The organism is Paracoccus sp. (in: a-proteobacteria) (genome assembly GCF_039808215.1).
GTDB lineage: Bacteria > Pseudomonadota > Alphaproteobacteria > Rhodobacterales > Rhodobacteraceae > Paracoccus.
Genome location: NZ_JBDHSP010000018.1, coordinates 1 through 55805, shown reverse-complemented (window position 1 = coordinate 55805; position 55805 = coordinate 1). Strand labels below are relative to the sequence as shown.

Sequence of the window (55805 nt, the reverse complement as noted above, 5' to 3'; positions counted from 1 at the left end):
TGATGGGGCGCGTCAGCGGATGATCTGGCGCCACATCGCGTCGAACTTTCTGACGCTGCTGATCGTGATCCTGATCGCGGCGGCGGCGGCGGTCGCCTGGGCCAAGCACGAATATAGCGCCCCCGGCCCCAGCGCCGTGGCCGCCTGCGTGCGCGTGGCCCCGGGGGCAAGTCTGAACGCGGTGAGCCAGCAACTGGCGGAACAGGGCGTGGTCTCGAACGCCTATATCTTTCGCGCCGGCGCCGATTACGCCGGCAAGGCGCGCGAGCTGAAATACGGCTCATATCTGATGCCGCCCGGGGCGAGCATGGCGGATGTGGTGAAGGCGATCACCGCCGGCGGGCCCTCGACCTGCGGCACGGAGGTGGTGTTCCGCATCGGCGTGCGCGAGAATTCGGTGATCCTGCGCGACATGGATGCGGTGACCGGGGCTTTTTCCGAGCAGGCGAAATACCTGCCGGGCAGCGAGCCGGCGCCCGAGGCGATTCTGGCCGCCGAGGCGAGGCCGGATGCGCGGCTGCGCATCGCCGTGGCCGAGGGCGTGACCAGCTGGCAGGTGGTCGAGGGGCTGAAGCAGGCGGGGTTCCTGGCCGGCGAAGTGGCGAAACTGCCGCCCGAGGGCAGCCTTGCGCCCGACACCTATGATGTGCAGAAGGGGGCCGATCGCGCCGATCTGCTGGCCGAGATGGAGCGGCGGCAGGCGGCGATCCTGGCCGCGGCCTGGGACGGGCGCGCGCCGGACCTGCCCTATGCCTCGCCCGAGGAGGCGCTGGTCATGGCCTCGATCATCGAGAAGGAGACCGGGGTCGCGGCTGAGCGCGGCGTCGTCGCCAGCGTCTTTGTCAACCGCATGCGCCAGGGCATGCGGCTGGAGACGGACCCGACGGTGATCTATGGCGTGACCGAGGGCAAGGGCGTACTGGATCGCGGCTTGCGCGGCTCGGAACTGCGCCGGCGCACGGCCTGGAACACCTATCAGATCCCCGGCCTGCCGCCGACGCCGATCGCCAACCCCGGCCGTGCCGCCATCGCCGCCGCCATGGCGCCCGAGGCGTCGGAATATCTGTTCTTTGTCGCCGACGGCTCGGGCGGGCATGCCTTTGCCCGCACCCTGGAGGAGCATCGGCAGAATGTCGCGCGCTGGCGCGCCATCGAGAAGGAGCGCGGCGCGCTGCCCTCGCCGGTGCAGGGCGACTAGCCGGGCGCAACGGCGGGCGATTCTGCCGCTGTTGCGCGCGGGGTGCGCAGGGGTGTTGCGCGGGTTAAATTGTTGATATGAAAGTTGAAAATATGGCTGAGCGCGCAACCTGTGGTTTTGTATTGACTTGGCGAACGCCCTGAAGTAGAAGTTATGCATGCTGGGAGAGGTGGGCAAGCGGCCGGGTCGGGAGACCTGCGGCCGCTTTTTCGTTTCTTGCTCGTGCGGACAGACACACGAGGGCAGGGCGATCACGAATGACGATGACTTTCGACCCGGGGCCGGAGGCGCCGGATGGGCCTTTCGCGCCCGCAGCGGCGCCTGTCACGAGCGCGCTGGAAATCGCAGACGGGCTGTTTCGGTCCTATGCGGCGGACCTGGACCGGCTTCGCCGCAAGATCGAGGCCGGGAATACCGATGAGTTGAAGGAATCCGGCAAGCTGGTGCGCGCGCTGCGCGATGCCACGCAATTGGTGCTGGAGGAAAGGAGCAAGGTTGACAAGCTTCGCAAGGACGCTGCCGGACAGGTCGGGGCAGGGGCACTCGACCTTGACGCGGCACGAGATGAGATCGGGCGCCGCCTGGCTTGCCTGCGCCGCGCCGGAGGAGGTTGACGAGTTTCTGGGCGGCTTGGGCGACAATGCGCTGGCGGCGCTGCCCTGGCTGTTCGAGTTCTGGGCCCTGCCGCATCAGCTGCCCCCCGAGGGCGACTGGAAGACCTGGGTGATCATGGGCGGGCGCGGCGCGGGCAAGACCCGCGCCGGCTCGGAATGGGTGCGCTCGATGGTCGAGGGGGCGACCCCCGAGGCGCCGGGCCGTGCGCAGCGGCTGGCGCTGGTCAGCGAGACCTTTGACCAGGCGCGCGATGTCATGGTCTTTGGCGAGTCGGGGATTCTGGCCTGTTCGCCGCCCGATCGCCGGCCGGCGTGGGAGGCCGGGCGGCGGCGGCTGCTTTGGCCGAATGGGGCGACGGCGCAGGTGTTTTCCGCCCATGAGCCTGAGGCGCTGCGCGGGCCGCAATTCGACGCGGCCTGGGTCGATGAGCTGGCCAAGTGGAAGAAGGCCGAGGACAGCTGGGACATGCTGCAATTCGCCCTGCGTCTGGGTGAGCATCCGCAGCAGGTGGTGACCACGACGCCAAAGAACGTGGGGGTGCTGAAGCGGATCCTGGGCAATGGCTCGACCGTCACCACCCATGCGCCGACAGATGCGAACCGCGCCTATCTGGCCGAGAGCTTTCTGGCCGAGGTCGAGGCGCGCTATGCCGGCACCCGTCTGGGTCGGCAGGAGCTGGAGGGGCTGCTGCTGGAGGATGTCGAGGGTGCGCTCTGGACCACGGCGCGGATCGAGACCTGCCGGGTCGAGGCGGCGCCGCGGCTGTCGCGCATCGTCGTGGCTGTCGATCCGGCGGTGACCGGGGGCGCGGGGTCGGACGAATGCGGCATCATCGTCGCGGGCGTGGTCAGCGAGGGGCCGGCGACGGAGTGGCGGGCCTATGTGCTGGAGGACGCAAGCGTTCGCGGCGGGCCGCTGGACTGGGCGCGGGCGGCGATCTCGGCCATGGACCGGCACGGCGCCGAGCGGCTTGTGGCCGAGGTGAACCAGGGCGGCGATCTGGTGGAAAGCGTGATCCGGCAGGTCGATCCGCTGGTGCCGTTCCGGGCGCTGCGGGCGGGGCGCGGCAAGGGGCTGCGGGCAGAGCCGGTGGCGGCGCTCTATGAGCAGGGGCGCATTCACCACCTGCGGGGACTCGGCACGCTGGAGGACCAGATGTGCCGCATGACCGTCGCGGGCTATGACGGCAAGGGCTCGCCCGACCGGCTGGATGCGATGGTCTGGGCCATTCACGAGCTGATGATCGAACCGGCGGCGCAGTATCGCCGGCCACAGGTGCGGGGGCTGTAGGGGGCTTGGCCCCCGCCTCCTGCGGCCCTCGATGGGGCGCAGGAGGCGTGCCCCGGGGTGTCCGGACAGGAATGAATGGGCTCGCGGGCCCGTCCGGGGTCGCGTCTTGCGGCCCCATTTTTCTTGGAATTGCAGGAGGAAGCCATGGCATTTCGGTGGTTCGGGCGCGGGGCGGCGCCCGCCGAGGTCGAAAGGAAGGCCAGCGCCGCCGGCAAGGTGGTGGCGCTGGCGGCGGGCTCGGGGCGGGTGGTGTGGTCGCCGCGCGATACGGTCAGCCTGACGCAGGCGGGGTTTTCCGGCAATCCGGTGGGCTTTCGCGCCGTGCGGCTGATCGCCGAGGCGGCGGCCGCCGTGCCGCTGGTCTGCCAGGACCGTGAGCGGCGCTATGAGCTGCATCCGGTTCTGGACCTGCTGCGCCGGCCCAACCCGGGCCAGGGTCGGGCCGAGCTGTTCGAGGCACTGTTCGGGCAGATCCTGCTGAGTGGCAACGGCTATCTGGAGGCGGTTGGCGAGGCGGCCGGCGGCCTGCCGAGCGAACTGCATGTGCTGCGCGCCGACCGCATGGCGGTGGTGCCGGGGCCGGACGGCTGGCCCATCGCCTATGAATATGCCGTGGGCGGGCGGAAATACCGGTTCGACATGGCGGGCAGCCCCGATCCGATCTGCCATATCCGCAGCTTTCACCCTCTGGACGACCATTACGGCCTGTCGCCGATGCAGGCGGCGGCGGTTGCGGTAGATGTGCACAACAGCGCCTCGAGTTGGTCGAAGGCGCTTTTGGACAATGCGGCGCGGCCCTCGGGGGCGATCATCTACAAGGGTGCTGACGGGCAGGGGAGCCTGTCGCCGGACCAGTATGACCGGCTGGTGACCGAGATGGAGATGCACCATCAGGGCGCGCGGAATGCCGGGCGGCCGATGCTGCTGGAGGGCGGCCTGGACTGGCGGCCGATGGGGTTCTCGCCCAGCGACATGGAGTTTCACGAGACGAAGAAGGCGGCGGCGCGCGAGATCGCTCAGGCCTTTGGCGTGCCGCCGATGCTGATGGGTATTCCGGGCGATGCGACCTATGCCAATTACGCCGAGGCGCATCGGGCCTTTTACCGGCTGACGGTGCTGCCGCTGGTGTCACGCGTGGCCAGCGCCGTCGCCTGGTGGCTGAGCGAGCATCTGGGCAACGAGATCGACCTGCGCCCCGACCCCGACCAGGTGCCGGCGCTGGCCGAGGAGCGCGACCAGCAATGGCGCCGCGTCGGCGAGGCCGCCTTCCTGACGGATGCGGAAAAGCGTGCGGTTCTGGGGCTGCCGCCGGTGGCGGAGGTCTAGATGGAGGGCTCGCGTTTCGTGAAGGAGCCTTTCGACTGGCATGATCAGCGCATCGACACGCAGGAGCGGATCATGGCGCTGCAATTTGCGCAGGTCGAGCGCCGGCTGGAACGGATCGAGGCGCTGATCGAGGGGCTGGAGCGGCGGCTGTGGATGACGGTCTATGGCGTGGTCGCGGTCATCCTGACCCAGGCCGTGCAGTCGATCCTGGCCTATACGCCGAAAGGAGGATGATGGTGAGATCGGATGATTACGGGCTGGAGCTGAAATATGCCTCTGGCGCGCAGCTGATGTCGGACGGCAGCCAGATCGAGGGCTATGCCAGCCTGTTCGGGCTGACCGACCAGGGCGGGGATGTCGTGGTCAGCGGCGCCTATGGCGCCAGCCTGAAGCGGTTGGCCGCGCGCGGTGACCGGGTGCGCATGCTGTGGCAGCACGACCCGGCGCGGCCAATCGGCGTCTGGGACGAGATCCGCGAGGACGAGAAGGGGCTGTGGGTGAAGGGTCGGCTTCTGCCCGAGATCGCCCAGGCGCGCGAGGCGGCGGCGCTGATCGCCGCCGGCGCCATCGACGGGCTGTCGATCGGCTATCGCACCGTCTCGGCCGAGCGCGATGGCAAGGGCCGGCGCCTGCTGAGCGAGGTCGAACTGTGGGAGGTGTCGCTGGTCACCTTCCCGATGCTGGCCGAGGCCAAGGTCGGCCGCAAGTCCGACCGGTCACTGGAAATGGCGGCGGCATTCCGTGCCGCGACGCTGGCGCTGCGCGCCGAGTGAATTTCACCGAAACGGAGGGGACGATGACCGAGGTGAAAGCCGCGGCCGGGGCGGACATGCCCGGCGACCTGGGAAGCGAGATGATCGGGTTCGTGAATGAGCTCAAGGCATTCCGCACTGATATTCAGAAACGACTGGAAGCACAGGAAGAACGCATGACCATGCTGGACCGCAAGACCGTTTCCCGGGGCCGCGCCCCCCTTTCGGTTGAGGCCGAGGGCGCCGCACCGCATCAGAAGGCGTTCGACGCCTATATCCGCCACGGCGACGACGGTGCGCTGCGCGGGCTGCCGCTGGAGGGCAAGGCGATGAGTTCGACCTCGGACGGCGGCTTCCTGGCGGCGCCGACCGTGGCGCTGCAAGTGCAGGAGGCGCTGAATGTCACCGCCTCGTTGCGGCGGGTGGCCAATGTGGTGACGGTGGAATCTGCCACCTTCGAGATGCTGGTCGACATGGGCGATATCGCGCATGGCTGGTCCACCGAGGCCGGGCCGCAGGTCGAGACCGGCACCGCGACCGTGCAGCGCGTGGTCATTCCAGTGCATGAGCTGTCGGCCATGCCCAAGGCCAGCCAGCGTCTGCTGGACGATGCGGCTTTTGACGTCGAGACCTGGCTGGCAGGCCGCATCGCCGAGAAATTCGCCCGCGCCGAGGCCACGGCATTCATCAGCGGCGACGGCGTGAACAAGCCCAAGGGTTTCCTGACCCATGCCCGCGCAGTCAATGCCAGCGCCACGAATGTGCAGATCGGCACCATTCCGTCGGGAGCGACGGGCGATTTTGCCGCAACCAATCCGGCCAATGCGCTGATCGATCTGGTCTATGCGCTGAGCGCGCAGTTTCGGGCCAATGCGAGCTTCGTGATGAACTCGAAGACCGCGGCGGCGGTGCGCAAAATGCGCGACACCGACGGGCGCTTCCTGTGGAGCGATTCGCTGGCCATGGGGCAGCCGCCGCAGTTGCTGGGCTATCCGGTGCTCTTGTGCGAGGACATGCCGGATATCGGCAATGGTTCGGCCTCGATCGCCTTCGGCGACTTCCGCTCGGCCTATACGATCGTCGAGCGCCCGGATCTGCGGGTGCTGCGCGATCCCTTCTCGGCCAAGCCGCATGTGCTGTTTTATGCCACCAAGCGTGTCGGCGGCGGCGTCACCGACGCCCGAGCCATCAAGCTGATGGTCTTCGGCTGAGTTCAGGCCGAAGCGGGGGCCGCGCCGAAGAAGTCAGCCCTTTCGGCCGATCCATCTGTCCGCACGCGCAGGGGCGGACGGGCGCGGTCCCCGATCAGCACGCGACGCAGCGACCAGCATACGAGGTTTCAGGATGATGCTTGAGGAAGTGACCGCGCCCGATCCGGGTGCGCTGCCGGTCGCGGCGTTGCGCGACCACCTTCGGCTGGGCTCGGGGTTCGAGGCAGCCGAGGACCCGGCCGAGACGGCGGCGCTGGCCGGCTATCTGCGCGCCGCCATCGCCATCATCGAGGCGCGCATCGGCAAGGCGCTGCTGGCGCGGCAGTTCCGGCTGCGCCTGAGCCGCTGGCGCGATCCCGAGGGCGAGACCCTGCCGCTGGCGCCGATCCTGGCGATCGAGCGCATCGAGATCGAGGACGGCGCCGGGGGCGTCAGGCTGCTGGATCCGGCGAGCTATCGCCTGCTTCCGGACCTGCATCGTCCCGCCCTGCTGCCGCTGGGCACGCTGCTGCCGGCAATCCCCGGCGGCGGCAGCGCCGTGATCACATTTTCGGCGGGGTTCGGCGCCGCCTGGGCGCAACTGCCGGCAGATGTGGCGCAGGCGGTGCTGTTTCTTGCGGCGCGCTATCACGAGGACCGCACCTTCGAGGGCAGCGAGGCGGCGATCCCCTTTGGTGTCAGCGCAATGATCGAGCGCTGGCGCCTGGTGCGGGTGCTGGGAGGGCGCGGCAACCTGCGTGCGCGCGCATGAGCGGGCCGCAGGTTCCGCTGCTGCTTGAGGCGCCGGTCAGCCTGCCGGACGGGATGGGCGGCTTTGCCCTGTCCTGGCGGATCGTCGGGCGGATCTGGGCAGGGCTGCGTTCGGGCAGTGCCGGCGAGCGCGGCTCGGACATCGGGGCGCAGAGTGTGGTCACCTGGCGGATCAAGGTCCGGGCGGCACCCGTCGGCGATCCGCGCCGCCCGCGCCCCGAGCAGCGCCTGCGCATGGGCGAGGGTGCCTCGGAAAGGCGATTCCGCATTGTCACCGTGGCTGAGGACGACGCGCGGGGGCGGTGGCTGCTGTGCACGGCGCGAGAGGAGATCGAGCCATGAGCTATGCGGCGACGGCGGCGCTTCAGGCCGCGGTCTATCAGGCGCTGCGCGCGGACGCGGCCCTGCACGGCCTGGTCGGCGACGCGATCTATGACGCGATGCCGGTGACGGCGCCGGCGGGCACCTATGTGGCACTGGGCCCAGAGGATGTGCGCGACGCGGGCGACATGACTGCCGGGGGCGCGGTGCATGACTTCGTGATCTCGGTGTTGTCGGGATCGGAGGCGGCGGCGGGTTTTGGCGTGGTCAAGCAGGCCGCCGCCGCGGTGTCCGAGGCGCTGGAGAGTGCGGCCATGACGCTGGATCACGGCATTCTGGCCGGGCTCTGGTTCCTTCGCGCCCGGGCGCGGAGGTTGGAGAACGGCGTGGGGCGGCGGGTCGATCTGACCTTTCGCGCACGCATTGACCTGGGTTGAGGAGGGACGGACATGGCGGTGCAGAACGGACGCGACCTGCTGATCAAGATGGATATGACCGGAGACGGCCATTTCGAGACTGTCGCCGGCCTGCGCGCGACCCGGCTGGGGTTCAACGCCGAGACGGTGGATGTGACCAGCTTGGAGAGCGAGGGGCGTTGGCGCGAGCTGCTGGCGGGGGCGGGAGTGCGCTCGGCTTCGATCTCGGGCTCGGGGGTGTTTCGGGACGGCATCACCGATGGGCGCGCGCGGCAGGTGTTCTTTGACGGCGAGGTGCCGCGCTTTCAGGTGGTGATCCCCGATTTCGGCACGGTCGAGGGGCCATTCCAGATCACGTCCCTTGAATATGCGGGCAGTTACAACGGTGAGGCGACCTATGAGATTTCCATGGCCAGTGCGGGCGTCATCAGCTTCGTCGCGCTCTAGGATGGCGAATCCGCTGGCGGGGGAGATCGAGGTCTGGCTGGACGGCCAGCCGCGGCTGGCGAAGCTGACATTGGGCGCGCTGGCCGAACTGGAGCAGGCGCTGGGTGCCGAAAGCATGATCTCCCTGGTCGAGCGCTTTGAGGGCGGCAGGTTCTCGAGCCGGGATGTCATGGCGGTGCTGGTTGCGGGCTTGCGCGGCGGCGGCTGGCAGGGCGGGCCGCAGGACCTGCAGGCGGCGGATTTCCGCGGCGGTCCGGTGGGTGCAGCCCAAGCGGCGGCGGCGCTGCTTGCCCGCGCCTTTCGCATCGAGGGTGCATGAGCGGCGGTCTGGACTGGCCTGGGCTGCTGCGGGTCGGCATCGGCCCGGCCCGGCTTGGAGGTCTGGGGCTGACGCCGGCGGAGTTCTGGGCGCTGACCCCGGCCGAACTGGCGCTGATGCTGGGCATCGAGCCGGGCCGGGGCGGTGCGATGACGCGTGACAGGCTGGCCGAACTGGTCGCGCGCTATCCCGACCGGCCGGCGGCGTGAAATTGAAGAGGAGCCACGGAAATGGACGGTTTCGACCGGCTGGACGAGGATGACCAAGGCCCGCTGGGCCGGGGGTTCGCGCAGGGCGCGCGCGTGACCGCGGAGTTCGAGGCGGAACTGTCGCGGCTGCGCGAATCGATGCTTTACACCAACCGTGAGGTCGGGGTGCTGACTTCGGGCATCGGCAGCGGCTTGCGGCGGGCCTTCGAGGGACTGGTCTTTGACGGCATGAAGCTGAGCGATGCGCTGAAGGGTATCGGTCGCAGCATGGCCGATACCGCGCTTGCCGTGGCGATGAAGCCGGTGCAGCAGGCGCTGGCCGGTGCCATTGCCCAGAGCATGAACGGGATGGTCTCGGGTGCCTTGCCCTTTGCCGACGGCGGGGCCTTTGCGCAGGGCCGGGTGATGCCTTTCGCGAAGGGCGGCGTGGTCAGCCAGCCGACCTATTTCCCGATGCGCGGCGCAACCGGCCTGATGGGCGAGGCCGGGGCCGAGGCGATCATGCCGCTGCGGCGAGGTGCGGACGGCCGGCTTGGCGTGGCCGCGGCTGGCGGAAACGGGCGCGCGGTCAATGTCACCTTCAACGTCTCGACCCCGGATGTGGCGGGGTTCCAGCGCAGTCAGAGCCAGATCGCGGCCCAGATGGGTCGGCTTCTGGCGCGTGGAGAGAGGAACGGCTGAGACATGGCATTTCACGAGATCAGGTTCCCGGCCAACCTGTCATTTGGCTCGGTCGGCGGCCCCGAGCGGCGCACCGAGATCGTGGCGCTGAGCAACGGCCATGAGGAGCGGCAGACGCCCTGGGCGCATTCCCGGAGGCACTATGACGCCGGTCTGGGCCTGCGCTCGCTGGACGATGTGGCGGCGCTGATCGCCTTCTTCGAGGCACGGGCCGGGCAGCTGCACGGTTTTCGCTGGAAGGACTGGGCGGACTATCGCTCCTCCAGTCCCAGTGTCGCGCCGGCATTCCAGGATCAGGTGCTGGGGACTGGCGACGGGGTGCGCAAGATTTTTCAACTGCGCAAGGTCTATGCTTCGGGGCCGGCGCAATACTGGCGGCCGATCGCCAAGCCGGTGACGGGCACGGTGCTTGCGGGCGTGGGCAACGTCGAGATGCGGGCGGGGCTGGATTTCGATGTCGATGCCGCCACGGGCATCGTCAGCTTTCTTGCTCCGCCCGAGGCGAGGGCGGTGGTGACGGCGGGCTTTGAGTTCGACGTGCCGGTGCGCTTTGACACCGATCGCATCGCGGTTTCGGTCGCCTCATTCCAGGCCGGCGATCTGCCGCAGGTGCCGGTGGTGGAGGTGCGGCTATGACCGGCACGCTGGCACGGGCCTGGGCGGTGACCCGCCGCGACGGGATCACCCTTGGCTTTACCGATCACGACCAGCCGCTTGCCTTCGAGGGCATCGGTTTTCGGCCAGACAGCGGCATGAGCGCGCGGGCGGTGGCGCAAGGTTCTGGCCTGGCGGTCGACAACAGCGAGGCGGTCGGTGCCCTGTCCGACGGGGCCATCACAGAGGAGGATCTGATCGCGGGGCGTTGGGATGCTGCCGATATCCGCCTGTGGGAGGTGGACTGGGCGGACACGGCAAACCGGCGGCTGATCTTTCGCGGCCAACTGGGTGAGGTCATGCGCAGCGGTGCCGCGTTCCGGGCCGAGTTGCGCGGGCTGTCCGAGCCGCTGAACAAGGCGCAGGGGCGGGTCTATCACGCGCGCTGCTCGGCCAGCCTGGGCGATGCGCGTTGTGGCTTTGACCTGGCGCGGGCAGGATATTCCGCCGAGGGAAGCATCGTCTCGCAGGAGGATGGCCAGCGGTTCGTCCTTGTGCAGGTGGCGGGGCATGATCCCGGCTGGTTCGAGCATGGCCGCCTGACCGTTCTTTCCGGGGCGGCCGAGGGGCTTTCAGGGTTGGTCAAGGTCGATATTGCCCAGTCTGGCGCGCAGCGCGAGGTCGAACTCTGGACCGGGTTGGGCATTCGCCCGGCCGTGGGGGACAGGGTGCGGCTGATCGCCGGCTGCGACAAGCGGAGCGAGACCTGCCGGATGAAGTTTCTCAACCATCTGAACTTTCGTGGCTTTCCGCACCTGCCGCCCGAGGACTGGCTGATCGCCCCCAAGGTGAACCGATGAGCACGGTGATCGTCGAGGCGGCGCGGGCATGGATCGGCACGCCCTATGTGCATCAATGCTCGGTCAAGGGGGCGGGGACGGACTGTCTTGGGCTGGTGCGCGGGATCTGGCGCGAGCTGTTCGGCGCCGAGCCGGAGGCGATACCGGCCTATACCCCGGACTGGGGCGAGGCCGGCGGAGTGGAACTGCTGCTGGGCGGGGCGGAGCGGCTGCTGGTGCCAGCCCCTGATGAGTGCCCGGGCGACATCCTGATCTTTCGCATGCGCTCGGGCGCCAGCGCCAAGCACATGGGGATATTGGCACGGGCGGGTGCCGGGGCAAGCTTTGTCCATGCCTATGACCGGCATGGTGTGATCGAAAGCCCGCTGTCGGCGCCGTGGCGAGCGAGGATTGCGGGCAGGTTCCGGTTTCCACCGGTTTGAGAGGGAAGGATAGGGCGCAATGGCGACGATTCTGCTGGCAGCGGTCGGGGCTTCGGTGGGTGCGGGTTTTGGCGGCACCGTTCTGGGGCTTTCGGGGGCGGTCATCGGCCGGGCCGTGGGGGCGACCATCGGGCGGGTGATCGACCAGCGGTTGCTGGGTGCGGGATCCAAGGCGGTCGAGACCGGCCGTGTGGATCGCATGCGCATCCAGACCGCCGGCGAGGGCAATCCGATCCCGCGGCTGTGGGGGCAGATGCGGTTGCCGGGTCATGCGATCTGGGCGGCGCCGCTGGTCGAGGTCAGGCGCAAGCATGGTGGCGGCAAGGGAACCGGGCCAAGCGTGACCGAGGTCAGCTATCGCCTGAGCCTTGCGCTGGCCCTGTGCGAAGGGCCGATCCTGGGCGTCGGGCGCATCTGGGCGGATGGCGAGGAGGTCTCGGCCGAGGATCTGAACCTGCGCGTCTATCTGGGCGACGAGACGCAGTTGCCCGATCCGGCGATCTCGGCCCATGAGGGGGAGGCGGCGCCGGCCTATCGCGGCGTGGCCTATGTCGTGTGCGAGGACCTAGGGCTGGAGAAATGGGGCAACCGTGTGCCGCAGCTGTCCTTCGAGGTCACGCGCGCGGCGATCGGGGGGCGAGGCCTGTCGCGCGAAGTGCAGGCTGTCGCCATGATCCCCGGAACGGGCGAATATTCGCTGGCGACGACGCCGGTCAGCTATGACTTTGGCCTGGGTGAGGTGCGCGCCGCCAATCAGAGCACGCCGATGGCTGATACCGATTTTGCGGCATCGATGCGCACGCTTGGCTGTGAACTGCCGCGTGTCGGCTCGGTCTCGCTGGTGGTGTCCTGGTTTGGTGACGATCTGCGCGCCGACACCTGCAGGGTCAAGCCAAAGGTCGAGGATGCCGGCCGCGACGGTAGCGAGATGGCCTGGCGGGCGGGTGGCATCGCGCGCGGCCAGGCCGAAGAGGTCGCGCAGGTCGGCGGGCGGCCGATTTATGGCGGCACGCCTGCGGATCAGTCGGTGATCGAGGCATTGCGTGCAATTTCGGCCAGCGGTCGCAAGGCGGTGTTCTATCCCTTCATCCTGATGGAGCAGCTTGCCGGCAACACGCGCCCCGATCCCTGGACCGGTGCGATCGGGCAGGCGGCAATGCCATGGCGCGGTCGCATCACCAGTAGCATTGCCGCCGGGCGGGCCGGCAGCCCGGCAGGGACGGCCCAGGCCGCAGCGGAGGTGTCGCAGTTCTTTGGCGAGGCGGAGCCGCATCACTTCCAGCGCGATGCCGACAGCATCAGCTATCATGGGCCCGAGGAATGGTCCTATCGGCGTTTCATTCTGCACTATGCGCATCTTTGTGCTGCTGCCGGGGGGATCGACGCCTTCCTGATCGGCTCGGAAATGGTGGGGCTTACCCAGATCCGGGGTGAGGGGCGCACCTTTCCTGCAGTGCAGCAGCTTTGCCGGCTGGCCGCCGATGTGCGCTTGATCCTGGGCGAACAGGTGAAGATCGGCTATGCCGCCGACTGGTCGGAATATTTTGGCTATCATCCGGGAAATGGCGACGCCTATTTTCACCTGGATCCCCTGTGGTCGGACGAGAACATCGATTTCATCGGCATCGATTGCTACATGCCGCTGTCCGACTGGCGCGAGGGCGAAGCGCATAGCGACGCCGCTTGGGGCCAGATCGACAATCCCGCCTATCTGCGCGCCAATGTGGCGGGCGGCGAGGGATTTGACTGGTATTATGCCAACGATGCCGACCGGGCTGCGCAGCGCCGCTCGCCGATCCGCGATGGTGCGCATGGCGAGCATTGGCTGTGGCGGTACAAGGACATCCGCAACTGGTGGCTTAATCATCACCACGAGCGCGTCGATGGCGTGCGGCTGGCGCAGGCCACCGGCTGGGTGCCGGGGTCAAAGCCGATCTGGTTCACCGAGATGGGCTGCGCGGCGCTGGACAAGGGGACCAACCAGCCGAACAAGTTCCTGGATGCAATGAGTTCGGAATCGATGCTGCCCCATTTCTCGGACGGGCGGCGCGATGATGCCATGCAGGCGGCCTATGTGCGGGCGATGACGGAATACTGGTCGGAGCTCGCCAACAACCCGGCGCGCGCGCCCCACGGACGCATGGCGGCGGGCCGCATGATCGACCTGGAGCGGGCGCATGTCTGGTGCTGGGATGCGCGTCCCTATCCGGCCTTTCCGGCGCGGCGCGATCTGTGGTCGGACGGGCCGGCTTGGGAGCGCGGCCATTGGCTGAACGGTCGTGCTGGCGCGGTCCCGCTGGGGGATGTCGTCGGCGAGATCTGCCGCGAGGCGGGTGTGCGGGCTTTCGATACCGAGGGTCTGCGCGGCCTTGTGCGCGGCTATTCGCTGTCGGGTGCCGAAAGCGGTAGGGCGGCGCTGCAGCCGCTGATGCTGGCCCATGGCTTTGACGCCGTCGAACGCGATGGTGTCCTGGGCTTTGCCATGCGCGATGCGCGTGTCAGGGCCGAGCTTGGGCCTGACCACATGGCGCTGACCGGCGAGACGGACGGCGCCGAGTTCACGAGGGCAGCCGATGCCGAACTGGCCGGTCGCATCCGGGTCACGCATGTCGAGGCCGGTGGCGATTATGGCGTGCGGACGGTTGAGACCGTGCAGCCCGGCGCAGAGCTGCGGGCGGTGTCGGACAGCGAGTTGAGCATGGTCCTGACCCGGACCGAGGGGCGCGCCATCGCCGAGCGCTGGCTGTCCGAATCGGCGGTGGCGCGGGACAGTGTGCGCTTTGCGCTGCCGCCCTCTATGGGCCACCTGGGACCAGGTGATGTCGTGCGGCTGATTGAGCCGCGCGCCGAGGCCCGACGCTGGCGCATCGATCGGATCGAGCGTGCCGGTGCACTGACCGTTGATGCCGTCCGGGTCGAGCCCGGCGTGTATCGGCCGGCGCGGGTGATCGAGGGGGAGAGTGTGACGCGCGCCTTCGTGCCGGCGGTTCCGGTCTGGCCGGTGTTTCTGGACCTGCCGCTGCTGCGTGGGGACGAGGTGGCGCATGCGCCCCATCTTGCGGTTTCGGCGACCCCCTGGCCGGGTGCGGCCGCGGTATGGGCCTCGACCCAGCAGGTGGGGGGCTATGCGCTGAACACGATGGTCCCCTCGCCCTCGGTCATGGGCCGGACCGAGGGTCCGCTGGCGGCCGCGCGCCCGGGCATCTGGGATCGCGGCCCGGCGCTGCGGTTGCGGCTGCGGGGTGGCACGCTTTCGTCCACTACGCCGGACGCGCTTTGGTCTGGCGCGAACCTGATGGCCATCGGCGATGGTTCGGCCGAGGGCTGGGAATTGCTGCAGTTTGCTGATGCGCGGCTGATTTCGTCCGGGTTGTGGGAGATTTCGGGCCGGTTGCGGGGGCAGGCCGGGACGGATGCCTTCATGCCCGAGGTCTGGCCCGCCGGCAGCCTGGTCGTGCTGCTGGACGGCGCGACAAGGCAGGTGGACTTGCCGCCGAGCGCGCGCAACCAGCTTCGCCATTGGCGGATCGGACCTTCGACGCGCGGCCCGGACAATGGCAGCTATCGCCACATCGCCGCAGCCTTTCGCGGGGCCGGGCTGCGTCCCCTGTCGCCCGCGCATCTGTCGATTGCGGGCAATGTCGTCAGTTGGATCCGGCGTACGCGGGTGCAGGGCGATGGCTGGGACGGGCCGGATGTGCCGCTGGGCGAGACGCGCGAGCGCTATTCCGCCCGGCTGACCCGCAATGGCGCGGTTCTGGCGCAGGCCGTGGTCGAGGAGCCCCGCTGGGTGGTTCCCGTCGCCGTATGGTCCTCCGCAGTCGCGGGGGGCGAGTTTTCCGTCGAGGTTGCCCAGCTTTCGGATGTGTTCGGAGCGGGGCCCCATGCAAAGAGGGTCATCCATGTCTGAGAATGCGACGCGAAACTGCGATCTGCCCTTGCTGATGCCCGCGCAGGCGCAAAAGCACATCACCGTCAACGAGGCGCTGATGCGGCTGGACGGGCAGGTGGACCTGGTGCTGCAAAGCCTGACCCGGACCACGCCGCCGGAGGCGGTGGTGGACGGCACATGCTGGGCGGTGCCGACTGGCGCCGTCAACGCCTGGGAGGGTCAGGAGGGCAAGATCGCGATCGGTGCCAATGGCGGCTGGATCTTTGTGCAGCCGCGCTATGGGCGCCGCGCCATGGTCGTCGATCGGGGCGTCACCGCCATCCATGACGGTGCGGTCTGGGTCGTCGGCGCCGTGACCCTTGGCACGCATGGCTCGGGCATGATTGCGCGCCAGATGTCCGAGGATGTCACGCTGGGCGCCGGTGCCTGGTTCGAGACCGGGATGGTGATCCCCGCCGGTGCTCTGGTCATCGGCGCCACGGCGCGGGTGGTGCAGGCCATCACCGGCGGCCTTGCCTCGTGGTCGCTTGGCACGCCGGGAAATGCCGCGTCACTGGTGCAGTTCGGCCAGGGGCTGGGCAAGGCGCAGGGGTCGTGGGCAAGGGGGCTGCTGTCGCCGCCCTTGGTCTATTGGACGCCGACCGCGCTGCGGTTGTCGGCGGTCGGCGGGCAGTTTTCCGACGGCCGGGTGCGGGTCGTCCTGCACTGGTGGGAGTTGCGTCTGCCTGACTGACCGGCCTTTTCGCCCCCGTCGGTTTCCGGTAGAATACCGGCCGGAAGCTGACGGGCGCATTGCGATGAATCTGCAAAAAGACATGATCGAGCCGCATCTGGATGACCGCGGCGCGGCGCGCGAATCGATCTGGGGGCGCATCCAGCGCGAGGCGCGGATCGCCGTGCGCGACGAGCCGCTGCTTGGCGCCCTGATCCATGCCGGGCTGCTGCATCACGCAACCCTCGAGGCCGCGCTTGCCTATCGCTTTTCTCTGAAGCTTGCGTCGCGCGAGATGAGCGAACAGATCCTGCGCGAGATCGCCGATGACGCCTTTGCGCGCTCGCCCGAACTGTCGCAGGCGGCGCAGGCGGATCTGCTGGCGGTCTTTGACCGTGACCCGGCCACGCATCGGCTGATGCAGCCGATCCTGTTCTTCAAGGGTTTCCAGGCCTTGCAGGCCTATCGCATCGGGCATTGGCTGTGGCAGCAGGGCCGCACCGATCTGGCGTATTTCGTGCAGATGCGCTGTTCCGAGGTGTTCGGCGTCGACATCCATCCGGCCGCCAGGATCGGAACCGGCGTGATGATCGACCATGCCCATTCCATCGTCATCGGCGAGACCGCGGTGGTGGGCAATGATGTCTCGATGCTGCATTCGGTGACCCTGGGCGGCACCGGCAAGGAGGACGGCGACCGCCATCCCAAGATCGGCGATGGCGTGATGATCGGTGCCGGAGCCAAGGTGCTGGGCAATATCCGGGTGGGGCATCATTCGCGCATCGCGGCCGGTTCGGTCGTGCTGAGCGAGGTCCCGGCCTGCCGGACGGTGGCCGGTGTGCCGGCACGGATCATTGGCGATGCCGGCTGTGCCGAGCCCTCGCACAGCATGAACCAGGTTTTCGGGCGCGACGAGCCGGCTTGATGCTTGCCGGTCTGGGCAGGGTCGGTGGCGGGCGTGACGCCGGCATGCGGGCTGTCCTGCCGAATCCGGCCGGGCCTAGCCCGTGCCGATGCGGTTCAGGTCGAAATAGGTGGTCTGGTAGATCTCGTTGATCCAGTTGCCGTAGAGCAGATGCGCGTGGCTGCGCCAGCGGTTCTTGGGCACCCGCGCCGGGTCGTTCTCGGGGTAGTAGTTCACCGGCACGTTGATCGGCTTTCCGGCCGCCACGTCGCGGTCGTATTCGTCCTTGAGCGTGGTGCTGTCATATTCGAAATGGTTGAAGACATAGAGCGCGCGGTGGCGGGCGTCCTCGATCAGGCAGGGGCCGACCTGATTCGAGGCGATCAGCGTGGTCAATGCGGGATTGGCGTCCACCGCGTCCTGGCGCACCTCGGTCCAGCGGCTGACCGGCACCAGCACATCGTCTGAGAACCCGCGCAGATAGGGCGAGGCGGGCGCGAGGTTTTGGTGGCGGAAGCAGCCGAAAGCCTTGTGTTCCAGCAGGTGCTTTTCCAGCCGGTGGAAATGCCAGGCCATGGCCATGCCGCCCCAGCAGACGCCGAAGGTCGAATGCACATGCGTCTGTGTCCAGTCGAAGACCCGGGTCAGTTCCTGCCAGTAGCTGACCTCCTCGAAGGGCAGGTGCTCGATCGGGGCGCCGGTGATGATCAGGCCATCGAATTTCTCGCCGGTGGCGGCGACCTCGGAAAAGCGGCGATAGAAGGCGGCCATGTGGTCGGCGGCGGTGTGGCGGCTTTCGTGGTCCGACATGCGGATCAGCTGAAAGTCGATCTGCAGCGGCGTCGCGCCGATCAGCCGCGCGAACTGGTTCTCGGTCTGGATCTTTTTCGGCATCAGGTTCAACAGCGCGATGCGCAGGGGCCGGATGTCCTGGGTCGCGGCCCGGCCCGGCGACATGACCATGACGCCTTCGTTCGACAGGATGTCGAAGGCGGGCAGGTCATTCGGAAGGGTGATGGGCATCATGCGTCCTTTCTGTCGATGGCGCGTGCCACCAGCTGGATGAGATCGTCCGGGGTTCCGACCGCCGCCACCTCCTCGGCCAGGATAGTGACGCCGCGGCGCGCCATGGCCTGATAGCGGGGCTGGCGATGGGCCAGCGCGCGGGCATAGGTCCAGCGGATGAAATCGTCGGGATTGACCTGGGCCTCGCTGAGGCCCTTTTCGACGCGATAGTCGGTCCAGGCGCGGTCGAGGAAATCCGGCTGGTAATACATCGGCTTGGGTGCGCGGTCGAAGCGGCGCACCAGTTCCTCGGTGTGTTCGGTCGAGCCCCGGATCCAGACCAGCAAGAGATCGCGCGCCAAGGTGTCCAGCACCGGGTCGGTTTCGGCCCAGGGGTCCACCACCTCGCAGATCGAGCCACCCGAATCGCAGACGAAATTGCCGAGGTTATAGATCTCTTGCGCGCGGCGGATGAAATGGCCGGTGTCGAGAAGGGCCGCGATCTCGGCCGCGCGGTGCTGGTCCTGACGGTGCATGTATTCGTCGAACCCGAGCCCGCCGCGGGTGACGCTGCCGGGCTTGCCCAGATAGGTCGAGAGCGGCGCCAGGTTTTCAAAGGTGATGTTGCTGGCGATATAGACCGAATTCGACAGCAGCAGTTCGCGCAGGAAGGGGACTTTCATCGCCTCGCGCTTGAAATTGTCGGCGATGTGCTCGCCCATGTAGCGGGTGCCGATGCGGTAGTCGATCGAGTAGTGAAACCACTCTCCCGAGGCGCGCAGCATCGAGGCCAGATAGGTCTTGCCAAGGCCCGACATGCCAAAGAAAAGCACGCGCCTTCTGGGTGCAGCCAGCCATTCGGCTCTGGTCTTGTAAAGCATCGCGCTCCCTTCCTGTCGGCGGCCGATTGTTAAACGCCGGGCCGCCGGGAGGAAAGGGGGGCGCGCATGGATCGCCATTCCGCAGTAGCGCGGCCGATTCAATCGCGCTATGCTGCGCTCCAGACCCGGGAAACGGGCAGAGCAATCGAGGCAGTGACGGCGGTATCCCATGACCGAGATGGTCTTTGGCACCACGCCCGTGCGGGCAGGTGATCCGATTCTTCCACGTTGGTGGCGCACGCTGGACCGATGGTCTCTGGGCTGCGTGCTAGGGCTGTTTGCCATCGGCATCCTGCTGGGGCTGGCCGCCTCGGTGCCGCTGGCCGAGAAGAACGGCCTGCCGCAGTTCTATTACGTCGTCCGGCAGGCGGTGTTCGGCGCCGTGGCGCTGGCCATCATGCTGTTCGTCTCGACCCTCGGGCCGCGGTCGGTGCGCCGCATCGGGGTGCTGGGCTTTCTGGTGGCGATGACGGCGATCGTGCTTTTGCCCTTCATCGGCACGGATTTCGGCAAGGGCGCCGTGCGCTGGCTGCGGCTGCCGGGTGGCTTGTCGATCCAGCCCTCGGAGTTTCTCAAGCCCGGGTTCGTCGCGATCTGCGCCTGGTTCATGGCGGCCAGCCAGGAGGTTGGCGGGCCGCCCGGACGCCTGATCTCGGCGGTGCTGGCGGCGGTGGTGGTGGTGCTGCTGGCGCTGCAGCCCGACTTTGGCCAGGCCTCGCTGGTGCTGTTTTCCTGGTGCGTGATGTATTTCGTCGCCGGTGCGCCCATCATCCTGCTGCTGACCGTGATCGGCATGGCGGGCGTCGGAGGGGTGTTTGCCTATGGTGCCTCCGAGCATGTCGCCCGCCGCATCAACGGCTTTCTGGCTGCCGAGGTCGATCCGCGCACCCAGATCGGCTATGCCACCAATGCCATCCAGGAGGGCGGCTTCTTTGGCGTCGGCGTGGGCGAGGGCTCGGTCAAATGGCAGTTGCCCGACGCCCATACCGATTTCATCATCGCGGTCGCGGCCGAGGAATACGGCCTGATCCTGGTCCTGTTCATCCTGCTGCTTTACGGCACGGTGGTGGTGCGTTCGCTGCTGCGTCTGCGGGATGAGCGCGATCCCTTTGCCCGTATCGCCGGCACCGGGCTGGCCTGCGCCTTTGGCGTGCAGGCGCTGATCAACATGGGCGTGGCGGCGCGGCTGCTGCCGGCCAAGGGCATGACGCTGCCCTTTGTCAGCTATGGCGGCTCGTCGGTGATCGCCTCTGCCATCGCCATGGGCATGTTGCTGGCGCTGACGCGGGCGCGGCCGCAGGGGCGCATCTCGGACGTGCTGGGACAGGGGCGCAAATGATCCCGGCCGGCCCCCTGTGCCTGATCGCGGCCGGAGGCACCGGCGGGCACATGTTTCCGGCACAATCCCTGGCCGAGGTGTTGCTGGCGCGCGGCTGGCGCGTCCGGCTTTCGACAGACGAGCGCGGCGCGCGCTATGCCGGTGCCTTTCCCGCCGAAGTCGCGCGCGAGGTGGTCAGTTCGGCTACGACGGCGCGCGGCGGCGCGCTGGCAAGGCTGGCGGTGCCGCTGCGCATCGGCGCGGGGGTCATTTCGGCAATCCGCGCCATGCGCGCCGATCGGCCGCAGGTGGTGGTGGGCTTTGGCGGTTATCCGACCATTCCGGCCCTGTCGGCGGCGCTGGCCCTGCGCATCCCGCGCATGATCCACGAACAGAATGGCGTCATGGGCCGGGTGAACGCGAATTTCGCCCGCCGCATGCATCGCGTCGCCTGCGGAACCTGGCCCACGCGGCTGCCGCAGGGGGTCGTCGGTGTCCATACCGGTAATCCGGTGCGCCAGGCGGTGCTGGATCGTGCCGGCTGCAGCTATGCCGCGCCGGGGCCGGGGGGGCTGAACCTGCTGGTGATCGGCGGCAGCCAGGGGGCGCGGGTGCTGTCGGATGTGGTGCCCGCCGCCGTCGCGGCGCTGCCCGACGCGCTGCGCGAGCGCCTTGCCGTCAGCCACCAGGCCCGGGCCGAGGATGGCGAGCGCGTCACTGCCGCCTATCGGGCTGCGGGCATCCGTGCCGATGTGCGGCCCTTCTTCGACGATGTGCCGCAGCGGCTGGCCGAGTGCCAATTGGTGATCAGCCGGGCCGGGGCCTCGTCCATCGCCGACATCACCGCCATCGGCCGGCCGGCGATCCTGATTCCCTATGCCGCGGCGGCGGGCGATCATCAAAGCGCCAATGCTCGCGCGCAGGCCGAATCCGGCGCGGCGGTGGTGCTGGCCGAATCAGAGCTTGACGCGGTGCGCCTGAGGGGCGAGATGCTTGCGGTTCTGGCGGATGCCGACCGCGCCCGTGCCATGGCCGCCGCCGCCCTGGCGCTGGGCCGCCCGGATGCGGCGCAGAGACTTGCAGATCTAGTGATGGAATTGACCCGATGAACGCAGCGACCAAACTTCCCGGCGAACTGGGCCCGATCCACTTCATCGGCATCGGCGGCATCGGCATGTCGGGCATCGCCGAGGTGCTGATGACGCTGGGCTATCAGGTGCAGGGCTCGGACGCGAAACGCTCGAAGATCACCGACCGGCTGGAGACGCTGGGCGCCACCATCTTTGAAGGCCAGCGCGCCGGCAATATCGGCGAGGCGGGTGTGGTGGTGATCTCGACCGCGATCAAGAAGGGCAACCCCGAGCTTGAGGAGGCGCGCCGCCGCGGCCTGCCGATCGTGCGCCGGGCCGAGATGCTGGCGGAACTGATGCGGCTGCGCTCGAACGTCGCCATTGCCGGGACGCATGGCAAGACCACGACGACGACCATGGTGGCGACGCTGCTGGACGCGGGCGGCTTCGATCCCACGGTCATCAACGGCGGCGTGATCCATGCCTATGGCAGCAATGCCCGTGCAGGCGCCGGCGAATGGATGGTGGTCGAGGCGGACGAGTCGGACGGCAGCTTCAACCGCCTGCCCGCGACCATCGCCATCGTCACCAATATCGACCCCGAGCACATGGAGCATTGGGGCTCTTTCGACGCGCTGCGCAAGGGCTTTCAGGATTTCGTCTCGAACATCCCCTTCTACGGGCTGGCGGTCTGCTGCACCGACCACCCCGAGGTGCAGGCGCTGGTCGGGCGCACCACCGACCGTCGGGTGGTGACCTTTGGCTTCAACGCCCAGGCCGATGTCCGGGCGATGAACCTGAGCTATGAAAACGGCGTGGCGCATTTCGACATCGCGCTGCAGGGCGAGGCGGCGCTGAACGACGGCGAGGTGCCGGTGATCGAGGGCTGCACCCTGCCGATGCCGGGCGATCACAACGTCTCGAACGCGCTGTCGGCGGTGGCGGTCGCCCGCCATCTGGGCATGAAGCGCGCCCAGATCCGCGAGGCGCTGGCCGGTTTCGGCGGCGTCGGGCGGCGCTTTACCCGTGTGGGCGAGGTGAATGGCGTCACGATCATCGACGATTACGGCCATCACCCGGTCGAGATCGCGGCGGTGCTGAAGGCCGCGCGCCAGGCGACCAGGGGCCGGGTCATCGCCGTGCATCAGCCGCACCGCTATACGCGGCTGTCGAACCTGTTCGACGATTTCTGCACCTGTTTCAACGAGGCCGATGTCGTCGCCATCGCCGAGGTCTATGCCGCGGGCGAGGATCCGATCCCCGGTGCCAGCCGCGATGATCTGGTGGCCGGGCTGATCGCGCATGGCCATCGCCACGCCCGCGCGGTGATGGACGAGGCCGATCTGGCGCGTCTGGTGCGCGAACAGGCGCGCCCGGGCGATATGGTGGTCTGCCTTGGCGCCGGCACGATCTCGGCCTGGGCCTACGGCCTGCCCGAGCGGCTGACCGAGCGCGCCGCATGATCATGCTGGCCAGTCATCCCCTCATGGCGGCGCTGATGGGCGCGCTCTGGGCGGTGCTGGCCTGCTTGCTGCCGCTGGTTCGCCGGCGCTGGCGCCATGCGGCGCTGTGGCTGGTGGTGCTGGCCGGGGTGCCGCTGCTGGGCTGGCTGACCTATCTTTGCGGTCCGGGCCTGGGCGTGCTGTTCCTGGCGCTGGGGCTTTCGGTGCTGGTCTGGCCTCCGGCCGGGTTGCTTCGCCGCCTGAAACCGGCGCCGCAGGGGCTGCGCTAGGCGCCGCCGGCGGCATTTGCGCGCGGGCGGGCTTTGCTTTATCACCCGCGCCAGAGCAGCAAGGAATCCTCCCATGTCCGGCGCCATGACCCAGACCCTGCCGCGGGTGCGCGGCACCCTGACCCAGTGCCGGCCGCTGGCCGATCTGACCTGGCTGCGCGTCGGCGGTCCCGCCGACTGGCTGTTTCAGCCCGCCGATGAGACCGATCTGGCCGCCTTCCTGCGGGATCTGGATCCGGCGGTTCCGGTCTTTGTCATGGGGGTCGGCTCGAACCTGATCGTGCGCGACGGCGGCATCCGCGGCGTGGTGATCCGGCTGGGGCGCGGCTTCAACGCGATTTCCTGTGCGGATGGCATCGTCACCGCCGGCGCTGCGGCGCTGGACGCGCATGTGGCGCGCCGTGCGGCCGAGGCCGGGCTGGACCTGACCTTCCTGCGCACCATCCCCGGCAGCATCGGCGGCGCCGTGCGCATGAACGCCGGCTGCTACGGCGCCTATGTCGCCGATCATCTGGCCTCGGTCCGGGCGGTGGCGCGCGACGGCAGCCTGCATGATCTCTCTGCTGCCGAGCTGCGCCTTGCCTATCGCCATTCGGACCTGCCCGCGGGCTGGGTGCTGACCGAAGCGCGGTTTCGCGCCCCGGCGGGCGATCCGGCGGAACTGGCGGCGCGCATGGAGGAGCAGCTGGCCCGGCGCGACGCCAGCCAACCCACGCGCGCGCGCAGTGCCGGCTCGACCTTTCGCAACCCGGCGGGGTTTTCCTCGACCGGGCGCGCCGATGACAGCCAGGAGCTGAAGGCCTGGTCGCTGATCGACGCCGCCGGATTGCGCGGCCATCGCCTGGGCGGGGCGCAGATGTCGCAAAAGCACCCGAACTTCCTGCTGAACGCCGGGGACGCCAGCGCCGCCGATCTGGAGGCCCTGGGCGAAATGGTGCGCGCGCGGGTGCGCGAGGCCAGCGGCCACGACCTGCAATGGGAGGTCATCCGCATCGGCGAGCCGTAACTTGCGGATTCTGGCCGAAATCTCGCCTGCCAGGCGAAAAGGGACTTTTGCGACGGCCAGCTTGCCGCTATCCTGACCTGACAAATACCCGGATCAACCGGGTGCATGAGGCAGAATTGGCGGGCAGGTCGAGCAAGACAGCCCCGAAAGTCGTGGTTCTGAAGGGTGGCCCCTCGGCCGAGCGCGAGGTGTCGCTGTCTTCGGGCCGGGAATGCGCGCAGGCGCTGCGACTGGCGGGCTATGAGGTCATCGAAGTGGATGCGGGCAGGGATCTGCCCGCGCGTCTGGCCGAGGCAGCGCCGGATGTGGTCTTCAACGCCCTGCACGGTCGCTGGGGCGAGGATGGCTGCGTGCAGGGCCTGCTGGAATGGCTGGGCATTCCCTATACGCATTCGGGCGTGCTGGCCTCGGCGCTCGCCATGGACAAGACCCGCGCCAAGGCCGCCTTCCGGGCTGCCGGCCTGCCGGTGCTGGAAAGCGTGATCGCCGAGGTCTCCGAGGTGCGTGCCCGCCATGTCCTGCCGCCGCCCTATGTGGTCAAGCCCAATGACGAGGGCTCTTCGGTCGGGGTCTATATCGTGCATGAGGCGGCGAACGGCCCGCCGCAGCTGTCGCCGCAGATGCCCGCCCGCGTCATGGTCGAGACCTATGCCCCCGGGCGCGAGCTGACCGTCGCCGTGCTGGGCGACCGCGCCCTGGCGGTGACCGAGATCGTGACCGCCGGCTGGTATGACTATGACGCCAAATACACGCCCGGCGGCTCGGCGCATGTGATTCCGGCGGCGATCCCGGATGAGATCGCCCGCGCCTGCTGCGATCTGGCGCTGCGCGCGCATCGGGCTCTGGGCTGCCGCGGGCTGACGCGCTCGGATTTTCGCTGGGACGAGGCGCGCGGCCCTGCCGGGCTGATCATCCTGGAAACCAATACCCAGCCTGGCATGACCCCCACCTCGCTGGCGCCCGAACAGGCGGCGCATGTCGGCATGGATTTCCCCGCGCTGTGCCGCTGGATCGTCGAGGAGGCGCTATGCAGGGCGTGAACCCGTTCCAGCACGGATCGGCGGACGGCGGGCGCGCGGCGCCGGTGCGACATGCGCCCGCGCGCCCGGTGCCGGTGCAGCAGCGCCTGCAGCGCCGCGATCCCGCGCCCTCGCGCCTGGCCTACCGGCTGAACCGCATGATGCTGCGGCCGCTGGTACGGCGGCTGGTGCATGTCGGCCTGCCGGCGTTCCTGGCCGCGCTGGTCGCCGGCATCTGGCTGTCCGACGAGACGCGGCGCGCGCATCTGGCCGGAGGGATCGACGCCATCGTGGACCGCATCCAGCACCGCGAGGCCTTCATGGTCAGGACCATGGAGATCGAGGGCGCCTCGGCGGTGGTCGACAAGGGGCTGCGCGCCATGCTGCCGGTGGAACTGCCGGCCTCGAGTTTCGAGCTGGATCTCGACAACCTGCGCGAGCGCGTGCTGAAGCTGGACGCGGTCGCGGCGGTGGATCTGCGCATCAAGCCGGGCGGGGTGCTGTCGGCACTGGTGACCGAGCGCGTGCCGGTGGTGCTGTGGCGTCACGCCCGCGGCATCGAGCTGCTGGACAAGACCGGGCACCGCGTCGCCTCGACCACCTCGCGCGAGGCGCGCACCGACCTGCCGATCATCGCCGGCAAGGGCGCCGACCGCGCCGCACCCGAGGCGCTGGCGCTGATCGACGCCGCCGGGCCGATCCTGCCGCGCCTGCGCGGGCTGGAGCGCATCGGCGAGCGGCGCTGGGACGTGGTGCTGGACCGCGGCCAGCGCATCAGGCTGCCCGAGGACAAGGCGCTGCAGGCCTTCGAGCGCGTCATCGCGCTTGACCGCGCCCAGGCCATGCTGGACCGCGACATCACGGTGATCGACCTGCGCCAGGAATCGCGGCCCTTGGTGCGGCTGGGCCCGGAGGCGCAGAACGCCATCCGCCGCGCGCGCGGCCAGCCCGAGATCGGGCCGGACGGAATGCCGATCGAACCCGAGGGCAAGACTGCCCGGGGCTCGGGAAAGAGCACGAAGAAAAGCGGCTGACAGCTTGAGGGGGCAGGGAAAATGAAGGATCTGTGTCAGGGCCAGCGCGTCATGCGCAACATGCGCCGCCAGGCGATGCAGCGCGGCGTCATCGCGGTTCTGGACATCGGCACGTCCAAGATCGCCTGTCTGGTGCTGCAGTTCGACGGCCCCGGCCAGTTCCGCGAGACCGATGGCGTCGGCCCCATGGCCGGGCAGTCGAACTTCCGCGTCATCGGCTCGGCCCATACCCGCGCGCGCGGCATGCGCTGCGGCGAGATCGAGACCATGGCCGAGACCGAGCGCGCCATCCGCACCGTCATCCAGTCGGCACAGAAGGTCGCGGGCGTGCGCGTCGATCACGTCATCGCCTGCATCTCGGGGGCGCGGCCGGCCTCCTACGGCCTGGCGGGCGAGATCGCGCTGCCGGCGGGCAAGGTCGGCGAACATGACGTGGCGCGGGTACTGGGCGCCTGCGAGGTTCCCGATTTCGGCCACGGCCGCGAGGTGCTGCACGCGCAGCCGGTGAACTTTACCCTTGACGGGCGCAGCGGCCTGTCCGATCCGCGCGACCAGTCCGGCAGCGTGCTGGGCTGCGACATGCATGTGCTGACCGTCGACGGCGACGCGGCCGGCAATCTGGTGCAATGCATCCGGCGCTGCGACATGGAACTGGCGGGGGTGGCCTCGGCCTCCTATGCCGCGGGACTTGCGGCGCTGGTCGAGGACGAGCAGGAACTGGGCGCGGCCTGCGTCGATCTGGGCGGCGGCGCGACCGGGGTCTCGATCTTCATCAAGAAGCACATGATCTTTGCCGATGCGGTGCGCATGGGGGGTGATCTGATCACCCATGACATCGCCAAGGGCCTGCGCGTCAGCCATGCCGTGGCCGAGCGCATCAAGACCCTGCACGGCGGGCTCGAGGCCACCGGCCGCGACGACCGCGAGATGATCGAACTGGGCGGCGAGACTGGCGACTGGGACGGCGAGCGGCGCAGCGTCAGCCGCGCCGACCTGATCGGCATCATGCGCCCGCGCGTCGAAGAGATCCTCGAGCAGGTGGCGGGCATCCTCGAGGCGGCGGGTTTCGATTCCATGCCCTCGCGCCAGGTGGTGCTGACCGGCGGCGGCAGCCAGATCCCCGGGCTCGAGGTGCTGGCCTCGCGCATGCTGGGGCGCAATGTCCGCATCGGCCGGCCGCTGCGCATCCAGGGCCTGCCGCAGACAGCGACTTCGGCGGGGTTTTCCTCGGCCATCGGGCTGGCGCTGCTGACGGCGCATCCCCAGGACGAATGGTGGGATTTCGACATGCCGGCCGAACATTATCCGGCGCGCAGCATCCGCCGCGCCTATCGCTGGTTCCGCAACAACTGGTAGTTGACGCGAACCGCCATCCAGTGGTGCAGGCCAATGCCTCCACCATATGCAGCGCAATGGGCAATATGCCGCCGAATCCGCGCAAAGAAAGCGCCAGATTTGGTGGTTTGCCTGTGTTTTTCGGGTGACGCTTGCCCGGAATCTGGCTAGGCTGGGCAAATACGAGGATTCGACCGGGCAAATCATGTCCGGCGCAACATACAAGGCAGGCGAGACATGGAACGGCAGATCCACCTGATGTTGAACGATGACCAGGAACTGAAGCCGCGCATCACCGTCTTCGGCGTTGGTGGCGCAGGTGGCAACGCGGTCAACAACATGATCGACAAGCAACTCGAGGGCGTCGAGTTCGTCGTGGCGAACACCGATGCGCAGGCGCTGCAATCCTCGAAGGCGGAAAGCCGCATCCAGATCGGTCCCAAGGTGACCGAGGGGCTGGGCGCCGGCGCCAAGCCCTCGATCGGCGCCAAGGCCGCCGAGGAGACGATCGAGGACATCGTCGATCACCTGATGGGCGCGCATATGTGCTTCATCACCGCCGGCATGGGCGGCGGCACCGGCACCGGCGCCGCCCCGATCATCGCCCAGGCCGCGCGCGAGATGGGCATCCTGACCGTCGGCGTGGTGACCAAGCCCTTCCAGTTCGAGGGCACCAAGCGCATGCGCCAGGCCGAGGAAGGCGTCGAGGCGCTGCAGAAGGTCGTCGATACGCTGATCATCATCCCCAACCAGAACCTGTTCCGGCTGGCGAATGAAAAGACCACTTTCACCGAGGCCTTCGCCATGGCCGACGACGTGCTGTATCAGGGCGTCAAGGGCGTCACCGATCTGATGGTGCGCCCGGGCCTGATCAACCTCGACTTTGCGGACGTGCGCGCGGTCATGGACGAGATGGGCAAGGCGATGATGGGCACCGGCGAGGCCTCGGGCGAGAACCGGGCCGTGCAGGCCGCCGAAAAGGCCATTGCCAACCCGCTGCTGGACGAGATCAGCCTGAACGGCGCCCGCGGCGTGCTGATCAACATCACCGGCGGCTACGACCTGACGCTGTTCGAGATGGATGAGGCGGCCGAGAAGATCCGCGAAAAGGTCGATGCCGATGCCAATATCATCGTCGGCTCGACGCTGGATCCGTCGATGGAAGGCTCGATCCGCGTCTCTGTGGTGGCCACCGGCATCGACGCCTCGGCGGCGGAACTGCCCGCGCCGCGCCGCGGCATGAAAGAGCCGTTGACCCAGACCCCGGTCGTCGCGCCGCGCCTCGAGGACGAGATGCCGACGGTCGCGCGCCGCGCCGCCGCGCCGCTGGGCCAGGTGGCGATGGCCGCGTCGGTCGCGCGCGCCCCGCTGCATGCGTCCGCCGCCCGGCTTGAGGACGAGGACATGCCGCGCCCGGCCTATCAGCACGACAGCCGCCAGCCCGCGGCGCCGCTCGATGCACTGAACGCCGATGCCGTCGGCTTTGTCGCGCCGGTGCGCCGCCCCGGCACACCCAGCCAGGCGACGGTGGACCGTCTTGCCGCCGCCGTGCAGAGCGCGCCCGAACGTCAGGCCGCCGCGCAGGGTCGCCCGCTGACGCCGCCGCCCGAGCCCGCGCCCGCACACAACCGCATGAGTGGGATCTCGCGCATGTTCACCCGCCTCTCGGGCCATGGCGAGCCGGCCGAGAAACCCGCCGCCACCACCATCGCCGAACGGGTGAACGAGCGTGTCGCCGCCCGCAGCCGCAGCGGTTTCGATGCCGGTTTCGACGACCTGGCCAGCCCCGACAAGGCCGGCGACAATGTCGAGATCCCGGCCTTCCTGCGCCGCCAGGCGAATTGAGCCGATCACAAGTTTTCGCCACCAGACCGGAAAGGGCCGCAACAGCGGCCCTTTTTTCATTTTTATGACAATGGCTTGCGGCGTAACCTGAAAGAAACGCTTCGGGATGGGGGCAAATGTTTCATCCCGTTACAAATCGTTAATTGTGGTTTCCCGGGCCTGTGCCTAACTCGCAGCATGGGCAATCTGCCCGCCGGAATAGACAGCAGGACCACAGGCAGCATCATGCAGACCACCATCGCTCAGAAAGCCCAGTTCCGCGGCGTCGGACTGCATTCGGGTGCGGCCGTGCGGCTGGCGATCCTGCCTGCACCCGCTGATCACGGCATCGTCTTTCTGCGCACCGATCTTGGCCGCGCCCGCATTCCGGCGCGCTGGGACCATGTGACGCCCTCGCAGCTTTGCACGCTTCTGGACAATGGCCAGGGCGCCACCGTCTCGACGGTCGAGCATGTGATGGCGGCGCTGGCCGGCACCGGCATCAACAACGCCCTGATCGAGGTGAACGGGCCGGAAGTGCCGATCCTCGACGGCTCGGCCGCGCCCTTCGTGCATGGTATCCTCGAGGCCGGCTTGCGCCAGCAGCCCGATGCGCCGCTGCGCGCCATCCGCGTGCTGCGCCCGGTCCAGGTCACCCAGGGCGAGGCCAGCGCCCGCCTGAGCCCGGCGGGCGAGCTGCAGATGCATTTCGACATCGACTTTGCCGATGCCGCGATCGGCCAGCAGGAAAAGCGTCTCGACATGGCGAACGGCGCCTTCGTGCGCGAGCTGATGGACAGCCGCACCTTCTGCCGCCAGGCGGATGTGCTGCGCATGCAGCAAAACGGGCTGGCCCTGGGCGGAACCTATCTGAACGCGGTCGTGGTCGATGGCGACAGGGTGCTGTCGCCGGGCGGGCTGCGCCACCGCGACGAGGCCGTGCGCCACAAGATGCTGGACGCCATGGGCGATCTCGCCCTGGCCGGCGCGCCGTTGCTGGCGTGCTACAGCGGCCACCGCGCCGGCCACGCCATGACCAACCGGCTGCTGCGCGCACTGTTCGCCGCGCCCGACGCCTGGGAATGGGTCGAACTGACCCCGGCGATGGAAAGCCGCCTGCCAGGTGCCGGGGTGATGTCCTCGGCCGCCGCGCTGGCCGCGCGCCAGCCGCAACTGGCCGTCGCCTGAGGCTGGTGGCCATGCCGTCAATTTTGCGGTTTTGCCGTTTTGCGCCGGCAGAATTTCTGTGCTAGGACGACCGGGCCGCACGGTCCTTGCGCCGGTTCGGCGACATGAGATTCTGACGGGCAGGGTGGAATGACGGGCATCAGATCGGGGTTCTTGGTCGCGGCTGCGCTGTCGTTGGGCCTTGTCGCGGGCTGTTCCGGCGCCGGCAAGGCGCCCGAATCGCTTGAGAGTTTCACTGCCGAGCAAATCTACAAGCGCGGCGAATACGAGCTTGAGAACTCGCGCAAGCCCAAGGACGCGGTGCGCTATTTCTCCGAGGTCGAGCGACTTTACCCCTATTCGGAATGGGCCAAGCGCGCGCTGATCATGCAGGCCTTCTCTTATCACCGGGCCCGCGAATACGAGGATGCGCGCGGCGCGGCGCAGCGTTTCATCGACACCTATCCCGGCGATGCCGATGCGGCCTATGCGAAATACCTGCTGGCGCTCAGCTATTACGACCAGATCGACGAGATCGGCCGCGACCAGGGCCTGACCTTCCAGGCGCTGCAGGCGCTGCGCGAGGTGATCGAGCAATATCCCGACACCGAATATGCGCGCTCGGCGATCCTGAAATTCGACCTCGCCTTCGACCATCTCGCGGCGAAGGAAATGGAGATCGGGCGCTATTACCTCAAGCGCGGGCATTACACCGCGGCGATCAACCGCTTCCGCGTCGTGGTCGAGGAATTCCAGACCACCACCCACACGCCCGAGGCGCTGATGCGCCTGGTCGAGGCCTATCTGGCGCTGGGTCTGACCGATCAGGCGCAGACCGCCGGGGCGATCCTGGGGCACAATTTCCGTTCCTCGCCCTTCTATGAGGACGCCTATGCGCAGTTGCGCGGCCAGGGGCTCAAGCCCGAGGCCAGCGGCGACAGCTGGCTGACCAGCGTCTATCGTCAGGTCGTCCAGGGCAAGTGGCTGTAAGGCCGCATGCTGCGGCATCTCGACATCCGGGACATGCTTCTGATCGACCGGCTGGAACTCGACTTCCAGCCGGGACTGAACGTGCTGACCGGCGAGACCGGCGCCGGCAAGTCTATTCTGCTGGACTGCCTCGGCTTCGTGCTGGGTTGGCGCGGCCGGGCCGATCTGGTGCGCGCCGGCGCCCAGCAGGGCGAGGTCACCGCGGTCTTCGACCTGCCGGCCGGGCATCCGGCGCGGGTGCTGCTGGCCGAGGCGGGCTTTGCGGTCGTGGACGAACTGATCATTCGCCGGGTGAACGGCGGCGACGGGCGCAAGACCGGCTGGATCAACGACCGCCGCGCCTCGGGCGAGGTGCTGCGCATGCTCTCGGAACTGCTGGTGGAACTGCACGGCCAGCACGACGACCGCGGCTTGCTGAACCCGCGCGGCCACCGGTTGCTGCTCGATGCCTTCGCCGGCGCCGATCTGTCGGCGACGCGCGCCGCCTGGGCCGCGCGGCGCGAGGCGCGGGTCCGGCTGGCCGAGGCCGAGGCGGTGCTGGACGCTGCCCGGGCCGAGGAGGACTTCCTGCGCCATGCCGTGGCCGAGCTTGACAAGCTTGCGCCGCAGCCGGGCGAGGAGGCCGATCTCGACACCCGCCGCCGCGCCATGCAGGGCGCCGAACGCATCCGCGAGGATGTCGCCCGTGCCCTGCAGGCACTTGGCCCAGAGGGCGCCGAGGGCGCGATGCTGGACGCGGTGCGCTGGCTGGACGGCGCGGCCGAACGTGCCGAGGGCCGGCTCGAGGCCCCCGCCGCCGCGCTGCAGCGGGCGCTGATCGAACTGGGCGAGGCGGCCTCCGGGGTCGAGGCGGCGCTCGAGGCGATGGATTTCGACCCGCGCGACCTTGAGGTTACCGAAGAGCGGCTGTTCGCGCTCAGGGCGCTGGCGCGCAAGCATGACGTGCTGGCCGACGATCTTGCGACGCTGGCGGATGCGCTGCGGGCGCGGCTCTCCCGCATCGACGCCGGTGCCGGGGACCTGGCGCGCCTGCGCGACGCCGTGGCGGCGGCCGACGCCGCATATGACGCTGCCGCCGCTGCCCTCTCCGGACAGCGCGCCGCGGCCGCCAAGCGGCTCGATGCCGCGATGGCGGCCGAACTTGCGCCGCTGAAGATGGAGCGCGCGGTCTTCGAGACCCGGCTCGCCGCCGCCGACCCCGGACCCGAGGGGCGCGACGCCGTGGCCTTTACCGTGGCGACCAATCCCGGCGCGCCGCCGGGGCCGCTCGACCGCATCGCCTCGGGCGGCGAGTTGTCGCGTTTCCTGCTGGCGCTGAAGGTCTGCCTCGCGCGCGGCAATGACGCGCTGGTGCTGATCTTTGACGAGATCGACCGCGGCGTGGGCGGCGCCACCGCCGATGCCGTCGGCCGCCGCCTGGCGCGCCTGGCCGAGGGCGCGCAGGTGCTGGTCGTCACCCACAGCCCGCAGGTCGCGGCGCTGGGCGGGCATCACTTCCGGGTGGCGAAATCGGTCACTGCCGGCATGACCACCTCGAATGTCGCAGCGCTGAACGCCAGCCAGCGTATCGAGGAAATCGCCCGCATGCTGGCCGGCGAGGAAATCACCCCCGCCGCCAAGGATGCGGCGAAGGCGCTGTTGCGGGGCTAGGGGCGGGGCGCCTCAGCCCTTGCGGTGGCGGGCCTCGAACCGCGGCAGCATGGCGGAAAAGTCGCGGCCCTTGCCGTCCTCCTCCTCGACGAAACGGGCGTAAAGCGCCGCGGCCAGTTCGCCCATCGGCGTGTCGGCATCGGCGGCCTCGGCCGCCTGCTGGCTTAGCCGCAGGTCCTTGAGCATCAGTTCCGAGGCGAATCCCGGCTTGTAGCCGTTGTCGGCCGGCGAGGCCGGCCCCACCCCCGGCGCCGGGCAATAGGCGTTCATCGTCCAACTGTAGCCCGAGGATGTGGAGACCACGTCGAACATCTTCTGGCGGTCCAGCCCCAGCTTGTCGGCCAGCGCGAAGGCCTCGCAGGTGGCGATCATCGTCACGCCCAGGATCATGTTGTTGCAGATCTTGGCGGCCTGCCCGGCGCCGGCGTCGCCGCAATGCACGACCTTCTTGCCCATGACCTCAAACAGCGGCTTCACCGTGTCAAAGGCATCCGCACTGCCGCCGACCATGAAGGTCAGCGTCCCGGCCGCGGCGCCGCCGATGCCGCCCGAGACCGGCGCATCCAGCGCCCCCAGGCCCGCCGCATGCGCCTGATCGGCCACCGCGCGGGCGCTTTCCACATCCACGGTCGAGCAGTCGCAAAGGACTGCGCCCGCCGCCATCGCCGGGATCACCTCGCCGGCCACGGCGCGCAGGATGGCGCCGTTGGGCAGCATGGTGATCACGACCTCGGCGCCCTGCGCGGCGTCAGAGGCGCTGGCGGCCCTGGTGACGCCCGCCGGCATGGGGGCGGCAAGATCAAAGCCCGACACCTGATGGCCGGCGCCGGCCAGATTGGCGGCCATCGGGCCGCCCATATTGCCCAGTCCGATGAATCCGATCTTCATTTGCAGTCCTCCCATTGCATTTCATCCGCGCCCAGCGGCGCCAGCATCGCCTGGACATGGGCATCGCTGGCATCCGCGGCCCATTTCGGCTTGCGGTCCTTGTCGATCAGCTGCGCGCGCACGCCTTCCAGAAAATCGCTTTCGGCCGTAGCACGGGCGGTAAAGCGCAGCTCGCGCGCGAGGCTTTCGCGCAATTCCCGGTCGCCGCGCGCCGCGCGCACCAAAAGCAGCGTCGCCGCCATGGACAGCGGCGAGTTGCGGCGCAAGGGCTTCAGCGCCGCCTCGTTGCCCGAGGCTTCCAGCGCCGCGACGATTTCGGCCACAGTCGGCTTGCCAAAGGTCGAAAGGTCCATGGCCTCCAGCGGCGCCTCGGGGCGCGGCCGGCCCTTGACCAGGCCGGCGTCGCCGGTCTCGGCCAGCGCCTCGATCAGCGACGGCCATTCCGCCTCGGGCAGGTAGGTGTCGGCAAAACCCGCGTGGATCGCGTCGCCCGCGCCCATGCGCGCGCCGGTCAGGCCAAGGTATTCGCCGATGCGGCCCGGGGCGTGACCCAGAAGCCAGCTGCCGCCCACGTCCGGGATCAGGCCGATGCCGCATTCTGGCATGGCGATCTGCGTCGTGTCGCCGACGACGCGGTGGCTGGCATGGCCGCCGACACCGACACCGCCGCCCATGACAAAACCCTGCTTGAAGGCCACCACGGGCTTGGGAAACTCGGCGATGCGGGCGTTCATGCGGTATTCGTCGCGAAAGAAGTCGCGTCCGACCTGGTGATCGCCCGCCAGCCCGGCACGATAGACCGCGGCAATGTCGCCCCCCGAGCAGAAGGCGCGTTCGCCCACCGCGTCGATGATGACCAGCGCCACCTGCGCGTCGTCGCGCCAGGCGCAAAGTGCCGCGTCGATCGCCAGCGCCATGTCATGGTCCAGCGCGTTCAGCGCCTGCGGGCGGTTGAAGGTGATGCGGCCGGCACGCCGGTCCTTGCGAATGATCATGTCGGCCATCAGTCACGCTCCGCCAGCAGGGCGCGGCCGACGATCAGCCGCATGATTTCATTGGTGCCTTCCAGAATCTGGTGCACGCGCAGGTCGCGCACGATCTTCTCGATGCCGTAATCGGCCAGATAGCCATAGCCGCCATGCAGCTGCAGGCACTGGTTCGCCACATCGAAAGCGCGGTCGGTGACATGCAGCTTGGCCATGGCGCAGAACTTGCTGGCGTCGCGGTCGCCGCGGTCCAGTTTCCACGCCGCCTGGCGCAGGAAGACACGGGCCGATTGCAGCGCCGTCTCCATCTCGGCCAGGCGGAATTGCAGCGCCTGGAACTGGTCCAGCGTCTGGCCGAAGGCGCGGCGCTCGCCCATGTAGCGCAGCGTCGCGTCCAGCGCCGCCTGCGCGCCCCCCAGCGCGCTGGCCGAGATGTTCAGCCGCCCGCCATCCAGACCCATCATCGCATAGGCAAAGCCGCGCCCCTCCTCGCCCAGCAGGTTCTCGGCCGGGACGGTGCAATCGTCGAACTGCACCTGCGAGGTCGGCTGCGCGCGCCAGCCCATCTTGTGCTCCAGCGCCCCGAAGGACAGGCCGGGCGTGCCGGCCGCCACCACCACGGTCGAGATGCCGCGCGGCCCGTCCTGGCCGGTGCGCACCATGGTCAGATAGGCGTCCGAATAGCTGCCGCCCGAGATGAACGCCTTGGTGCCGTTCAGCCGCCAGCCCTCGGGCACGCGTTCGGCACGGGTGCGCAGCGCCGCGGCGTCCGAACCCGAGCCCGGCTCGGTCAGGCAATAGGAAAACACCGTCTCCATGGTGCAGGCGAGCGGCAGCCAGCGTTCCTTGTTTTCGGGTGTGCCGAACTTGTCGATCATGCCGCCGCACATGTTGTGGATCGACAGGAACGAGCCGACCGAGGGGCAGGCCATGGCCAGCGCCTCGAAGACCAGCGTCGCGTCCAGCCGCGACAGGCCGGTGCCGCCGAAATCCTCGGACACATAGACGCCGCCGAATCCCAGCTCGGCGGCGCGCGCCCATAATTCGCGCGGGATGGTGCCGGCCTCTTCCCAGGCGCGGGCATGGGGGGCGATGTGCTCGGTCCCGAATGCGCGCGCCATGTCGAAGATCGCCTGTTGTTCCTCGCTCAGTGCAAAATCCATGGATCCCCCTTGTCGGTTCTGTCCTGCGCCGCTGCCGGGCCGCAGGCTTGCAAAATTTCGCCCCACGCCGGCAAGCCGCTGCGTGGGCGCGGATTTTTCTTCTGTTTCCCGGATTGCGGGTCTAGCATCACGAAACCGTCATCGCTGGCGGGTGCAGGGAACAGGGTGCTGTCATGCAGGTCAAGAATCCTTCGCCAAACCTTTACAACGAGGATCTCGCCCCCGCCGAGGAAAGGCGCTGGGGCGCGTTCTCGATTTTCAACGTCTGGACATCGGATGTCCACAGCCTTTGGGGCTATTACCTGGCTGCCAGCCTGTTCCTGCTGTGCGGCAACCTGATCAACTTCGTGCTGGCGATCGGGCTTGGGTCGCTGGTGATCTACTTTCTGATGCAGATGGTGGGCCTGGCCGGGGTCAGGACCGGGGTGCCCTTTCCGGTGCTGGCGCGCGCCAGTTTCGGCACATTCGGCGCCAATGCCCCGGCGATGATCCGGGCCGTGGTGGCCTGTTTCTGGTATGGGGCGCAGACCGCGGCCGCCTCGGGGGCGATCGTGGCGCTTTTGCTGCGCAGCCCGGCCATGGTGGAATTCCACCAGAACAGCCATCTGCTGGGCCATTCCACGCTGGAGGTGATCTGCTATTTCGGCGTCTGGGTGGCGCAGTTGCTGATCATCCAGAACGGCATGGAGACGGTGCGCAAGTTCCAGGACTGGGCCGGGCCGGCGGTCTGGCTGGCCATGCTGGTACTGGCGGTCTATCTGGTGATCAAGGCCGGCAAGATCAGCTTCGGCTCGGAGATCCCCGAGGACGTGCTGCTTGAGGCGACGCGCAGCGCCGGTGTGCCCGGCACGCCCGGTTCGCTGATCACGCTGATGGCGGTGGCGGCGACCTGGATCACCTATTTCGCCGCGCTCTACCTGAACTTCTGCGACTTCTCGCGCTATGCGCGCGACGAGGCCGCCCTGCGGCGCGGCAATGCCTGGGGGCTGCCGATCAACCTGCTGGCCTTCTGTCTGGTGGCCGGCGTCACCACCACCGCCGCCTGGCATGTCTATGGCGAGGTGCTGCTGCATCCCGACCAGGTCAGCGCCAAGTTCGACAGCCTGTTCCTGTCCATCCTGGCGGCGGTCACCTTTGCCGTGGCGACGCTGGGCATCAACGTGGTGGCGAACTTCGTCTCGGCCGCCTTCGACTTTTCCAACACCATCCCCAAGCACATCAGCTTCAAGCGCGGCGGCTTCATCGCCGCCCTGATCGCGCTGGCGCTTTACCCCTGGTCGCCCTGGGAGACGAACGCCACGCATTTCGTGAACTTCGTCGGGTCGACCATGGGGCCGATCTTTGGCATCCTGATGGTGGATTACTATCTGATCCGCCGCGGCGTTGTCGATGTGAATGCGCTTTATCAGGAACATGGCGAGTTCCGCTTTCACAACGGCTGGCATGTCAAGGCCTTCGTGGCACTGGCGGTGGGCATGATCTTCAGTTCGATCCTGCCGACCTTCACCTCGCTGCTGCCGTCCTGGTGGGGCATCTACGGCTGGTTCTTCGGCGTGGCGACGGGTGGCGGCACCTATTTCCTGCTGCGCGCCGGTGACAGGGCCCGGTGACAGGGGGCGGTGACAGGGGGCGGGGCCGGGGGGACGGCCCCCCGGCCACCGTCGTCAGTCCAGGGCCTTGAAATGCAGGCCGGTGTCGCTTGAACCCGCGAACCAGCGCGCGGTCACCGTCTTGGTCTTGGTGTAGAAGCGGAAGGCGTCGGGACCATACTGGTTCAGGTCGCCAAAGCCCGACTTCTTCCAGCCGCCGAAGGTGTAATAGCTCAGCGGCACCGGGATCGGGAAGTTGATGCCGACCATGCCCACATTCACCCGGCTGGCAAAGTCGCGCGCCGTGTCGCCGTCGGCGGTATAGATCGCGGTGCCGTTGCCATAATCGTTGTCCACGACCAGCTGCAGCGCCTCTTCATAGGATCTGGCGCGGACGGTGGACAGGACGGGACCAAAGATCTCCTCCTTGTAGATGTCCATGTCGCGGGTCACATTGTCAAACAGCGACGGGCCGCAGAAAAACCCGTTCTCATAGCCCTGGATCTTCAGCCCGCGGCCATCGACCACCAGCTTCGCACCCTGTTGCACGCCGGATTCGATCAGCCGGTTGATGCGGTCGCGCGAAGCGGCGGTGATCACCGGGCCGAAATCCACGTCCTCGCCGGCAGTATAGGGGCCGACCTTCAGCTTTTCGATCTTCGGCACCAGCCGCTCGATCAGCGCGTCGGCGGTCTTGTCGCCCACCGGCACCGCGACCGAGATCGCCATGCAGCGTTCGCCCGCCGCGCCGAAGCCGGCGCCCAGCAGCGCATCCGCCGCCTTGTCCATGTCGGCGTCGGGCATGATCAGCATGTGGTTCTTGGCGCCGCCGAAACACTGCGCGCGCTTGCCGTTGGCGGCGGCGCGGCCGTAGATGTATTGCGCGATCGGGGTCGAGCCGACAAAGCCCACCGCCTGCACGGCCGGATGGTCGAGGATCGCGTCCACGATCTCCTTGTCGCCGTTGACGACCTGCAGCACGCCGTCGGGCAGGCCGGCCTCCTGCGCGAGCTTTGCCAGCGCCAGCGAGGTCGAGGGCACGCGCTCGGAGGGCTTCAGGATCATGGCATTGCCCGATGACAGCGCCGGGCCCATCTTCCACAGCGGAATCATCGCCGGAAAGTTGAACGGCGTGATCCCCGCGACCACGCCCAGCGGCTGGCGCATGGAATAAAGGTCGATGCCAGGACCGGCGTTGTCGCTGTATTCGCCCTTCAGCAGCGCGGGGGCGCCCATGCAGACCTCGATCACCTCAAGACCGCGCTGCACGTCGCCGCGCGCGTCGGGCAGGGTCTTGCCATGCTCGCGCGAGACCAGCTCGGCCAGCATGTCCATATTGTCGTTGATCAGCTGGCCAAAGCGCATCATCACCCGCGCGCGGCGCTGCGGGTTGGTGGCGGCCCAGGCGATCTGCGCCTTTTCGGCGCTGCGCACGGCGGCGTCCAGCTCGGCCGGGGTGGCCAGCGGCACGCGGGCGATCACTTCGCCGGTGGCGGGGTTCATGACATCGCTGAAGCGGCCCGAGGTGCCCTTGACCTCTTTGCCGTCGATCCAGTGGTTCAGTTCTTGCATCTGTGCCTCCTCAATCCAGCTTCGAGGCGGATCATAGACTTGCATCATTGCCAAGGAAAGAGGAAGTCTGGCAAAAGCGTTTTGCAATTCTGCAAAGGCAGCGGCGATGGACTGGGACGATCTGCGCATCTTTCTAGCGGTGGCGCGCGCCGACAGCCTGTCGGGCGCCGGACGGCGGCTGGGCATCGACGCCTCGACCGTCGGGCGGCGGGTGGCGCGGCTGGAGGGGGCGCTGGGCGCCAAGCTGTTTTTGAAGACGCCACAGGGCTATGGCCTCGCCCCCGAGGGCGAGCGGCTCTTGCCCCATGCCGAGGCGGTGGAACTGGCGTTGAGCGGCGCCGAGGAGGCGCTGTCGGGCCCGGGCGAGCTGACCGGGCAGCTGCGCATCGGCGCGCCGGACGGCTGCGCCAACTACCTGCTGCCGCAGATCTGCGCCCGGCTGTGCGAAAGCCATCCGGGGCTGGAGCTGCAGATCGTGGCGCTGCCGCGGGTGTTCAACCTGTCGCGGCGCGAGGCCGACATGGCCATCGCCGTGTCCCAGCCCCGCGCCGGGCGGCTGGTGGTGCAGCGGCTGACCGACTATCACCTGCATCTGGCCGCGCATGAGGATTATCTGGACGCGCACCCCCCGATCCGGGCGCGCGAGGATCTGCGCGGGCATCGCATGATCGGCTATATCCCCGACATGATCTTTGACCGCGAGCTGGATTACCTGACCGAGACCGGCGCGGAATGGGCGGCGCTGACCTCGAATTCGGTCTCGGTGCAGATGCAGGCGATTCGCGTCGGCGCGGGTCTGGGGATCGTGCATGACTTTGCCATTCCCTTCTGCCCCGGTGTGCGCCGGGTGTTGATGGACGAGATTTCGCTGACGCGCAGCTTCTGGTTGATCCGCCATGCCGACGACCGCCGCTCGCAGCGCATGAACCGGCTTGCCGACGCGCTGGCGCAGGGCATCCGGACCGAAGTGGCGCGGTTGCAGGCGCTGATCCCCGGCTGATCATGCCGCAGTGCAACATCGGGCTTGACGCAAACAGCGGTTGCGGCAACGCTGGGATGCAAGGCCGCGCCCCGGCCGCTGCAGCCAGAGGGAGGAACTGCGATGCTCGTGAACCAGATCATGTCGATGAAAGCCAGCGGCGTCATCTATACCGTGGCGCCTTCGGCCACCGTGGCCGAGGCGGCGAAGCTTCTGTCGGAAAAGCGCATCGGCGCGATCGTGGTCAGCGAGGATGGCAAGCGCCCGCTGGGCATCCTGTCGGAACGCGACATCGTGCGCGAACTGGGCAAGCGCGGTGCCGCCATTCTTGACCAGCCGATCACCGAGTTGATGACCCGCAAGCTTGAGACCTGCACCACCGGCGAGGACGCGCTGGCCATTCTCGACCGCATGACCCAGGGGCGTTTCCGCCACCTGCCGGTGGTGAATGCCGAGGGCGAGATGCTGGGCATCGTCTCGATCGGCGACACGGTCTTTGCCCGGCTCAAGGAAATGGCCGCCGAGCAGGAGGCGCTGACCGGGATGATCATGGGCAACTAGGCCCGCCGGCGCGCGCCGCATGTGGGCAGAAGCCCTTGCGGTCGCGCCGGAAAACCTGTTTGACTGCCGCTGATCCGCACCGCGAGGGACCCAACATGCGCATCGGCCTTTATCCCGGCACCTTCGATCCCGTGACCCTGGGCCATATCGACATCATCCAGCGGGCGCTGGAACTGGTGGACCGGCTGGTGATCGGCGTGGCGATCAACCGCGACAAGGGCCCGGCCTTCGCGCTTGAGGACCGGGTCGCCATGGTGCAGGCGGAATGCGACCGGCTGGTGGCCGGCCGCCCCGACCGCGAGATCGTCGTGCATCCGTTCGAGAACCTGCTGATCGACTGCGCCCGCGATGTCGGCGCCACAGTGATCCTGCGCGGACTGCGCGCGGTCGCCGATTTCGAATATGAATTCCAGATGGTCGGCATGAACCGGGCGCTGGATGCCAGCATCGAGACGGTGTTCCTGATGGCCGACGCCCGGCGCCAGGCCATCGCCTCGAAACTGGTCAAGGAAATCGCGCGCCTTGGCGGAAACGTGTCGAAATTCGTCACCCCCGAGGTGAACGAGCTTCTGCGTCGCCGCTACGCACGCTGAGGCTTTTCCTTTGCCGGCGTCCTGCTAACCTGCGCTGATCGACCGCAGGAGCCACCGGACGTGACCGAGCCGAAACCCATTCCCACGCCTTTCCCCGAACCCGAACGCCCGCCGCTGCCCGATCCCCTGCCTGACCCCGGCCCGGACGAGATTCCCCTGCCGGCGGTGCTGGGGCATGGCGCCATCGCCGCGGCGCTGGCCGCCGGCTGGCGCGATTTCTGCCGCGCCCCGGCCTATGGGCTGTTCTTTTCCGCCTTCTATGTCGCGGGCGGGCTGGTGTTGACTGCGGTGGCCTCGGCCACCGGGCGGGAATGGTGGCTGATGCCCTTCGTCGTCGGCTTTCCGCTGATCGCGCCCTTTGCCGCGGTGGGGCTCTACGAGGTCAGCCGCCGCATCGAGGCGCATGATCTGCTGCTCTGGCGCGAGATCCTGGCGGTGGTCGTGGCGCAAAAGGACCGGCAGGTGCCCTCGATGGCCATGCTGATCCTGCTGATGTTCATGTTCTGGGTCTTTGTCGCGCATACGGTCTTTGCGCTGTTCATGGGCGTCTCGGCGCTGACCAATATCACCTCCTCGCCGGAACTGCTGCTGCAGGGGCGCGGGCTGGTCATGCTGGCGACCGGCGGGCTGATCGGGGCGGGATTTGCCGCGGTGCTGTTTGCCGTCACCGTGGTCGGGATGCCGCTGATCCTTGACCGCGAGGTGGACCTGGTCTCGGCGATCATCGCCAGCTTTCAGGCGGTCGCCGCCAATCCCGGGGTGATGCTGGTCTGGGCGGGGCTGATCGCGGCGCTGCTGTTCCTGGCAATCCTGCCGCTGTTTCTGGGCCTGTTCGTGGTGCTGCCGCTGCTGGGGCACGCCAGCTGGCACATGTATCGGCTGCTGATGCCCGACCCGGAATGACCCGGAAACGACAAGGGGCGGCCAAGGGCCGCCCTGACGGGGATGCGCCGGGTTTGGCGCTCAGGCGTCGCTGACCGCGCGCGGGCTGGGCGGCGCCAGTTTCGGCGTCGGGGCATTGGCCAGCGGGTCCTCCTGGCGCTGCACCGAGCCTTCGAAATGCGCGCCGGATTCGATGGCGATGGTCTTGTGGATGATGTCGCCCTCGACCCGGGCCGAGGCGGTCAGGCGCACCTTCAGCCCGCGGACGCGACCGATGACCCGGCCGTTGACCACCACCTCTTCGGCGACAAGCTCGCCGCGGATGGTTGCGCTTTCGCCGACGACCAGCTGATGCGCACGGATGTCGCCCTCGAGCGTGCCCTCGATCTGGACATCGCCCTCGGTGCGGATATTGCCGGTCACCGTCAGATCCGCCGCCAGAACCGAGGGCGCGCTGCGCACCCGCGCCCCGCCCGGCGCCGCCAGACCCGGCTCGGGGCTGCGGAGGGCTTCGGGCTCGGGCTGCGGCTGGGCGCGGGGGCCAGGTTCGGTGACGCGGGTCTTAGAAAACATTCTGCGCTGCCTTGATGAAGCTCATGGGGTTCACGGCACGGCCGTTCACCCGAACCTCATAATGAAGGTGCGAGCCGGTGGACCTGCCGGTATTGCCCATATCACCGATCCGGCTGCCGCGCGACACCTTTTGCCCGACCTTGACGCGAATACGCGACATGTGGCCATAGCGCGTCTCGGTGCCCAGCTCGTGCTGGATCTTCACGAGATTGCCATAGCCGCGCTGCCAGCCGGCAAAGATCACTGTCCCTTCGGCGGTCGAATGGATCGGCGTGCCGACCGGACCGGCCATGTCGATGCCCTCATGCGCGCGGCCCCAGCGGCGGCCGAAGGGCGAGGTATAGCGGAAGGCCGCCTGCACCGGCATGGCCAGCGGCATCTTTTCAGCCGCGATGCGGTAGCTGTTGATCTGGTCCAGCGTGATCAGGATCTCGTTGGCCTTGGCGGCGCCCTGGCTGATCTCGGCGTCGCCGCTCGAGGAATAGCTGACCGGGTTCAGCGGCCCGCCCTGGCCGGAATAGCCCTCGCGCACGGTGCGCAGGATGTCCTCGGGGTTGACGCCGACGCTGCGAAACATCTCGTCCAGGGGCTCGACCGAGACGCTGACCGCGTCCTCGAGCTGCGACAGGATCTCGTCGTTGCGGGCGACGATCTGGTTGCGCTCCAGCGTCACCGCCGCGGCGGTGCGCTGCGCGTCCTCGGCGCGGCGCAACGCCTCGGCGCGGTCGTCGGCGGCCTGTTTCAACTCGTCCGAGAGCACGTCCAGCGCCGCCTGCAACTCGGCGGTGCGCACTGCGGGCTTGCCAGCCGTTTCGCCGGTCTCTTGCAGGCTGCTGCGCACCGCGTCCAGCCCGCCCTGCAGCTCGCGCTCGCGGGCCTCGGATTCCAGCAGTTGCGACTGCATGCGCGACACCTGGTCCAACGCCGCGCTGAAGCGGTTCTGCGCTGCGGCGGCCTCGGCGGCGCGGCTGTCGCGCTCGGCCGAGAGATCGCTCAGCCGCGCCTCGAGCGCGGCCTCGCCGATGCGGGCCTGATCGCGGGCATTGCCGGCGCCGATCGCGTCGAACACCAGGATGGAGCTGGCGACCACCGCCCAGCCGAAGACCAGCGCCGAGCCGGCCAGCGCCGCCAGCTGCGTCGCCGGCCGCAGCCGCAGGAAGCGGGTGGAACTGTCCGATTTCAGGAAAAGTCGCTGCTCGGGCAACCAGCGCTCAAGCACGGAATTCAGGCTGTCGGTAATGCTCAATGTCCCGGTTCCACGTTGTTTCGTCCGGCCTGCCGAGCGATGGCGGCCTTGGCTGCGCAGGGGTAAATCCGACCTGTGCCTGAAGTGCAACAACGAGGGATTTTATGTGCCCCTCTTGGGCGGATTGACGCCGAAGCATGCCGGCCATGCAGGAGGAAACCCGCCGGTGCGGACAAGGGGCGGGAACCCCGGACCAGGCATAAAGTCGAGAAATCCGCGTTATTACATTGTGAGATAACGGTTATTTCAGGCAATACCGCTTTCCGCACCGTTTTGCGGCGCTTTTCGCGACGATCCGGCTGCGGCCGTGTCTGCCGTGCCGCGGCGCAGAATCACCGGCGGCGCGCCGCCGGGGCGAGTCGCGGCCGGGAACCGCGGGCGGGTTTCGGCGTTGCCCGCGCCTCAGGCGATCTCATAGGGCAGCGGGCCGGGGCGGTCGGGCGGGATGCGCACCAGCCGATCCATGGGCGGCACCGAGCGCTGGTGGCAGTCCGGCCGCGGGCAGATGCGGCAGGACACGCCGATCGGCTCGAACAGCGCCGGATTGCCCAGATCCAGCCCGTCGGCATAGACCAGATCGCGGGCATGGCTGACCTCGCAGCCCAGGCCGATGGCAAAGCGGCGCACCGGCGCGCCGAAGGCGCCGGCCGGTTTCGAGACATCGCGCGCCAGCAGCAGATAGCGCTTGCCGTCCGGGGTCTCGGCCAGTTGCCGCAGAAAGCGGCCGGGGGTCTCGAAGGCCTGGTGCACGTTCCACAAGGGGCAGGCGCCGCCGAAACGGGCGAATTGCATGCGCGTCGCGGAATGGCGTTTGGTGATCGTGCCGGCCTGGTCGACGCGCACGAAAAAGAACGGCACGCCGCGATCGCCGCCGCGCTGCATGGTCGAAAGCCGGTGCGCGACCTGTTCCAGAGAGGCGTGGAACAGATGCGCCAGTCGTTCCAGATCGTGGCGCTCGGCGCGGGCGGCGGCCAGAAAGCGGGCATAGGGCATCATCGCGGCGCCGGCAAAATAATTGGCCAGCCCCAGCCGCGCGATGTCGCGCGCCGCATCGCTGCGAAAGCGCGCCAGTTCCAGCGTCGCCTCGATCAGGTCGCGGCGGCTTTCCAGCGCCAGCAGGTGCAACAGCTGGAATGCCTGGGTCGCGGGCTGGGCGGTGGCGTTCAGCGTGATGCGCGCGCCCTCGCGCAGATAGACGGCGCCGCTGCCCAGTTCCGCCAGCGCCACCTTGATGCCGCGTTCGGCAAGGCCGGCGATGGCGCGCTCCAGCGGCCGGGACTCGGGGCGGTTGCGGGCGAACTGTTCGGCGGCGCGGTCCACGGCGTCGATATAGTTGTCGCAATAGTGGAAAAAGTCGCGCACCTCTTCCCAGGGCGAGGGGGTGGCGTTCTGGGCGCCGGCGCCCAGCGCCTCGTCCATGGCTGCCAGCCGCTCCTGCCCCTCGCGATGCGCGCGGTAAAGGTCGAGAAAGGCCCGCGCCAGCGCCGGGGCATTGGTCGCGGCCAGCCGCAGGTCGGCGCGCGGCGGCGCACTGTCGAACAGCGGATCGGCCAGGGCCTCGGCCATGTCCATGACCATGCGCTCGGCGTCGCCCACCGCCATGGCGCCCAGATCGACGGCAAATTCCGAGGCGAGCCGCAGCAACACCCCGGCCGAGACCGGGCGGTGGTTGTTCTCCATCTGCGAAAGATAGGGCAGCGACACGCCCAGCCTTTCGGCAAAGGCGCGCTGGCTGAGCCCGGCGCGGGCGCGCGTCTCGCGCAGCGACACGCCGGCATAGATCTTTTGCATGGACATCGCGGCACCTCCTTTGCAAAGACAGGAATAGTCTTTGCAAAGGAGGCGCCGCAAGGGGCGTCAGCGCCCGCGCAGCAGCTGCCTTTCGCGCACCAGCACCCACAGGATCGCCGCCACCGAACCCGCCGAGGACAGTGTCATGATGATCAGCAGCGGCATGGCGCCGGATTGCTCGTTCAGCAGCGCCCCGGCCAGCGCCGCCAGCCCGGCGCCGCCCGCCACGCTCAGCGCGCCGCCAAGACCGCTGGCGGTGCCGGCCAGTTCCGGGCGCACGCTCATCAACCCGGCATTGGCATTGGGCATCAGGAGGCCGTTGCCGAGGCCCATGAAGCCCACGGCGCCGAAGAACAGCAGCGGCGTCAGCATGTCCAGCAGATCCGCGATCACCGTGCCCGCGAGAAACACCGTGCTGATGATCGCCCCGGCAAGGATCAGGTTGTTCATCCCCAGCCGCACGGTAAAGCGCGCCGAGATGAAATTGCCGCAGGCATAGCCCAGCGAGGGCAGGGCGAACCAGTAGCCGATCTCGGCCGCGGAAAGTTGCATGACGCTTTGCCCGACAAAGGGCGCGCCGCCCAGATAGGCATAGAAGGCGCCGGCGCACAGCGTCGCCGACAGCGCATAGCCCCAGAAGCGGCGCGAGCGCGCCAGCACCGGATAGGTGGCGATCTGCCTGGCCAGCGGCACGCCGCCGTCGCGCGCGGTTTCGGGCAGGGCGATGGCGCAAAGCGTCATCACGCCCAGGCCCGCCAGCCCCATGGCGACGAAACTGGCGCGCCAGCCCAGGGTTTCGTCCAGGATGCCGCCGATGGTGGGGGCGATCATCGGCACCAGCGACATGCCCATGGTGACATAGCCGATCATGCTGGCGGCCTGTTCGGCCGGCACCATGTCGCGCACGATGGCGCGGCTGATCACGAAGCCGGTGGTGATCACCGCCTGGGTCAGCCGGAATGCCATGAACCAGTAGGCGTCCGGCGCCAGTAGCGTGCCGAGTGTCGCCAGCAGGAAGATCGCGAACGAACCCAGCACCACCGGCCGGCGCCCGAAGCGGTCGCTGATCGGGCCGCAGAGCAGCTGCACCACGGCGCTGACCCCGAGGAAGGCCGAGACCGAAAGCTGCATGAAGCCGTATTCGACGCCGAAATCCTCGGCCATGGCGGGCAGGGACGGCAGGAAGATGTTCATCGACAGCGCGGCCGTGGCCGAGATGGTCACCAGGGTGACGATATTGGGCCGGCGCGCAACGGGAGAGGTGGCAAGGGTCATGGCGTCACTTTGCCGCAGATGCGGGTAAAGGCAACCATCCGTTTGCCTGCGACTGTTTCACCTCAGGGCGGGGCGAAGATCAACGCCGCGCCAAGGCAGATGAAAGCAAGGCCCACGCCGACGCTCCAGGTCAGCGCCTCGCCCAGCCAGAGCCAGGAAAACAGCACGAAGACCGGGAGGCTGATCACCTCCTGGATGGTCTTGAACTGGGCGGCGCTGAAATGGCCGTGGCCGATGCGGTTGGCCGGCACCTGCAGCACATATTCGAAAAAGGCGATGCCCCAGCTGACCAGGATCACCGCCGCCAGCGGTGCTGCCTTGAACCTGAGATGCCCATACCAGGTCAGAGTCATGAACAGATTCGACAAAAGCAGCAGCCCGACGGTCAGGACCGGGGCCGGCAGGCTCATGCGCCGCGGTCCCAGCTGCGGTGCTTTTCAAGATTGCCAAAGCGGGTGAAGCGGCCCTCGAAGGAAAGCTCGACCGTGCCGATCGGGCCGTGGCGCTGCTTGCCGATGATCACCTCGGCCTTGCCGTGGCACGATTCCATGACCTGCTGCCAGGCGGCCATCTTGTCGAGATCGTGGTCGGCGGGCTTTTCCCGCTCGCGGTAATATTCCTCGCGGAAGACGAACATCACGATGTCGGCGTCCTGCTCGATCGAGCCGGATTCGCGCAGGTCCGAGAGCTGCGGGCGCTTGTCCTCGCGGTTCTCGACCTGGCGCGACAGCTGCGAGAGCGCGATCACCGGGATGTCCAGTTCCTTGGCGATGGCCTTGAGCCCCTGGGTGATCTCGGAGACCTCGTTCACGCGGCTGTCCTTGGCGCTGGCGGCGCGCAGCAGCTGCAGATAGTCCACGATCAAGAGGTCGAGCCCCTGGGTGCGCTTGAGCTTGCGGGCGCGGGCGGCCAGCTGGTTGATCGGCAGCGCCGGGGTGTCGTCGATGAAAAGCGGGCAGTTCTGCAACTCATGCGCCGCCTTGACGAAGCGGCGGAACTCTTCCTCGGTCATGTCGCCGCGGCGGATGGATTCGCTGGGCACCTCGGCCGCCTCGGAGAGGATGCGCGCCGCCAGCTGCTCGGAGGACATCTCGAGGCTGAAGAAGCCGACCACGCCGCCCGCCACCGTGCCGTGGCTGCCGTCGGGGAGGTCGCCGCGGCGATGCGCGCGGGCGACGTTGAAGGCGATATTGGTCGCCAGCGAGGTCTTGCCCATCGACGGCCGCCCGGCCAGGATGATCAGGTCCGAGCGGTTCAGTCCGCCCATCTTGTTGTCGAGGTCGATCAGGCCGCAGGAGACGCCCGAAAGCCCGCCGCCGCGGCTGTAGGCGGCATTGGCGGCATTCAGCGCCCCGGCTACCGCCTGCAGGAAGCTTTGGAATCCGCGCTCGGCCACGCCCTGTTCGCCCAGCTTGTAGAGGACCTGCTCGGCCTCCTTGATCTGCTCCTCGGCGGAATCGCTGACCGAGACCGTGGTGGCGCGCGCGGCGATGTCATGGCCAAGCGTGATCAGGTCGCGGCGCAGGGCGAATTCGCGGATCATCTGCGCATAGTCGCGCGCCGCATGCGACGAGATCGCCGCCCCGGCCAGCCGCGCCAGATAGGCCGGCCCGCCCAATTCCCTGAGCCCCGCGTCGTGTTCCATGAAGGCCTTGATGGTGACCGGGCTGGCCAGGGCGTTGCGGGTCACCCGCTCGGCGCAGATCTCGTAGATGCGCCGATGCACCGGGTCGTAGAAATGCCGCGGCTGGATGACGCGCGAGACATGGTCATAGACCTCGTTGTTGGTCAGCAGCGCGCCCAGAAGCTGCTGTTCGGCCTCGATCGAGAAGGGCACCGCCTGTTCGGCCGCGGCCGAGGCGATCTCGCTGGGGTTTTTGATCTCGAGGGCACGCATTTCGCTCATGCCAGGGGCTCCGGGTCTTCGGCGGGGTGGCGCTGTTATCCACCCAATCCCCGGCCGGGTCCATCGGGATATGCTGTGGACAAGCTGTGCATGACTTGCCGCCGCGGCGCCTGTGGCGGAGGCGGCATGAGTATTTGGGGAACAGAGAAGCTCAGGGGTGGGCGGATTGCCAGGCGCGCGGATCCTTGAGGAAGCTTTCGACCTCGGACAATGTGGCGGCGTCGTAGAAGCCCTGGGCGCGGGCCTCGGCCAGCACGTCCCACCAGGTGCACAGGTGGTGCAACTGCACGCCGTGATCGGTGAGGCGCTGGGTGGTTTCCGGGAAGATGCCGTAGTAGAAGATCACCGCCGTATGGGCGCAGGTGGCGCCGGTTTCGCGGATGGCGTCGACGAAGCTGAGCTTGGAGCCGCCGTCGGTGGTCAGGTCCTCGACCAGCAGCACGCGCTGGCCCTCGGTCATGGCGCCTTCGATGCGGGCGTTGCGGCCGTAGCCCTTGGGCTTCTTGCGCACATAGGTCATCGGCAGTTCCAGCCGTTCCGCCACGAAGGCGGCGAAGGGGATGCCTGCGGTCTCGCCGCCGGCGATATTGTCGAAAGCGTCGAATCCCGCATCGCGCAGAACGGTCGCGGCGAGAAAGTCCATCAGCGTGGCGCGGATGCGCGGATAGCTGATCAGCTTGCGGCAGTCGATATAGGTCGGACCCTTGAGGCCCGAGGCATAGGTATAGGGCGCGGCCGCGTTGAAATGCACCGCCCTGATTTCCAGCAGCATGCGGGCGGTCAGCCGGGCGATTTCCTCGCGCGGGGGGAAGGGCAGGCTCATGCGGGATCCTCGACATGCCAGTAGAGCGGGAAGCCGGGGTCGAAGACGGTCACGCGGTCATCGCCGGCGGGGATATGGGCGGGGTATTCCGCCGGTCTGTCGCGCTTGACGAGGCGGATCTGATCCTCGTTCGGGGGCAGGCCATAGAAGATGGCGCCATTGAGCGAGGTGAAGCCCTCGAGCCGGTCGAGCGCGCCCTCGTCCTCGAAGACCTGGGCGAGGATCGACATGGTGTTCGGCGCGGTGAAGCAGCCGGCGCAGCCGCAGGCCGACTCCTTGGCATGGTCGGGATGGGGCGCCGAATCGGTGCCGAGGAAGAAGCGCGCATTGCCCGAAGTGGCGGCGCGGCGCAGCGCCAGGCGGTGGCTTTCGCGCTTGGCGACCGGCAGGCAGTAGTAATGCGGCCGGATGCCGCCCACGAGGAGGTGGTTGCGGTTGATGACCAGGTGATGGGTGGTGATGGTGGCGCCGATGTCGTCGCCGTCGCTGACGTAATCCACGCCCTCGCGGGTGGTGACATGTTCCATGACCACGCGCAGGCCCGGGGTCGCGCGGCGGACCGGATCCAGCACGCGGTCGATGAACACCGCCTCGCGGTCGAAGATGTCGATGGCGGGATCGGTGACCTCGCCGTGGACGCAAAGCGGGATGCCGGCCGCGGCCATGGCCTCGAACATGGGGCGCACCTTGTCGAAATCGCGCACGCCCGAGGCCGAGTTGGTGGTGGCGCCGGCCGGGTAGAGCTTGACGGCCGAGATGATTCCCGCCGCATGGGCGGCAAGGACATCGGCGGGGTCCGTCGTCTCGGTCAAGTAGAGCGTCATCAGCGGACGCAACGTCATTTCATGCGAGAGCGCGGCGCCGATGCGATCACGATAGGCCGCGGCCTGCGCCCCCGTCACCACCGGTGGCACCAGGTTCGGCATGATGATCGCGCGGCCGAAATGTCCGGAATATGAAGCCACTGCCTGCAGCATGGCGCCGTCGCGCAGGTGCAGGTGCCAATCGTCGGGGCGTCGAAGCGTTACGGATCTGGTCATGTCATTGCTGTATACCGGCGCGCGCCACATGGCTATAGTCGGCATGCATCGCGCAAAAGAAGGGCTTGGCATTGCTTGCACATGGGTGCAGTGCTTGTGGCCGGGGGGCGTGAAGGATCGACAGATGGGCTTGGGACTGAAGAATAACACCGCGCTGCAGACGCCCCTGCTGCTATGGCAGCAGATGGCGCGCATGGCGCTGGAATCGCAGATGGTCATCGCGCTGCGCACCGCGGGCATGGTCGGCATGCTGCCGCAGGACGCTGCCGAACCGCACCGGATGGTGCTGGAAAAGGCTGATGCCGCCTCGGAGGCGCTGCAGGCGGCGCTGCGGGCCGCCGGGCGGGGGGCGCGTGCCGATCGCATCGTCGCCGCCGCCATCCGGCCCTATCGTCGACGCACCCGTGCCAACATGCGCCGGCTTGCGGCCCGCAAGGACTGAACGGCCGGCTGCCCGGGTCCAGAAATCAGAAACGCGCCACGGTGACGTGGCGCGTTTGGTCGTTCTGCGGCTGGCGTCTGCTCAGAGCAGCTTGCCCATGGCCACGGCCACGTCGGACATGCGGTTCGAGAAACCCCATTCGTTGTCATACCAGGTCAGGATGCGGCAGAGCCGGCCCTCCATGACCTTGGTCTGGTCCATGTGGAAGACCGAGGAATGCGCATCGTGGTTGAAGTCGCAAGAGACCAGCGGCTCGTCGGTATAGCCAAGGATGCCCTTCAGCGCGCCGTTGGCGGCGCTGCGGATGGCGTCGTTGATCTCGGCCACCGAGGTGTCGCGGCTGGCCTCGAAGACGAAATCCACCACCGAGACGTTCGGCGTCGGCACGCGGATGGCCACGCCGTCGAGCCGGCCCTTGAGTTCGGGCAGCACCAGGCCCACCGCCTTGGCGGCGCCGGTCGAGGTCGGGATCATCGACAGCGCCGCGGCGCGGGCGCGGTAGAGGTCCTTGTGCATGGTGTCCAGCGTCGGCTGGTCGCCCGTATAGCTGTGGATGGTGGTCATGAAGCCGCGGCTGATGCCGATGGCGTCGTTCAGCACCTTGGCCACCGGCGACAGGCAGTTGGTGGTGCAGCTGGCGTTCGAGACCACAAGATCGCCGGCGGTCAGCGTATCGTGGTTCACCCCGTAGACCACGGTCTTGTCGGCGCCGTCGCCGGGGGCCGAGATCAGCACGCGCCTGGCGCCGGTCGCCAGATGTGGCTGCACCTTGTCCTTCGAGGTGAAGATGCCGGTGCATTCCATGATCACGTCGACATCGCCCCAGGGCAGTTCCGCCGGGTTGCGGATCGCGGTGACCCTGATCGGGCCGCGGCCGACATCGATGCTGTCGCCGGTGACCGTCACCGTGGCCGGAAAGCGGCCGTGCACGGAATCGTAGCGCAGCAGATGCGCGTTGGTCTCGACCGGGCCCAGATCGTTGATCGCCACGACCTCGATATCATTGCGCCCCGATTCGATGATCGCGCGCAGCACGTTCCGACCGATCCGGCCAAAGCCGTTGATCGCCACCTTGACAGCCATGGGTTCTCTCCGCCGCTGATGAAGTTTCGCGCTGCTGATAGCCCGCATTTCGGGGCGACGCAAATGCCCGCAGCGCCCCTCCCGGCGAAAACCGCGCCCGGTTTGCGCAAACATGCCGCGCCCGGCATCCGATGCGGCGCCGGGGCGCCGAATCAAGGGGTCAGCGCCAGAAGCTGAGATATTCGATCAGCGCGGCGAATTCCTTGCCCAGCCTGACCGGCAGCCCCCAGTGCAGCACCAGGGCGTCGGCGGCAAAGACCCCGAGGATCAGCAGGCTCAGCACAAGGGCGATCTGGTTGGTCATGGCGCGATGTCCTGCGGTTGTTGCCGGCGGTCGGGATCCGGCGCAGCCCCTGCTAGGGCAGGCGGGTGCGCGGGGCAAGCGCCTCGGCCCCTAGCCGGCATCGGTCATGCCGTCTGCATCCTCGGGTTCGGGTGCGATCAGGAACAGATCGCCCGCCGCCTCCATGCGCCGGATCGCGGCCACGACCTGGTCGCGCGCCGCCTCGGCGTCCTTGCCCGAGACCCGGCCGAGCGCCTCGATCTCTTCGCGCATGCTTTCGGCCAGCCGTGTCGAGAGCCCGCCGAACAGAAAATCCACCGTCCGCTGGTCGTCGCCCTGCGCCGCGGTCAGCGCCTTGAGCAGCACCGGACCCTCGACCTCGCGGGTGATGCGGGCGATGTCGCGCGGGTCGATGCGCAGCGGGATATGCGCCCAGGTGAAGATGGTCTTGCGCACCTCGCCGGCGAAATCGGCGTCGTCGTCATCAAGCCCGGCCAGCACGCTGTCGCGCATCGCGGCACCCGATGAGTTCAGGATCGCCCCGACCTTGCCGCCCGCCTTGCCGGCCAGGGGCGGCTGCGGCACCGCATCCGCCGCCTGGATCAGCGCCTGGCCGATACGGTGCAGGGCGCGCGCCTCGACGCCGCCGGTCAGCGACATCGCATAGGCGATCTGGCGCGCCAGTCCCGGCTCGAGCAGGCCAAAGACCTCGGCGGCGCGCGGCACCGGCAGTTTCGAGAACAGCACCGCCGCCACCTCGACCGCCTCGCTGCGCGCCAGCGCCGCCAGCAGCGCGGGGTTCATCACCGCGATGCGGTCCCAGGGATCGCCGGTGCCATTCAGCGCCGCCATGCGCCGCAGCCGGTCGCTGGTGTCGGGGGAAAGATGGCCGTCCAGCAGTTCCAGCGTGCCGTCGATGTCGCCGGGAAAGGACAGGCCGATCGATTCCAGCCGGTCGCAGAATTCGGCGACCACGGCATTGCGGGTGTCGCGGTCGACCAGGCCCATCAGCGCCATTTCCTGCGCGAGACCGGTCTGCAGTCCCGGCGCGAGCCGGCCAAGGTCGATATCCGCCCCCTCGGCCAGCACCAGCCGCACGATCACCGCCGCCTTCTGCCGCGGGCTGAGTTCGCTTTTGCCGAATGCGGAAACCGCCATGGTCTGCCCCCGATTCACCTGCTTCGGGGGCAATCTGTCACAGAAACGCGAACGTCCGGTTAATGCCCGGCCGCCTCGCCGAAGACGCGGGCAAAGATGGTGTCCACATGTTTGGTGTGATAGCCGAGGTCGAACTTCTCCTCGATCTCGGCGGGCGAAAGCGCGGCGGTCACCTCGGCATCGGCCAGAAGCTCGGTCTTGAAATCGGCGCCCTGTTCCCAGACTTTCATCGCATTGCGCTGCACCAGACGATAGGCGTCCTCGCGCGACACACCGGCCTGGGTCAGGGCCAGCAGCACGCGCTGCGACATCACCAGCCCCCTGAACCTGTTCATGTTTCTCAGCATGTTCTCGGGATAGACCACCAGTTTCTCGATCACCCCGGCCAGCCGGTTCAGGGCGAAATCCAGCGTGATGGTGGCGTCGGGCGCGATGCCGCGCTCGACCGAGGAATGGCTGATGTCGCGCTCATGCCAAAGCGCCACATTCTCCATCGCCGGGACCACGGCCATGCGCACCAGTCGCGCAAGCCCGGTCAGGTTCTCGGTCAGCACCGGGTTCCTTTTGTGCGGCATGGCCGAGGAGCCCTTCTGGCCGGGGCTGAAATATTCCTCGGCCTCAAGCACTTCGGTGCGCTGCATGTGGCGGATCTCGATGGCGATGTTTTCCATCGAACTGGCGATCACGCCCAGCGTGGCAAAGAACATGGCGTGGCGGTCGCGCGGGATGACCTGCGTGCTGATCGGCTCGGGGCGCAGGCCCAGTTTCGCGCAGACATGTTCCTCAATCGCCGGATCGATATTGGCGAAAGTGCCGACGGCGCCCGAGATCGCGCCGGTGGCGACCTCCTCGCGCGCGGCCAGGAGGCGGGTGCGGCCGCGGTCCATCTCGGCGTAGAAGCGGGCAAAGGTCAGGCCCATGGTCGTGGGCTCGGCGTGGATGCCGTGGCTGCGGCCGATGCGGACGGTGTCCTTATGCTCAAAGGCGCGCTTTTTCAGCGCGGCCAGCACCTTGTCCATATCTGCCAGCAGGATGTCGGCGGCGCGCACCAGCTGCAGGTTCAGCGTGGTGTCCAGCACGTCCGAACTGGTCATGCCCTGATGCACGAAGCGCGCCTCGTCGCTGCCGACATGCTCGGCCAGATGGGTCAGAAAGGCGATGACATCATGTTTGGTGACGGCCTCGATCTCGTCGATGCGGGCCACGTCGAATTCGACATCGCGGGCCTTCCAGACGGCCTCGGCATTGGCGCGCGGGATCACGCCCAGATCGGCTTGGGCGTCGCAGGCATGGGCCTCGATTTCGTACCAGATCTTGAACCTGGTCTCGGGCGACCAGATGGCGACCATTTCGGGGCGGGAATAGCGCGGGATCATGGGGGGCTCCTTGAGTTTGCGGGGGGTTCTAGTCGCATGCCCCCCGTGCCGCAACCGCGCATTCGGGCTGGCCGCTGCCGGTCAGCTTTGCTTTCCGGAAAACAGCCTGCCGATGGGCATTGTTGTAGAACTCAGTCTGTTGAGGATTCACATGGCGAATCCATGCGGTTAGACGGGTCGGATGACCAAGCCCCCATGCGCCCGCTACCGCACGACGAACTGGAAGTCCTACAATGATGCCCTGAAGCGGCGCGGGTCGCTGCTGATCTGGCTGGACAAGGCCATGGTGTGGCGCGCGCCCAAGGCGGGGCGTAACGGGCGACCGCCGGTGTTCAGCGATGGCGCGATCCAGTTCTGTCTGATGGTGAAGGTGCTGTTCGGTCTGCCGTTGCGGCAAACGATAGGGATGGTGGCGAGCATCCTGTCGATGGCCGGGCTTGACTGGCCGGTGCCGGACTTCTCGACCCTGAGCCGCCGGCAGAAGACCATCACGGTGCAGGCTCCCTGCCGCCCTGCGCCGGGCCCGCTGAACCTGCTGGTCGACATCGAGCCATGGGAGCGCCACTGGTGGGAGTGTCCTAAACTCTGTGTATCTGGCCCGTCCCATGCGGTTTCAGATGCTCAAGCGGCGAAGCGCTCGCCGAAC

General features: G+C 68.1%; 58 protein-coding genes (1 of these 58 running past the window's edge). 40 read left to right on the top strand and 18 right to left on the bottom strand.

The genetic code is table 11. The features are described from left to right. The 21 genes from fabF to cysE form a co-directional block, all read left to right on the top strand. Positions 1-23, top strand: the 3' portion of a protein-coding gene (gene fabF / locus WMK75_RS08550) for a beta-ketoacyl-ACP synthase II (protein ID WP_347267257.1). The gene continues 1240 nt to the left of window position 1, outside the view; the window shows 23 of its 1263 coding nt (coding positions 1241-1263); its start codon lies off the left edge, out of view; the stop codon is at positions 21-23. Further along, complete coding sequence (mltG, locus tag WMK75_RS08545; RefSeq protein ID WP_347267256.1) at positions 20-1198, top strand: endolytic transglycosylase MltG; 1179 nt, start codon at positions 20-22, stop codon at positions 1196-1198. Before fabF ends, mltG begins: the two co-directional genes overlap by 4 nt. Before the next feature lie 257 nt (positions 1199-1455). After that, a complete protein-coding gene (locus WMK75_RS08540; protein ID WP_347267255.1) occupies positions 1456-1812 on the top strand; it encodes a permease in 357 nt (118 codons plus the stop codon). Then, complete coding sequence (locus WMK75_RS08535; RefSeq protein WP_347267254.1) at positions 1763-3103, top strand: terminase family protein; 1341 nt, start codon at positions 1763-1765, stop codon at positions 3101-3103. Before WMK75_RS08540 ends, WMK75_RS08535 begins: the two co-directional genes overlap by 50 nt. A 144-nt stretch (positions 3104-3247) precedes the next feature. After that, positions 3248-4429: a phage portal protein gene (locus tag WMK75_RS08530; RefSeq protein WP_347267253.1), complete on the top strand. Its 1182-nt coding sequence runs from the start codon at positions 3248-3250 to the stop codon at positions 4427-4429. Next, complete coding sequence (locus WMK75_RS08525) at positions 4430-4663, top strand: hypothetical protein (protein WP_347267252.1); 234 nt, start codon at positions 4430-4432, stop codon at positions 4661-4663. Further along, positions 4660-5202 (top strand): HK97 family phage prohead protease, encoded by a 543-nt coding sequence (locus WMK75_RS08520; RefSeq protein ID WP_347267251.1) that lies wholly within the window; start codon positions 4660-4662, stop codon positions 5200-5202. The genes WMK75_RS08525 and WMK75_RS08520 overlap by 4 nt, the downstream gene beginning before the upstream one ends. A 23-nt stretch (positions 5203-5225) precedes the next feature. Beyond that, positions 5226-6392 (top strand): phage major capsid protein, encoded by a 1167-nt coding sequence (locus WMK75_RS08515; RefSeq protein WP_347267250.1) that lies wholly within the window; start codon positions 5226-5228, stop codon positions 6390-6392. 133 nt (positions 6393-6525) lie between these two features. Beyond that, complete coding sequence (locus WMK75_RS08510) at positions 6526-7143, top strand: hypothetical protein (protein ID WP_347267249.1); 618 nt, start codon at positions 6526-6528, stop codon at positions 7141-7143. Then, positions 7140-7484 carry a head-tail adaptor protein gene (locus tag WMK75_RS08505; protein WP_347267248.1) on the top strand — a complete coding sequence of 115 codons (345 nt, stop codon included), beginning with the start codon at positions 7140-7142 and terminating at the stop codon, positions 7482-7484. The genes WMK75_RS08510 and WMK75_RS08505 overlap by 4 nt, the downstream gene beginning before the upstream one ends. Beyond that, positions 7481-7900 (top strand): DUF3168 domain-containing protein, encoded by a 420-nt coding sequence (locus tag WMK75_RS08500; protein ID WP_347267247.1) that lies wholly within the window; start codon positions 7481-7483, stop codon positions 7898-7900. Before WMK75_RS08505 ends, WMK75_RS08500 begins: the two co-directional genes overlap by 4 nt. Positions 7901-7912: 12 nt before the next feature. After that, positions 7913-8326 carry a phage major tail protein, TP901-1 family gene (locus WMK75_RS08495; protein ID WP_347267246.1) on the top strand — a complete coding sequence of 138 codons (414 nt, stop codon included), beginning with the start codon at positions 7913-7915 and terminating at the stop codon, positions 8324-8326. Between the two features lies 1 nt (position 8327). Beyond that, entirely contained in the window at positions 8328-8645 is a 318-nt protein-coding gene (locus WMK75_RS08490) for a gene transfer agent family protein (protein ID WP_347267245.1), read from the top strand. Next, entirely contained in the window at positions 8642-8854 is a 213-nt protein-coding gene (locus tag WMK75_RS08485; protein WP_347267244.1) for a phage tail assembly chaperone, read from the top strand. The genes WMK75_RS08490 and WMK75_RS08485 overlap by 4 nt, the downstream gene beginning before the upstream one ends. Before the next feature lie 21 nt (positions 8855-8875). Then, on the top strand, positions 8876-9535 hold the full coding sequence (locus tag WMK75_RS08480) for a phage tail tape measure protein (protein WP_347267243.1): 660 nt from the start codon (positions 8876-8878) through the stop codon (positions 9533-9535). A 3-nt stretch (positions 9536-9538) separates the two neighbouring features. Beyond that, entirely contained in the window at positions 9539-10171 is a 633-nt protein-coding gene (locus tag WMK75_RS08475) for a DUF2460 domain-containing protein (protein WP_347267242.1), read from the top strand. Beyond that, positions 10168-10989 (top strand): DUF2163 domain-containing protein, encoded by an 822-nt coding sequence (locus WMK75_RS08470; RefSeq protein ID WP_347267241.1) that lies wholly within the window; start codon positions 10168-10170, stop codon positions 10987-10989. The genes WMK75_RS08475 and WMK75_RS08470 overlap by 4 nt, the downstream gene beginning before the upstream one ends. Then, positions 10986-11411: an NlpC/P60 family protein gene (locus tag WMK75_RS08465; protein WP_347267240.1), complete on the top strand. Its 426-nt coding sequence runs from the start codon at positions 10986-10988 to the stop codon at positions 11409-11411. The genes WMK75_RS08470 and WMK75_RS08465 overlap by 4 nt, the downstream gene beginning before the upstream one ends. 19 nt (positions 11412-11430) lie before the next feature. Then, the gene (locus WMK75_RS08460) at positions 11431-15321 is read left to right on the top strand and encodes a glycoside hydrolase/phage tail family protein (RefSeq protein WP_347267239.1); all 3891 of its coding nucleotides are present in this window, start codon (positions 11431-11433) and stop codon (positions 15319-15321) included. Further along, on the top strand, positions 15314-16036 hold the full coding sequence (locus tag WMK75_RS08455; protein WP_347267238.1) for a DUF2793 domain-containing protein: 723 nt from the start codon (positions 15314-15316) through the stop codon (positions 16034-16036). The genes WMK75_RS08460 and WMK75_RS08455 overlap by 8 nt, the downstream gene beginning before the upstream one ends. A gap of 64 nt (positions 16037-16100) precedes the next feature. Further along, complete coding sequence (gene cysE / locus WMK75_RS08450) at positions 16101-16940, top strand: serine O-acetyltransferase (RefSeq protein ID WP_347267237.1); 840 nt, start codon at positions 16101-16103, stop codon at positions 16938-16940. Positions 16941-17015: 75 nt separating this feature from the next. Here the strand turns inward: cysE and metA are convergent, their stop codons facing one another. Beyond that, positions 17016-17942, bottom strand: coding sequence for a homoserine O-succinyltransferase (gene metA / locus WMK75_RS08445; protein WP_347267236.1), 927 nt, complete (start codon positions 17940-17942; stop codon positions 17016-17018). Then, on the bottom strand, positions 17942-18805 hold the full coding sequence (locus WMK75_RS08440; RefSeq protein ID WP_347267235.1) for an ATPase: 864 nt from the start codon (positions 18803-18805) through the stop codon (positions 17942-17944). The genes metA and WMK75_RS08440 overlap by 1 nt, the downstream gene beginning before the upstream one ends. A 169-nt stretch (positions 18806-18974) precedes the next feature. On the opposite strand from WMK75_RS08440, the gene WMK75_RS08435 reads away from it, so the two are divergent. The 12 genes from WMK75_RS08435 to recN all read left to right on the top strand — a co-directional run bounded on the left by WMK75_RS08435 (position 18975) and on the right by recN (position 32950). Then, positions 18975-20144, top strand: a complete 1170-nt coding sequence (locus tag WMK75_RS08435) for a putative peptidoglycan glycosyltransferase FtsW (RefSeq protein ID WP_347267234.1) — start codon at positions 18975-18977, stop codon at positions 20142-20144. Next, positions 20141-21232, top strand: coding sequence for a UDP-N-acetylglucosamine--N-acetylmuramyl-(pentapeptide) pyrophosphoryl-undecaprenol N-acetylglucosamine transferase (locus tag WMK75_RS08430; protein ID WP_347267233.1), 1092 nt, complete (start codon positions 20141-20143; stop codon positions 21230-21232). The genes WMK75_RS08435 and WMK75_RS08430 overlap by 4 nt, the downstream gene beginning before the upstream one ends. Continuing rightward, positions 21229-22656: a UDP-N-acetylmuramate--L-alanine ligase gene (gene murC, locus WMK75_RS08425; RefSeq protein ID WP_347267232.1), complete on the top strand. Its 1428-nt coding sequence runs from the start codon at positions 21229-21231 to the stop codon at positions 22654-22656. Before WMK75_RS08430 ends, murC begins: the two co-directional genes overlap by 4 nt. Further along, entirely contained in the window at positions 22653-22925 is a 273-nt protein-coding gene (locus WMK75_RS08420) for a DUF2484 family protein (protein ID WP_347267231.1), read from the top strand. The genes murC and WMK75_RS08420 overlap by 4 nt, the downstream gene beginning before the upstream one ends. Positions 22926-23010: 85 nt before the next feature. After that, positions 23011-23931 carry a UDP-N-acetylmuramate dehydrogenase gene (murB, locus tag WMK75_RS08415; protein ID WP_347267259.1) on the top strand — a complete coding sequence of 307 codons (921 nt, stop codon included), beginning with the start codon at positions 23011-23013 and terminating at the stop codon, positions 23929-23931. A 116-nt stretch (positions 23932-24047) separates the two neighbouring features. After that, complete coding sequence (locus tag WMK75_RS08410) at positions 24048-24971, top strand: D-alanine--D-alanine ligase (protein ID WP_347267230.1); 924 nt, start codon at positions 24048-24050, stop codon at positions 24969-24971. Further along, complete coding sequence (locus WMK75_RS08405) at positions 24959-25984, top strand: cell division protein FtsQ/DivIB (protein ID WP_347267229.1); 1026 nt, start codon at positions 24959-24961, stop codon at positions 25982-25984. Before WMK75_RS08410 ends, WMK75_RS08405 begins: the two co-directional genes overlap by 13 nt. A gap of 21 nt (positions 25985-26005) precedes the next feature. Continuing rightward, positions 26006-27340, top strand: a complete 1335-nt coding sequence (gene ftsA, locus WMK75_RS08400; RefSeq protein WP_347267228.1) for a cell division protein FtsA — start codon at positions 26006-26008, stop codon at positions 27338-27340. 216 nt (positions 27341-27556) lie between these two features. After that, positions 27557-29164: a cell division protein FtsZ gene (ftsZ, locus tag WMK75_RS08395; RefSeq protein ID WP_347267227.1), complete on the top strand. Its 1608-nt coding sequence runs from the start codon at positions 27557-27559 to the stop codon at positions 29162-29164. 225 nt (positions 29165-29389) lie between these two features. Continuing rightward, positions 29390-30331, top strand: a complete 942-nt coding sequence (lpxC, locus tag WMK75_RS08390; RefSeq protein ID WP_347267226.1) for a UDP-3-O-acyl-N-acetylglucosamine deacetylase — start codon at positions 29390-29392, stop codon at positions 30329-30331. Between the two features lie 129 nt (positions 30332-30460). Beyond that, positions 30461-31300: an outer membrane protein assembly factor BamD gene (locus WMK75_RS08385; RefSeq protein WP_347267225.1), complete on the top strand. Its 840-nt coding sequence runs from the start codon at positions 30461-30463 to the stop codon at positions 31298-31300. Between the two features lie 6 nt (positions 31301-31306). Then, positions 31307-32950, top strand: a complete 1644-nt coding sequence (gene recN, locus WMK75_RS08380; protein ID WP_347267224.1) for a DNA repair protein RecN — start codon at positions 31307-31309, stop codon at positions 32948-32950. Between the two features lie 12 nt (positions 32951-32962). Here recN and mmsB read toward each other — a convergent pair whose 3' ends face one another. Genes mmsB through WMK75_RS08365 form a run of 3 tightly spaced genes read right to left on the bottom strand, consistent with a single transcriptional unit; the run spans position 32963 to position 35987 of the window. Then, complete coding sequence (gene mmsB / locus WMK75_RS08375; protein ID WP_347267223.1) at positions 32963-33838, bottom strand: 3-hydroxyisobutyrate dehydrogenase; 876 nt, start codon at positions 33836-33838, stop codon at positions 32963-32965. After that, entirely contained in the window at positions 33835-34842 is a 1008-nt protein-coding gene (locus tag WMK75_RS08370) for an enoyl-CoA hydratase/isomerase family protein (RefSeq protein ID WP_347267222.1), read from the bottom strand. Before WMK75_RS08370 ends, mmsB begins: the two co-directional genes overlap by 4 nt. Continuing rightward, on the bottom strand, positions 34842-35987 hold the full coding sequence (locus WMK75_RS08365; protein WP_347267221.1) for an acyl-CoA dehydrogenase family protein: 1146 nt from the start codon (positions 35985-35987) through the stop codon (positions 34842-34844). Before WMK75_RS08365 ends, WMK75_RS08370 begins: the two co-directional genes overlap by 1 nt. Before the next feature lie 173 nt (positions 35988-36160). On the opposite strand from WMK75_RS08365, the gene WMK75_RS08360 reads away from it, so the two are divergent. After that, positions 36161-37597 carry an NCS1 family nucleobase:cation symporter-1 gene (locus WMK75_RS08360; RefSeq protein ID WP_347267220.1) on the top strand — a complete coding sequence of 479 codons (1437 nt, stop codon included), beginning with the start codon at positions 36161-36163 and terminating at the stop codon, positions 37595-37597. 54 nt (positions 37598-37651) lie between these two features. On the opposite strand, the gene WMK75_RS08355 is transcribed toward WMK75_RS08360, so the two are convergent. Further along, on the bottom strand, positions 37652-39148 hold the full coding sequence (locus WMK75_RS08355) for a CoA-acylating methylmalonate-semialdehyde dehydrogenase (protein WP_347267219.1): 1497 nt from the start codon (positions 39146-39148) through the stop codon (positions 37652-37654). Positions 39149-39254: 106 nt separating this feature from the next. Between WMK75_RS08355 and WMK75_RS08350 the strand changes: the two genes are divergently transcribed. From WMK75_RS08350 to WMK75_RS08335, 4 genes are all read left to right on the top strand, one after another. Next, positions 39255-40148 carry a LysR family transcriptional regulator gene (locus WMK75_RS08350; RefSeq protein ID WP_347267218.1) on the top strand — a complete coding sequence of 298 codons (894 nt, stop codon included), beginning with the start codon at positions 39255-39257 and terminating at the stop codon, positions 40146-40148. A gap of 102 nt (positions 40149-40250) precedes the next feature. Beyond that, positions 40251-40688 (top strand): CBS domain-containing protein, encoded by a 438-nt coding sequence (locus WMK75_RS08345; protein ID WP_347267217.1) that lies wholly within the window; start codon positions 40251-40253, stop codon positions 40686-40688. Between the two features lie 95 nt (positions 40689-40783). Beyond that, entirely contained in the window at positions 40784-41281 is a 498-nt protein-coding gene (gene coaD / locus WMK75_RS08340; protein ID WP_347267216.1) for a pantetheine-phosphate adenylyltransferase, read from the top strand. Between the two features lie 60 nt (positions 41282-41341). After that, a complete protein-coding gene (locus tag WMK75_RS08335) occupies positions 41342-42184 on the top strand; it encodes a DUF2189 domain-containing protein (protein ID WP_347267215.1) in 843 nt (280 codons plus the stop codon). 60 nt (positions 42185-42244) lie between these two features. On the opposite strand, the gene WMK75_RS08330 is transcribed toward WMK75_RS08335, so the two are convergent. The 8 genes from WMK75_RS08330 to pyrC form a co-directional block, all read right to left on the bottom strand. Next, entirely contained in the window at positions 42245-42736 is a 492-nt protein-coding gene (locus tag WMK75_RS08330; protein ID WP_347267214.1) for a polymer-forming cytoskeletal protein, read from the bottom strand. Continuing rightward, on the bottom strand, positions 42726-43982 hold the full coding sequence (locus tag WMK75_RS08325) for a DUF5930 domain-containing protein (RefSeq protein ID WP_347267213.1): 1257 nt from the start codon (positions 43980-43982) through the stop codon (positions 42726-42728). Before WMK75_RS08325 ends, WMK75_RS08330 begins: the two co-directional genes overlap by 11 nt. Positions 43983-44384: 402 nt before the next feature. Then, the gene (locus WMK75_RS08320; RefSeq protein WP_347267212.1) at positions 44385-45779 is read right to left on the bottom strand and encodes a short-chain fatty acyl-CoA regulator family protein; all 1395 of its coding nucleotides are present in this window, start codon (positions 45777-45779) and stop codon (positions 44385-44387) included. Between the two features lie 60 nt (positions 45780-45839). After that, a complete protein-coding gene (locus tag WMK75_RS08315) occupies positions 45840-47048 on the bottom strand; it encodes a multidrug effflux MFS transporter (protein WP_347267211.1) in 1209 nt (402 codons plus the stop codon). A gap of 62 nt (positions 47049-47110) precedes the next feature. Beyond that, positions 47111-47458, bottom strand: coding sequence for a DMT family protein (locus WMK75_RS08310; protein WP_347267210.1), 348 nt, complete (start codon positions 47456-47458; stop codon positions 47111-47113). After that, positions 47455-48954 carry a replicative DNA helicase gene (locus tag WMK75_RS08305; RefSeq protein WP_347267209.1) on the bottom strand — a complete coding sequence of 500 codons (1500 nt, stop codon included), beginning with the start codon at positions 48952-48954 and terminating at the stop codon, positions 47455-47457. Before WMK75_RS08305 ends, WMK75_RS08310 begins: the two co-directional genes overlap by 4 nt. 151 nt (positions 48955-49105) lie before the next feature. Then, positions 49106-49777, bottom strand: coding sequence for an orotate phosphoribosyltransferase (locus WMK75_RS08300; RefSeq protein ID WP_347267208.1), 672 nt, complete (start codon positions 49775-49777; stop codon positions 49106-49108). Then, positions 49774-50817: a dihydroorotase gene (pyrC, locus tag WMK75_RS08295; protein ID WP_347267207.1), complete on the bottom strand. Its 1044-nt coding sequence runs from the start codon at positions 50815-50817 to the stop codon at positions 49774-49776. Before pyrC ends, WMK75_RS08300 begins: the two co-directional genes overlap by 4 nt. A 124-nt stretch (positions 50818-50941) precedes the next feature. On the opposite strand from pyrC, the gene WMK75_RS08290 reads away from it, so the two are divergent. Beyond that, positions 50942-51259, top strand: coding sequence for an antibiotic ABC transporter (locus tag WMK75_RS08290; protein ID WP_347267206.1), 318 nt, complete (start codon positions 50942-50944; stop codon positions 51257-51259). Positions 51260-51340: 81 nt separating this feature from the next. Here the strand turns inward: WMK75_RS08290 and gap are convergent, their stop codons facing one another. The 4 genes from gap to purB form a co-directional block, all read right to left on the bottom strand. Continuing rightward, entirely contained in the window at positions 51341-52342 is a 1002-nt protein-coding gene (gene gap / locus WMK75_RS08285; RefSeq protein ID WP_347267205.1) for a type I glyceraldehyde-3-phosphate dehydrogenase, read from the bottom strand. Between the two features lie 160 nt (positions 52343-52502). Continuing rightward, complete coding sequence (locus WMK75_RS08280; protein WP_347267204.1) at positions 52503-52646, bottom strand: hypothetical protein; 144 nt, start codon at positions 52644-52646, stop codon at positions 52503-52505. A 90-nt stretch (positions 52647-52736) separates the two neighbouring features. Then, positions 52737-53783 (bottom strand): FliG C-terminal domain-containing protein, encoded by a 1047-nt coding sequence (locus WMK75_RS08275; protein WP_347267203.1) that lies wholly within the window; start codon positions 53781-53783, stop codon positions 52737-52739. Positions 53784-53842: 59 nt separating this feature from the next. Continuing rightward, a complete protein-coding gene (gene purB, locus WMK75_RS08270; RefSeq protein ID WP_347267202.1) occupies positions 53843-55159 on the bottom strand; it encodes an adenylosuccinate lyase in 1317 nt (438 codons plus the stop codon). Between the two features lie 181 nt (positions 55160-55340). On the opposite strand from purB, the gene WMK75_RS08265 reads away from it, so the two are divergent. Next, on the top strand, positions 55341-55805 hold a 465-nt coding region (locus tag WMK75_RS08265; protein WP_347267201.1), incomplete at its 3' end, for a transposase.

Coding starts and splice junctions, on each gene's coding strand:
- mltG (WP_347267256.1), top strand. CDS start 20: ATGATCTGGCGCCACATCGCGTCGAACTTTCTGACGCTGCTGATCGTG.
- WMK75_RS08540 (WP_347267255.1), top strand. CDS start 1,456: ATGACGATGACTTTCGACCCGGGGCCGGAGGCGCCGGATGGGCCTTTC.
- WMK75_RS08535 (WP_347267254.1), top strand. CDS start 1,763: ATGAGATCGGGCGCCGCCTGGCTTGCCTGCGCCGCGCCGGAGGAGGTT.
- WMK75_RS08530 (WP_347267253.1), top strand. CDS start 3,248: ATGGCATTTCGGTGGTTCGGGCGCGGGGCGGCGCCCGCCGAGGTCGAA.
- WMK75_RS08525 (WP_347267252.1), top strand. CDS start 4,430: ATGGAGGGCTCGCGTTTCGTGAAGGAGCCTTTCGACTGGCATGATCAG.
- WMK75_RS08520 (WP_347267251.1), top strand. CDS start 4,660: ATGATGGTGAGATCGGATGATTACGGGCTGGAGCTGAAATATGCCTCT.
- WMK75_RS08515 (WP_347267250.1), top strand. CDS start 5,226: ATGACCGAGGTGAAAGCCGCGGCCGGGGCGGACATGCCCGGCGACCTG.
- WMK75_RS08510 (WP_347267249.1), top strand. CDS start 6,526: ATGATGCTTGAGGAAGTGACCGCGCCCGATCCGGGTGCGCTGCCGGTC.
- WMK75_RS08505 (WP_347267248.1), top strand. CDS start 7,140: ATGAGCGGGCCGCAGGTTCCGCTGCTGCTTGAGGCGCCGGTCAGCCTG.
- WMK75_RS08500 (WP_347267247.1), top strand. CDS start 7,481: ATGAGCTATGCGGCGACGGCGGCGCTTCAGGCCGCGGTCTATCAGGCG.
- WMK75_RS08495 (WP_347267246.1), top strand. CDS start 7,913: ATGGCGGTGCAGAACGGACGCGACCTGCTGATCAAGATGGATATGACC.
- WMK75_RS08490 (WP_347267245.1), top strand. CDS start 8,328: ATGGCGAATCCGCTGGCGGGGGAGATCGAGGTCTGGCTGGACGGCCAG.
- WMK75_RS08485 (WP_347267244.1), top strand. CDS start 8,642: ATGAGCGGCGGTCTGGACTGGCCTGGGCTGCTGCGGGTCGGCATCGGC.
- WMK75_RS08480 (WP_347267243.1), top strand. CDS start 8,876: ATGGACGGTTTCGACCGGCTGGACGAGGATGACCAAGGCCCGCTGGGC.
- WMK75_RS08475 (WP_347267242.1), top strand. CDS start 9,539: ATGGCATTTCACGAGATCAGGTTCCCGGCCAACCTGTCATTTGGCTCG.
- WMK75_RS08470 (WP_347267241.1), top strand. CDS start 10,168: ATGACCGGCACGCTGGCACGGGCCTGGGCGGTGACCCGCCGCGACGGG.
- WMK75_RS08465 (WP_347267240.1), top strand. CDS start 10,986: ATGAGCACGGTGATCGTCGAGGCGGCGCGGGCATGGATCGGCACGCCC.
- WMK75_RS08460 (WP_347267239.1), top strand. CDS start 11,431: ATGGCGACGATTCTGCTGGCAGCGGTCGGGGCTTCGGTGGGTGCGGGT.
- WMK75_RS08455 (WP_347267238.1), top strand. CDS start 15,314: ATGTCTGAGAATGCGACGCGAAACTGCGATCTGCCCTTGCTGATGCCC.
- cysE (WP_347267237.1), top strand. CDS start 16,101: ATGAATCTGCAAAAAGACATGATCGAGCCGCATCTGGATGACCGCGGC.
- metA (WP_347267236.1), bottom strand. CDS start 17,942: ATGCCCATCACCCTTCCGAATGACCTGCCCGCCTTCGACATCCTGTCG.
- WMK75_RS08440 (WP_347267235.1), bottom strand. CDS start 18,805: ATGCTTTACAAGACCAGAGCCGAATGGCTGGCTGCACCCAGAAGGCGC.
- WMK75_RS08435 (WP_347267234.1), top strand. CDS start 18,975: ATGACCGAGATGGTCTTTGGCACCACGCCCGTGCGGGCAGGTGATCCG.
- WMK75_RS08430 (WP_347267233.1), top strand. CDS start 20,141: ATGATCCCGGCCGGCCCCCTGTGCCTGATCGCGGCCGGAGGCACCGGC.
- murC (WP_347267232.1), top strand. CDS start 21,229: ATGAACGCAGCGACCAAACTTCCCGGCGAACTGGGCCCGATCCACTTC.
- WMK75_RS08420 (WP_347267231.1), top strand. CDS start 22,653: ATGATCATGCTGGCCAGTCATCCCCTCATGGCGGCGCTGATGGGCGCG.
- murB (WP_347267259.1), top strand. CDS start 23,011: ATGACCCAGACCCTGCCGCGGGTGCGCGGCACCCTGACCCAGTGCCGG.
- WMK75_RS08405 (WP_347267229.1), top strand. CDS start 24,959: ATGCAGGGCGTGAACCCGTTCCAGCACGGATCGGCGGACGGCGGGCGC.
- ftsA (WP_347267228.1), top strand. CDS start 26,006: ATGAAGGATCTGTGTCAGGGCCAGCGCGTCATGCGCAACATGCGCCGC.
- ftsZ (WP_347267227.1), top strand. CDS start 27,557: ATGGAACGGCAGATCCACCTGATGTTGAACGATGACCAGGAACTGAAG.
- lpxC (WP_347267226.1), top strand. CDS start 29,390: ATGCAGACCACCATCGCTCAGAAAGCCCAGTTCCGCGGCGTCGGACTG.
- WMK75_RS08385 (WP_347267225.1), top strand. CDS start 30,461: ATGACGGGCATCAGATCGGGGTTCTTGGTCGCGGCTGCGCTGTCGTTG.
- recN (WP_347267224.1), top strand. CDS start 31,307: ATGCTGCGGCATCTCGACATCCGGGACATGCTTCTGATCGACCGGCTG.
- mmsB (WP_347267223.1), bottom strand. CDS start 33,838: ATGAAGATCGGATTCATCGGACTGGGCAATATGGGCGGCCCGATGGCC.
- WMK75_RS08370 (WP_347267222.1), bottom strand. CDS start 34,842: ATGGCCGACATGATCATTCGCAAGGACCGGCGTGCCGGCCGCATCACC.
- WMK75_RS08365 (WP_347267221.1), bottom strand. CDS start 35,987: ATGGATTTTGCACTGAGCGAGGAACAACAGGCGATCTTCGACATGGCG.
- WMK75_RS08360 (WP_347267220.1), top strand. CDS start 36,161: ATGCAGGTCAAGAATCCTTCGCCAAACCTTTACAACGAGGATCTCGCC.
- WMK75_RS08355 (WP_347267219.1), bottom strand. CDS start 39,148: ATGCAAGAACTGAACCACTGGATCGACGGCAAAGAGGTCAAGGGCACC.
- WMK75_RS08350 (WP_347267218.1), top strand. CDS start 39,255: ATGGACTGGGACGATCTGCGCATCTTTCTAGCGGTGGCGCGCGCCGAC.
- WMK75_RS08345 (WP_347267217.1), top strand. CDS start 40,251: ATGCTCGTGAACCAGATCATGTCGATGAAAGCCAGCGGCGTCATCTAT.
- coaD (WP_347267216.1), top strand. CDS start 40,784: ATGCGCATCGGCCTTTATCCCGGCACCTTCGATCCCGTGACCCTGGGC.
- WMK75_RS08330 (WP_347267214.1), bottom strand. CDS start 42,736: ATGTTTTCTAAGACCCGCGTCACCGAACCTGGCCCCCGCGCCCAGCCG.
- WMK75_RS08320 (WP_347267212.1), bottom strand. CDS start 45,779: ATGTCCATGCAAAAGATCTATGCCGGCGTGTCGCTGCGCGAGACGCGC.
- WMK75_RS08315 (WP_347267211.1), bottom strand. CDS start 47,048: ATGACCCTTGCCACCTCTCCCGTTGCGCGCCGGCCCAATATCGTCACC.
- WMK75_RS08310 (WP_347267210.1), bottom strand. CDS start 47,458: ATGAGCCTGCCGGCCCCGGTCCTGACCGTCGGGCTGCTGCTTTTGTCG.
- WMK75_RS08305 (WP_347267209.1), bottom strand. CDS start 48,954: ATGAGCGAAATGCGTGCCCTCGAGATCAAAAACCCCAGCGAGATCGCC.
- WMK75_RS08300 (WP_347267208.1), bottom strand. CDS start 49,777: ATGAGCCTGCCCTTCCCCCCGCGCGAGGAAATCGCCCGGCTGACCGCC.
- pyrC (WP_347267207.1), bottom strand. CDS start 50,817: ATGACCAGATCCGTAACGCTTCGACGCCCCGACGATTGGCACCTGCAC.
- WMK75_RS08290 (WP_347267206.1), top strand. CDS start 50,942: ATGGGCTTGGGACTGAAGAATAACACCGCGCTGCAGACGCCCCTGCTG.
- gap (WP_347267205.1), bottom strand. CDS start 52,342: ATGGCTGTCAAGGTGGCGATCAACGGCTTTGGCCGGATCGGTCGGAAC.
- WMK75_RS08280 (WP_347267204.1), bottom strand. CDS start 52,646: ATGACCAACCAGATCGCCCTTGTGCTGAGCCTGCTGATCCTCGGGGTC.
- WMK75_RS08275 (WP_347267203.1), bottom strand. CDS start 53,783: ATGGCGGTTTCCGCATTCGGCAAAAGCGAACTCAGCCCGCGGCAGAAG.
- purB (WP_347267202.1), bottom strand. CDS start 55,159: ATGATCCCGCGCTATTCCCGCCCCGAAATGGTCGCCATCTGGTCGCCC.